Annotated in this window: 54 protein-coding genes (1 of these 54 running past the window's edge); 20 read left to right on the top strand and 34 right to left on the bottom strand. The window is 62.8% G+C overall.

What is annotated here, in order from left to right; all coding sequences use genetic code 11:
• The 4 genes in view from AWB75_RS22745 to AWB75_RS22730 are tightly spaced (at most 43 nt apart) and all read right to left on the bottom strand, a layout consistent with a single transcriptional unit that may run on beyond the window.
• Nucleotides 1–972: the 5' end (the start) of a sarcosine oxidase subunit alpha family protein gene (locus AWB75_RS22745; protein WP_061126304.1), read on the bottom strand. 2031 nt of this gene lie to the left of the window's left edge; the window shows 972 of its 3003 coding nt (coding positions 1–972); the start codon lies at nt 970–972; its stop codon lies off the left edge, out of view.
• The gene (locus AWB75_RS22740; RefSeq protein WP_061126303.1) at nt 969–1268 is read right to left on the bottom strand and encodes a sarcosine oxidase subunit delta; all 300 of its coding nucleotides are present in this window, start codon (nt 1266–1268) and stop codon (nt 969–971) included. The genes AWB75_RS22745 and AWB75_RS22740 overlap by 4 nt, the downstream gene beginning before the upstream one ends.
• A gap of 20 nt (nt 1269–1288) precedes the next feature.
• Nucleotides 1289–2533: a sarcosine oxidase subunit beta family protein gene (locus AWB75_RS22735; protein WP_008344986.1), complete on the bottom strand. Its 1245-nt coding sequence runs from the start codon at nt 2531–2533 to the stop codon at nt 1289–1291.
• 43 nt (nt 2534–2576) lie between these two features.
• Nucleotides 2577–3971 (bottom strand): L-serine ammonia-lyase, encoded by a 1395-nt coding sequence (locus tag AWB75_RS22730; RefSeq protein WP_061126302.1) that lies wholly within the window; start codon nt 3969–3971, stop codon nt 2577–2579.
• 391 nt (nt 3972–4362) lie between these two features.
• On the opposite strand from AWB75_RS22730, the gene AWB75_RS22725 reads away from it, so the two are divergent.
• From AWB75_RS22725 to AWB75_RS22710, 4 genes are all read left to right on the top strand, one after another.
• Nucleotides 4363–4677, top strand: a complete 315-nt coding sequence (locus AWB75_RS22725) for a hypothetical protein (RefSeq protein ID WP_061126301.1) — start codon at nt 4363–4365, stop codon at nt 4675–4677.
• A 138-nt stretch (nt 4678–4815) separates the two neighbouring features.
• A complete protein-coding gene (locus AWB75_RS22720) occupies nt 4816–5907 on the top strand; it encodes a GlxA family transcriptional regulator (RefSeq protein WP_061126300.1) in 1092 nt (363 codons plus the stop codon).
• Nucleotides 5908–5957: 50 nt separating this feature from the next.
• Nucleotides 5958–6722 (top strand): class II aldolase/adducin family protein, encoded by a 765-nt coding sequence (locus AWB75_RS22715; RefSeq protein WP_061126299.1) that lies wholly within the window; start codon nt 5958–5960, stop codon nt 6720–6722.
• Between the two features lie 163 nt (nt 6723–6885).
• Complete coding sequence (locus AWB75_RS22710; protein WP_159462798.1) at nt 6886–7074, top strand: DUF2846 domain-containing protein; 189 nt, start codon at nt 6886–6888, stop codon at nt 7072–7074.
• Nucleotides 7075–7083: 9 nt separating this feature from the next.
• Here the strand turns inward: AWB75_RS22710 and AWB75_RS22705 are convergent, their stop codons facing one another.
• The 7 genes from AWB75_RS22705 to AWB75_RS22680 all read right to left on the bottom strand — a co-directional run bounded on the left by AWB75_RS22705 (nt 7084) and on the right by AWB75_RS22680 (nt 13397).
• Complete coding sequence (locus AWB75_RS22705) at nt 7084–8028, bottom strand: choline ABC transporter substrate-binding protein (protein ID WP_061126298.1); 945 nt, start codon at nt 8026–8028, stop codon at nt 7084–7086.
• Nucleotides 8029–8127: 99 nt separating this feature from the next.
• Nucleotides 8128–9120, bottom strand: a complete 993-nt coding sequence (locus AWB75_RS22700; protein WP_061126297.1) for a GlxA family transcriptional regulator — start codon at nt 9118–9120, stop codon at nt 8128–8130.
• Nucleotides 9121–9132: 12 nt separating this feature from the next.
• Entirely contained in the window at nt 9133–10035 is a 903-nt protein-coding gene (choW, locus tag AWB75_RS22695; RefSeq protein ID WP_061126296.1) for a choline ABC transporter permease subunit, read from the bottom strand.
• A complete protein-coding gene (locus tag AWB75_RS22690) occupies nt 10028–11191 on the bottom strand; it encodes a quaternary amine ABC transporter ATP-binding protein (protein WP_061126295.1) in 1164 nt (387 codons plus the stop codon). The genes choW and AWB75_RS22690 overlap by 8 nt, the downstream gene beginning before the upstream one ends.
• Before the next feature lie 457 nt (nt 11192–11648).
• Nucleotides 11649–11801, bottom strand: coding sequence for a hypothetical protein (locus AWB75_RS38175; protein ID WP_200823020.1), 153 nt, complete (start codon nt 11799–11801; stop codon nt 11649–11651).
• A 256-nt stretch (nt 11802–12057) separates the two neighbouring features.
• The gene (locus AWB75_RS22685) at nt 12058–13011 is read right to left on the bottom strand and encodes a hypothetical protein (RefSeq protein ID WP_061126294.1); all 954 of its coding nucleotides are present in this window, start codon (nt 13009–13011) and stop codon (nt 12058–12060) included.
• Nucleotides 13012–13217: 206 nt separating this feature from the next.
• The gene (locus AWB75_RS22680; protein ID WP_061126293.1) at nt 13218–13397 is read right to left on the bottom strand and encodes a hypothetical protein; all 180 of its coding nucleotides are present in this window, start codon (nt 13395–13397) and stop codon (nt 13218–13220) included.
• Between the two features lie 110 nt (nt 13398–13507).
• Between AWB75_RS22680 and AWB75_RS22675 the strand changes: the two genes are divergently transcribed.
• The gene (locus AWB75_RS22675) at nt 13508–14620 is read left to right on the top strand and encodes an AGE family epimerase/isomerase (RefSeq protein WP_061126292.1); all 1113 of its coding nucleotides are present in this window, start codon (nt 13508–13510) and stop codon (nt 14618–14620) included.
• 12 nt (nt 14621–14632) lie between these two features.
• Here the strand turns inward: AWB75_RS22675 and AWB75_RS22670 are convergent, their stop codons facing one another.
• Nucleotides 14633–16174: a methyl-accepting chemotaxis protein gene (locus AWB75_RS22670; RefSeq protein WP_061126291.1), complete on the bottom strand. Its 1542-nt coding sequence runs from the start codon at nt 16172–16174 to the stop codon at nt 14633–14635.
• A 272-nt stretch (nt 16175–16446) separates the two neighbouring features.
• Here AWB75_RS22670 and AWB75_RS22665 point away from each other — a divergent pair, with 272 nt between their 5' ends.
• Complete coding sequence (locus tag AWB75_RS22665; RefSeq protein ID WP_061126290.1) at nt 16447–16887, top strand: PaaI family thioesterase; 441 nt, start codon at nt 16447–16449, stop codon at nt 16885–16887.
• A 42-nt stretch (nt 16888–16929) separates the two neighbouring features.
• Here the strand turns inward: AWB75_RS22665 and AWB75_RS22660 are convergent, their stop codons facing one another.
• From AWB75_RS22660 to AWB75_RS22610, 11 genes are all read right to left on the bottom strand, one after another.
• The gene (locus tag AWB75_RS22660) at nt 16930–18402 is read right to left on the bottom strand and encodes a mechanosensitive ion channel family protein (protein ID WP_061126289.1); all 1473 of its coding nucleotides are present in this window, start codon (nt 18400–18402) and stop codon (nt 16930–16932) included.
• Between the two features lie 81 nt (nt 18403–18483).
• Entirely contained in the window at nt 18484–19722 is a 1239-nt protein-coding gene (locus AWB75_RS22655) for an MFS transporter (RefSeq protein ID WP_061126288.1), read from the bottom strand.
• A gap of 190 nt (nt 19723–19912) precedes the next feature.
• A complete protein-coding gene (locus AWB75_RS22650; RefSeq protein ID WP_061126287.1) occupies nt 19913–20761 on the bottom strand; it encodes an ureidoglycolate lyase in 849 nt (282 codons plus the stop codon).
• A 41-nt stretch (nt 20762–20802) separates the two neighbouring features.
• The gene (locus tag AWB75_RS22645; protein WP_061126286.1) at nt 20803–21546 is read right to left on the bottom strand and encodes an SDR family oxidoreductase; all 744 of its coding nucleotides are present in this window, start codon (nt 21544–21546) and stop codon (nt 20803–20805) included.
• Nucleotides 21547–21598: 52 nt separating this feature from the next.
• Complete coding sequence (locus AWB75_RS22640) at nt 21599–22444, bottom strand: amidohydrolase family protein (RefSeq protein ID WP_061126285.1); 846 nt, start codon at nt 22442–22444, stop codon at nt 21599–21601.
• Nucleotides 22441–23490: an aldo/keto reductase gene (locus AWB75_RS22635; RefSeq protein ID WP_061126284.1), complete on the bottom strand. Its 1050-nt coding sequence runs from the start codon at nt 23488–23490 to the stop codon at nt 22441–22443. The genes AWB75_RS22640 and AWB75_RS22635 overlap by 4 nt, the downstream gene beginning before the upstream one ends.
• Before the next feature lie 34 nt (nt 23491–23524).
• Nucleotides 23525–24793: a UxaA family hydrolase gene (locus AWB75_RS22630; protein WP_061126283.1), complete on the bottom strand. Its 1269-nt coding sequence runs from the start codon at nt 24791–24793 to the stop codon at nt 23525–23527.
• Between the two features lie 8 nt (nt 24794–24801).
• Nucleotides 24802–25119 carry a UxaA family hydrolase gene (locus tag AWB75_RS22625; RefSeq protein WP_061126282.1) on the bottom strand — a complete coding sequence of 106 codons (318 nt, stop codon included), beginning with the start codon at nt 25117–25119 and terminating at the stop codon, nt 24802–24804.
• A gap of 9 nt (nt 25120–25128) precedes the next feature.
• Nucleotides 25129–26151 (bottom strand): ABC transporter permease, encoded by a 1023-nt coding sequence (locus AWB75_RS22620; RefSeq protein ID WP_061126281.1) that lies wholly within the window; start codon nt 26149–26151, stop codon nt 25129–25131.
• Nucleotides 26141–27646, bottom strand: coding sequence for a sugar ABC transporter ATP-binding protein (locus tag AWB75_RS22615; RefSeq protein ID WP_061126280.1), 1506 nt, complete (start codon nt 27644–27646; stop codon nt 26141–26143). Before AWB75_RS22615 ends, AWB75_RS22620 begins: the two co-directional genes overlap by 11 nt.
• Nucleotides 27643–28644, bottom strand: coding sequence for a sugar ABC transporter substrate-binding protein (locus AWB75_RS22610; RefSeq protein WP_061126279.1), 1002 nt, complete (start codon nt 28642–28644; stop codon nt 27643–27645). The genes AWB75_RS22615 and AWB75_RS22610 overlap by 4 nt, the downstream gene beginning before the upstream one ends.
• Nucleotides 28645–28880: 236 nt before the next feature.
• Between AWB75_RS22610 and AWB75_RS22605 the strand changes: the two genes are divergently transcribed.
• Nucleotides 28881–29657 carry an IclR family transcriptional regulator gene (locus AWB75_RS22605; RefSeq protein ID WP_061126278.1) on the top strand — a complete coding sequence of 259 codons (777 nt, stop codon included), beginning with the start codon at nt 28881–28883 and terminating at the stop codon, nt 29655–29657.
• Between the two features lie 104 nt (nt 29658–29761).
• Nucleotides 29762–30307: a hypothetical protein gene (locus AWB75_RS22600; protein WP_061126277.1), complete on the top strand. Its 546-nt coding sequence runs from the start codon at nt 29762–29764 to the stop codon at nt 30305–30307.
• A gap of 88 nt (nt 30308–30395) precedes the next feature.
• Here the strand turns inward: AWB75_RS22600 and AWB75_RS22595 are convergent, their stop codons facing one another.
• Both AWB75_RS22595 and AWB75_RS38655 read right to left on the bottom strand, forming a co-directional pair.
• Complete coding sequence (locus AWB75_RS22595; RefSeq protein WP_061126276.1) at nt 30396–32837, bottom strand: GNAT family N-acetyltransferase; 2442 nt, start codon at nt 32835–32837, stop codon at nt 30396–30398.
• 291 nt (nt 32838–33128) lie between these two features.
• Nucleotides 33129–33350, bottom strand: coding sequence for a hypothetical protein (locus AWB75_RS38655; RefSeq protein WP_235012202.1), 222 nt, complete (start codon nt 33348–33350; stop codon nt 33129–33131).
• Here AWB75_RS38655 and AWB75_RS22585 point away from each other — a divergent pair.
• Both AWB75_RS22585 and AWB75_RS22580 read left to right on the top strand, forming a co-directional pair.
• Nucleotides 33270–33869, top strand: coding sequence for an AAA family ATPase (locus AWB75_RS22585; RefSeq protein ID WP_235012201.1), 600 nt, complete (start codon nt 33270–33272; stop codon nt 33867–33869). The genes AWB75_RS38655 and AWB75_RS22585 overlap by 81 nt on opposite strands.
• 24 nt (nt 33870–33893) lie before the next feature.
• Nucleotides 33894–34955, top strand: coding sequence for a ParB/RepB/Spo0J family partition protein (locus AWB75_RS22580; RefSeq protein ID WP_061126273.1), 1062 nt, complete (start codon nt 33894–33896; stop codon nt 34953–34955).
• 84 nt (nt 34956–35039) lie between these two features.
• Here the strand turns inward: AWB75_RS22580 and AWB75_RS22575 are convergent, their stop codons facing one another.
• Nucleotides 35040–36395, bottom strand: coding sequence for a replication initiation protein (locus tag AWB75_RS22575; RefSeq protein ID WP_061126272.1), 1356 nt, complete (start codon nt 36393–36395; stop codon nt 35040–35042).
• 1723 nt (nt 36396–38118) lie between these two features.
• On the opposite strand from AWB75_RS22575, the gene AWB75_RS22570 reads away from it, so the two are divergent.
• Nucleotides 38119–39318 (top strand): DNA-binding protein, encoded by a 1200-nt coding sequence (locus tag AWB75_RS22570; protein WP_061126271.1) that lies wholly within the window; start codon nt 38119–38121, stop codon nt 39316–39318.
• A gap of 16 nt (nt 39319–39334) precedes the next feature.
• Here AWB75_RS22570 and AWB75_RS22565 read toward each other — a convergent pair whose 3' ends face one another.
• Complete coding sequence (locus AWB75_RS22565; RefSeq protein ID WP_061126270.1) at nt 39335–40375, bottom strand: tyrosine-type recombinase/integrase; 1041 nt, start codon at nt 40373–40375, stop codon at nt 39335–39337.
• A gap of 185 nt (nt 40376–40560) precedes the next feature.
• Here AWB75_RS22565 and AWB75_RS22560 point away from each other — a divergent pair, with 185 nt between their 5' ends.
• Nucleotides 40561–41985, top strand: coding sequence for a DUF2252 domain-containing protein (locus AWB75_RS22560; RefSeq protein ID WP_061126269.1), 1425 nt, complete (start codon nt 40561–40563; stop codon nt 41983–41985).
• A 52-nt stretch (nt 41986–42037) separates the two neighbouring features.
• Here the strand turns inward: AWB75_RS22560 and AWB75_RS22555 are convergent, their stop codons facing one another.
• Complete coding sequence (locus AWB75_RS22555; RefSeq protein WP_061126268.1) at nt 42038–42394, bottom strand: DUF2471 family protein; 357 nt, start codon at nt 42392–42394, stop codon at nt 42038–42040.
• Nucleotides 42395–42660: 266 nt separating this feature from the next.
• Here AWB75_RS22555 and AWB75_RS22550 point away from each other — a divergent pair, with 266 nt between their 5' ends.
• The gene (locus AWB75_RS22550) at nt 42661–42849 is read left to right on the top strand and encodes a CsbD family protein (RefSeq protein ID WP_061126267.1); all 189 of its coding nucleotides are present in this window, start codon (nt 42661–42663) and stop codon (nt 42847–42849) included.
• 136 nt (nt 42850–42985) lie between these two features.
• Here AWB75_RS22550 and AWB75_RS22545 read toward each other — a convergent pair whose 3' ends face one another.
• Complete coding sequence (locus AWB75_RS22545) at nt 42986–43582, bottom strand: helix-turn-helix domain-containing protein (RefSeq protein ID WP_061126266.1); 597 nt, start codon at nt 43580–43582, stop codon at nt 42986–42988.
• Nucleotides 43583–43736: 154 nt separating this feature from the next.
• On the opposite strand from AWB75_RS22545, the gene AWB75_RS22540 reads away from it, so the two are divergent.
• Together AWB75_RS22540 and tdh are read left to right on the top strand one after the other, a co-directional pair.
• Nucleotides 43737–44939, top strand: coding sequence for a glycine C-acetyltransferase (locus AWB75_RS22540; protein WP_061126265.1), 1203 nt, complete (start codon nt 43737–43739; stop codon nt 44937–44939).
• 101 nt (nt 44940–45040) lie between these two features.
• Nucleotides 45041–46072, top strand: coding sequence for an L-threonine 3-dehydrogenase (tdh, locus tag AWB75_RS22535; protein WP_061126264.1), 1032 nt, complete (start codon nt 45041–45043; stop codon nt 46070–46072).
• 27 nt (nt 46073–46099) lie between these two features.
• Here the strand turns inward: tdh and AWB75_RS22530 are convergent, their stop codons facing one another.
• The gene (locus tag AWB75_RS22530) at nt 46100–46738 is read right to left on the bottom strand and encodes a YceI family protein (RefSeq protein WP_061126263.1); all 639 of its coding nucleotides are present in this window, start codon (nt 46736–46738) and stop codon (nt 46100–46102) included.
• 183 nt (nt 46739–46921) lie between these two features.
• Between AWB75_RS22530 and AWB75_RS22525 the strand changes: the two genes are divergently transcribed.
• Nucleotides 46922–47440, top strand: a complete 519-nt coding sequence (locus AWB75_RS22525) for a hypothetical protein (protein WP_061126262.1) — start codon at nt 46922–46924, stop codon at nt 47438–47440.
• Nucleotides 47441–47479: 39 nt separating this feature from the next.
• Here AWB75_RS22525 and AWB75_RS22520 read toward each other — a convergent pair whose 3' ends face one another.
• Nucleotides 47480–48382: a LysR substrate-binding domain-containing protein gene (locus AWB75_RS22520; RefSeq protein WP_061126339.1), complete on the bottom strand. Its 903-nt coding sequence runs from the start codon at nt 48380–48382 to the stop codon at nt 47480–47482.
• A gap of 133 nt (nt 48383–48515) precedes the next feature.
• Between AWB75_RS22520 and AWB75_RS22515 the strand changes: the two genes are divergently transcribed.
• The 4 genes from AWB75_RS22515 to AWB75_RS22500 all read left to right on the top strand — a co-directional run bounded on the left by AWB75_RS22515 (nt 48516) and on the right by AWB75_RS22500 (nt 53823).
• Nucleotides 48516–49697, top strand: coding sequence for a M20 aminoacylase family protein (locus tag AWB75_RS22515; RefSeq protein ID WP_061126261.1), 1182 nt, complete (start codon nt 48516–48518; stop codon nt 49695–49697).
• Between the two features lie 16 nt (nt 49698–49713).
• On the top strand, nt 49714–51030 hold the full coding sequence (locus tag AWB75_RS22510) for an MFS transporter (RefSeq protein WP_061126260.1): 1317 nt from the start codon (nt 49714–49716) through the stop codon (nt 51028–51030).
• A gap of 145 nt (nt 51031–51175) precedes the next feature.
• Nucleotides 51176–52888: an IlvD/Edd family dehydratase gene (locus AWB75_RS22505; RefSeq protein ID WP_061126259.1), complete on the top strand. Its 1713-nt coding sequence runs from the start codon at nt 51176–51178 to the stop codon at nt 52886–52888.
• 14 nt (nt 52889–52902) lie between these two features.
• Nucleotides 52903–53823, top strand: a complete 921-nt coding sequence (locus tag AWB75_RS22500) for a dihydrodipicolinate synthase family protein (RefSeq protein ID WP_200823019.1) — start codon at nt 52903–52905, stop codon at nt 53821–53823.
• Between the two features lies 1 nt (nt 53824).
• Here the strand turns inward: AWB75_RS22500 and AWB75_RS22495 are convergent, their stop codons facing one another.
• The 3 genes from AWB75_RS22495 to hpnK form a co-directional block, all read right to left on the bottom strand.
• On the bottom strand, nt 53825–54805 hold the full coding sequence (locus AWB75_RS22495) for a bifunctional helix-turn-helix transcriptional regulator/GNAT family N-acetyltransferase (protein ID WP_061126258.1): 981 nt from the start codon (nt 54803–54805) through the stop codon (nt 53825–53827).
• Nucleotides 54806–54903: 98 nt separating this feature from the next.
• Entirely contained in the window at nt 54904–55899 is a 996-nt protein-coding gene (locus tag AWB75_RS22490; protein WP_061126257.1) for a lysylphosphatidylglycerol synthase domain-containing protein, read from the bottom strand.
• Nucleotides 55896–56621 (bottom strand): hopanoid biosynthesis-associated protein HpnK (gene hpnK / locus AWB75_RS22485; RefSeq protein WP_061126256.1); only part of this gene is annotated, 726 nt, incomplete at its 5' end. The genes hpnK and AWB75_RS22490, both read right to left, overlap by 4 nt.

Raw genomic sequence — 56621 nt, 5'->3', positions numbered from 1 at the left:
CTGACGGCCCGGCAGCACCGCATAGCGATGCAGATACGTCGACACCGCCGACGCCAGCATGATGCCCGGCAGATCGTTGTTGCCGAAGACGATCGGACGCTCATGCGCGCCGGTCGCGAGAATCACGCGCTTCGCACGCACTTTCCACATCAGCTCGCGCGTGCCCTGACGACGCGATATCGGCAGATGTTCGGTCAGACGTTGCGTGATCGTGACGAGGTTGTGATCCTGATAGCCGAACGCCGTGCTGCGCGAAAGTACCTTCACGTCAGGCATTTTTCGCAATTCGGCTTCGATCTTCTGCACCCATTGCAATGCAGGCTTGCCATCGATTTCCGCGCGGCACGACAGCAGCGAGCCGCCGAGTTCGCGTTGATCGTCGACGAGAATCACGCGCGCGCCCGACAGACCCGCCGCGTGCGCGGCAGCCAGTCCCGACGGTCCGCCGCCGACCACGAGCACGTCGCAATGCGCGAAGCACTTGTCGTAGCGATCGGCGTCGAGTTGCTTCGGCGCTTCGCCGAGACCCGCCGCATCGCGAATGACTTCTTCGTACTTCGGCCACAGCTTGCGCGGCCACATGAACGTCTTGTAGTAGAAGCCCGCGGGAATGAAGCGCGCGATCTTCTGATTGACCGCCATGCGATCCTTCTCGATGCTCGGCTTCGCGTTCACGCTCGTCGCGACGAGGCCCTGATAAAGCTCGACTTCCGTGGCGCGCGCATTCGGCACGGTGTATGCGCCGGTTTCGAGCTGCACCACAGCATTCGGCTCTTCCACACCCGCCGTGATGATGCCCCGCGGACGGTGATACTTCCAGCTACGCGCGACGAAGCGCTCGCCATTGGCAAGCAAGGCCGAAGCGAGCGTGTCGCCTTCGAAGCCCTGATACGTCTTGCCGTTGAACGTGAAGGTCACGGGAATCGCGCGGTTGATGCGCCCGCCCATGCCGAGTCGGTCTTTCTGGCTCATTTCGACGTGCCTCCGTTGTCTTGCATCACAGCCAGCGGACGGTCGAACGTCTCGTAGCCTTGAATTTCATAAGTGACTGTGTCGCGCTGCACCTTGAACCAGCGGCGGCAGCCCTGCGCATGATTCCATTGTTCGCGATGCACGCCGCGCGGGTTCTTGCGCATGAAGAGGTAATCGCCCCATTCTTTATCGGAGAGTTTTTCGGTGTCGAGCGGGCGCGCGATATCCGCTTCGCCTCCGCAGGAAAATTCGGTTTCGGCGCGCGGCCCGCACCAGGGGCATTCGATCAGCAACATGTTTTTCGCTCCAAGTGCGATTAGTGAGCCACGGCAGCCGCGCCGTGTTCGTCGATCAGATGACCGGTATAGAAGCGATCCAGCGAGAACGGCGCATTCAGCGCATGCGGCTCGTCCTTCGCGATGGTGTGTGCATACGCCCAGCCCGAGCCCGGCGTCGCCTTGAAGCCGCCCGTGCCCCAGCCGCAGTTGAAGTAGAGGCCCTTCACGTCGGTCTTCGAAATGATCGGGCACGCATCCGGCGAGACATCGACGATGCCGCCCCACTGACGGTTCATGCGCACGCGCGAGAATACCGGGAACATCTCGACGATCGCTTCGAGCGTGCCTTCGATGATGTGGAAACTGCCGCGCTGCCCGTACCCCGCGTACTGATCGACGCCCGCGCCGATCACCAGATCGCCCTTGTCGGACTGGCTGATGTACGCGTGCACCGCGTTCGACATGATGACCGTGTTCACCACCGGCTTGATCGGCTCGGACACGAGCGCCTGAAGCGGATGACTCTCGATCGGCAGACGCACGCCGGCCATGTCGGCGAGCGTCGTCGTGCTGCCGGCCGTGACCACGGCGACCTTCTTCGCCTTGATGAAACCCTTGGTCGTATCGACGCCCGTCACCTGACTGCCATCGCGGCGAATGCCGACGACCTGGCAGTTCTGAATGATGTCGACGCCCGCGCGATCCGCGCCGCGCGCGAAGCCCCAGGCCACCGCATCGTGACGCGCGACGCCGCCGCGACGCTGAATCGACGCACCCAGCACCGGATAACGGCTATTGAGGTTGATCGTCGGCTCGATCTCCTTGATCTGCTGCGGCGTCAGGAACTCGGCATCGACGCCATTGAGGCGGTTCGCGTTCACGCGACGTTCCGTGTCACGCACGTCCTGCAGATTGTGCGCGAGGTTCATCACGCCGCGCTGCGAGAACATCACGTTGTAGTTGAGATCTTGCGAGAGGCCTTCCCACAGCTTCATCGCCTTCTCGTACAACGCCGCCGATTCATCCCACAGATAGTTCGACCGCACGATGGTCGTGTTGCGCGCCGTATTGCCGCCGCCGATCCATCCCTTCTCCAGAATCGCGACATTCGTGATGCCATGCTCTTTCGCGAGATAGTAGGCCGTCGCGAGACCATGACCGCCGCCGCCGACGATCACCACGTCGTACTCGCGCTTCGGCTCGGGGCTTCGCCACTGGCGCTCCCAGTTCTCGTGATACGACATGCCGTTGCGCAGCAGGCTGAAGATGGAATAGCGGCTCATGGTGTATCTCTTCCTTCGTGCGGGGTTTGTGCTTGCAATCGATTCAGCATTCGATGACGTTGACGGCGAGGCCACCGCGCGACGTCTCCTTGTATTTCGTCTTCATGTCGGCGCCGGTTTCGCGCATCGTCTTGATGACCGAGTCGAGCGACACGTAATGCTTGCCGTCGCCCTTCATCGCCATGCGCGCCGCGTTGATCGCCTTGATCGAGCCCATCGCGTTGCGCTCGATGCACGGAATCTGCACGAGCCCGCCGACCGGATCGCAGGTCATGCCGAGGTTGTGCTCCATGCCGATTTCCGCCGCATTTTCCACTTGCTCGGGCGTGCCGCCCATCACGGCGGCGAGCGCGGCGGCGGCCATCGAGCAGGCGACGCCCACTTCGCCCTGGCAGCCCACTTCAGCGCCGGAGATCGACGCGGTTTCCTTGTAGATGATGCCGATGGCGGCCGCGGTCAGGAGGAAGCGCACGATGCCTTCATCGTTTGCACCGTGCATGAACTTCACGTAGTAATGCAGCACGGCGGGGATCACGCCGGCGGCGCCGTTCGTCGGCGCGGTGACGACGCGGCCGCCCGCTGCGTTTTCTTCGTTGACGGCCATCGCGTAGAGATTGACCCAGTCGAGCATCGACAGGGGATCGCGCAGCGACTCTTCGGAACGCGAGCGCAACTGGATCGACAAGTCGGCCGCGCGACGCTTCACGCGCATCGGGCCGGGCAGCTCGCCGCGCTCCTTGCAGCCGCGCTCGACGCACGCGGCCATCACGCGCCACACGGCGAGCATGCCCTCGCGCACTTCCGTCTCGCTGCGATTGGCGCATTCGTTCTGCATCGTCACTTCCGCGATAGACAGACCTGTCTCCTTGCAGATGCGCATCAGATCGTCGCCGGTGCGAAACGGATGCGGCACCGTGCCGCCCGCGCGCAAACCGTTGACGCGATCGCCTTCGCGATTCACGACGAAGCCGCCGCCGATCGAGTAATACTCTTTCTCGACGAGCAACTGGCCGTTCTCGTCGAACGCCTGAAAGCGCATGCCGTTCGGGTGCACGATGCTCGTTCCCGGCGCGCCCGGCATCAGCTTGCGATAGAAGCCGATGTGCTCGCGCTCTTCGAACACCACTTCGTGCTTGCCGAGCAGATTGAGGCGCTTGGTCTCGCGGATCTGCTTCAGACGCGGCGCGATGATGTCCGGATCGATGAGATCGGGCAGGTTGCCTTCGAGACCGAGCAGCACGGCCTTATCGGTGCCGTGACCCTTGCCGGTCGCACCGAGCGAGCCGAACAACTCAGCACGCACGCGGGTGACGAAGCCGAGCAGATTGGCATCCTCGATATGCGACGCGAACCGGCATGCCGCGATCATCGGCCCGACGGTATGCGAGCTCGACGGTCCGATGCCGATCTTGAACAGATCGAAGACGCTGACGTTCATTGGCGTGTCCCTGGGTTTGGCGTGGCGCGCTGCGCTGCCGTGGTTTCGCGGGTTTCTCTATGGCGCCTATTGCACCAAACCCTAAAAAGACCCGATAGAACAAAAACGCCGTCGAAATGGGATAGCGGCGTCAGCGCGTCGTTCGCCGCCCTTTCGTCGGCGTTCTCAATGCGCTGAAGAGGCCCGAAGCCGGTTCGAGGCGCGTTTTTCGGCAAGGTCGCGCGTAACAGACCATTTCGCGTCTGGCGCCTTTTTGCGCATCTTCGTTGCACTTTCCATATTTTTGAGACTGGTCCGAAGCGTCGGGAGAGCGGGCCTCGGTATATTCCCTAGGTTCTCGGCTGGGCCGTTGCTCAGGCTTTCTCCCCCGCTTCTTCCGGTTTGCATCGCGATGGAAACTCACGCACTACCCGATCAGTTCTTCAAGTCCTGGGTTCTCTCCTTCCTCGTCGGCGCGGGTGTCGTCGGCGCGCTTCAGGCAATGGACCTGCTTTCGCCCGAACACGTGCTCACGCGTCAGGCACCCGTCTGGGTCGCGCTCATGTTCCTCTGTTCGATCGATCCCGTGCTGCGCTACTTCGGCGTGTTGAAGGCTGAAATCGAGCAGCGTTGGGGCGACTACACGATCGCGAGCGTGCTCGGCCGCGCGACGGGCGCGCTGATCGGCGGCGTCTTCGCATGGGGTTTCGCCGTGCTCGGCGGTTGAACCGCCTCCCCTCGTCGCCCTTTTCGTCTTCACGCGGCCGGCGTCACGCGACGCCGGCCGCGTCGTTTCTGACACGTGCCCGCGGCTCGCGGCCGAGTGTTATGCTCGCCGGATAACGTCCAGCCGCATGTCGCCCGTATGAGTCCCGCAGAATCCCTTCCGCCGTCGTCCGTCGACGGTCAATCGAAATCGCGCATCCGCTTCGGCATCATCCTGCTGCCGAACTTCACGCTGACCGCGTTTTCCGGTTTCGTCGACCTCTTGCGCCTGTCCGCCGACGAAGGCGATTTCAGCCGCCCGGTGCGCTGCTCGTGGAGCGTGATCGGCGAGACGCTCGCGCCGGTGCGCGCGAGTTGCGGTATTCAGATCACGCCGTGGGAGACCTACGATCAGGCCGAGCCGTTCGACTATGTCGTCGTGGTCGGCGGCCTGCTGCATTCCGGTCCCGCCACGAGCGAGGCGACGCTGCAGTTCATCCGGCGCGCCGCCGCGACGAACGCGACGCTCGTCGGCATGTGCACGGGCGTGTTCTCGCTGATGCGCGCGGGCGTGCTCGAAGGTCATCGCATCTGCGTGAGCTGGTTTCATTACTGGGATTTCGTCGAGCGCTTTCCGCATGCCGATGAACAGGCGCTCGTCGCGGACCGTCTCTTCGTGATCGACAGAAGGCGCATCACGTGTTCGGGCGGGCGCGCATCGATCGATGTCGCCGCCGCGATTCTGCTTCGTCACTTCGAAACCGCGACCGTGCAGAAGGCGCTGCGCATCCTGCTGGTCGACGACATGCAGAAGGGCAACGCACCGCAGCCGCATCCGCCGGGCCTCGCCCCCGCGACGCATCCGAAGGTGAAACGTGCGATCCTGCTGATGGAGCAGCACGTCGGCCGTTCGCTCTCGCTCGATGAACTCGCGTATAAGCTCGATCTCTCGACGCGGCAGCTCGAACGGCTTTTCAAGGCGGAGACGGGCAAGGCGCCGCAGGCGTATGCGAAGCAGGTCCGGCTGCGCACCGCCGCGTGGCTTCTGACGAGTTCGGACAAGACCGTCGCGGATATCGCGTCGAGTTGCGGCTTCTCGGATGCATCGCATCTCGGCCGTGAGTTCCGCAAGCAATTCGGTGTGCCGCCGATGATGTATCGTGAGCAAGGCGGCGGCGCACAGGACGCGCAGGAAGCCACTCAGGCAATGGACTACGACGAAGTTTTTCCGGGCCGCGCCCAGGCGATCTAGGCTTTATCCGCTTCACGTTATCCGCGGCTCGTCAACCAGGGAGGAACGGCATGGAGACTCACGGGTATTCGCAGGAAGAATGGAAGGTGCGCTGCGATCTGGCGGCGCTGTATCGCGTGATCGGGCACTTTCGCTGGACCGACATGATCTTCACGCACATCAGCGCGCGTGTGCCGGGAGCGGACCATCACTTTCTGATCAATCGCTATGGCGTGCTCTTCGACGAGATGCGTGCATCGGATCTGGTGCGCATCGATGAGGAAGGGCGTCCCGTCGAAGCGGGCGCGAGCGGGGAACCCGAGCGATACCGCGTGAATCCGGCGGGCTTCACGATTCACTCGGCGATCCACATGGCGCGGCCCGATGTGCTGTGCGTCGTGCATACGCATACGGCGGCGGGCGCGGCGGTATCGGCGCAGAAGCAAGGGCTTTTGCCGATCAGCCAGCATGCGCTGAAGTATTACGGGCATATCGCGTATCACGATTATGAAGGGATTGCGCTGGATCTCGCGGAGCGCGATCGGCTCGTGAATGACCTCGGCTCGCATAACGCGATGATCTTGAAGAATCACGGATTATTGACTTGCGGGAAGTCGATTCCGGAGGCGTTTCAGGAGATGTATTTTCTTGAAAGGGCGTGTGAAATTCAGATTCGGGCGCTCGCGGGAAATGCGGAATTGAATCTGCCGTCGGAGAAGGTTTGTGAATTGACGGCGGCACAGTATCGGCGCGATGAAGCCGATGGAATCATGGCGCTGCAGTGGAATGCGGCGTTGAGAATGATCGAAGGTGCGAAGACGGATTATCGAAGTTGATTGCTCGCTTTAATCGCCAGGACGGGAACACCGGATTTGTGCATCGATGCGCCCGTCCATCTGACCGACCGCTTGTAAGCACTTCGGTCACTCACCGCAGACAGTCCATCAGCAGCAGGATGCGGCGCTAAAGACTTTTACGGTTCCGACGCAAAAGGCGTCTCTGTATGTGTATCGAAACGAGTCGATTGGCGCTGGCGTCAAAATGCCTGTGACACTTGATGGAAAAGCAATGGGAAGCACGGCGGCCAAGACTTATCTTTATGCCGAAGTTGAACCAGGACAACACAAGATCACTTCCGAAGCTGAAAACACGGAGGCGACGCCCGCGGATTGGGCGTCGCCAAAATAACGCAGAGGCTCAATTCCCCGCCACGTACGCCTTCACCGCCGGCAACCCCTCCTTCCCATCGAAAGTCTTCACCCCCGCGAGCCACTTATCCAGCACCGCCGGATTCTGTTTCAGCCACTCGCGCGCCGCCTTGTTCGCATCTGTCTTGTTCATGATCGGCACCATCACGTGATTCTCGATATCCGTCGTGAACTGCAGATTCGACACCAGCTTCGCGACATTCGGGCACCGCGTGTCGTAATCAGTCGGCGTCACCGTCAGCACCTTCGCTTCGCCATAGTTCGGCCCGAAAACATCATCGCCGCCCGCGAGATAGTCGATCTTCATCTGCACGTTCATCGGATGCGGTTCCCAGCCCAGAAACACGATGGGCTTCTTCTCGCGAATCGCGCGATTCACTTCGACGAGCATGCCCGCCTCGCTCGACTCCACCAGCTTGAACTTGCCCAGCCCATACATGTTGCTGTCGATCATCTTCTTGATGAGCGCATTGCCATCATTGCCCGGCTCGATGCCGTAGATCTTGCCGTCGAGCTTGTCGTAGTTCTTCGCGATATCGTTGAAGTTCTTGATGCCCGCCTGATACGCATAATCCGGCACCGCGAGCGTGTACTTGGCGCCCGTCAGATTCGGCGTCGCGAGCACCTTCACTTGATTCGCTTTCCTGAACGAATCGATCATCGGGTCCATCGTCGGCGACCAGTAGCCGAGGAACACGTCGATCTGCTTGCTCTTCACGCCCGCGAACGTGATCGGCACCGAAGCGATTGTCTTTGTCGGGTTATAGCCCAAGCCCTGCAGAACGGTCGATGCGAGTCCGGTGGTCGCGGCGATATCCGTCCAGCCGACATCAGCGAAGCGCACGTTCTTGCACGCGGCAGGCTCGGCGCCATACGCACCCGACAACATTGCCGCCGCCATCGACGCTATCGATGCGATCCACAAGCGTTTCATATCTCTCTCCCAAGTTTTTTATAAGCACATAAACGCGACAAGGCCCACGCGCGAGGCTCGAAGCAGCCCGCACGGCCGAAGAAAGCAAGCAGAAAAACGTCAGGCCGATAATCGACGCTCGACGCTCGGCGCATGTCCGAACTGCGCGCGATACGCCTTGCTGAAATGACAAGGCGAATGGAATCCGCAGATGCTGGTCACACGTGCAATCGACGCATCCGTGTTGCGCAACAATTCACGCGCGCGACGCAGGCGCAGCGTCAGGTAGTAATGCGTCGGCGATACGTTGAGGAACATCTTGAACATGCGTTGCAAATGCCGTTGCGACAGATGCACGAGCCGCGCAAGTTCTTCGAGCGACAAAGGCTCCTCGATGTTCGCCTCCATCAGCCGCACGACTTCGACGAGCTCCGCGCGAGAGAATCCCACGCGCGCATCGACGGGAATGTGCTGGTAGTCCGTCGATCCGCGAATTCGCTCGACGATGAACTGCTCCGATACCTGCGCCGCATGCGCCTGCCCGAGCCGCAAGCCGACAAGATTGAGCATCAGGTCGAGCGGCGCCGTGCCGCCCGTGCAGGTCATGCGGTCGCGATCGATCACGAAGAGCTCGTCCGCGAAACGCACATGCGGGAAACGCTTATTGACCGGCGACATATCTTCCCAGTGCAGCGTGCAGCGATAACCATCGAGCAGCTTCGCCGCGAGCAGCGCATACGGACCGGTGCATATGCCGCCGAGAGGAATGCCCGCTTCATGCGCGCGCTGCAAGAGGCCGATGATCTTGTCGTCGACATAATCGGCGACATGCCATCCCGCGCACACGATCAGCACATCGGGCATGCCGGCTTCATCGAGCGTCACCGTCGGCTTCACGGTGATGCCGTTGCTCGCGCGCGCCGGCTCGCCGTCCGGCGTGATGATCGACCATCGATAGTGCTGCGCGCGGCCGATGTAATTGGCCATGCGCAACACCTCGACCGCGCTCGTGAACGCGATCATCGAGAAGTTCGGCAGCGTAAGGAAGCCGAAGTGCGCGAGATTGGACAACGGTGAATCGGTAACCGCTGGGACGATCGCGTCGCGCTTCATGCAGGAGCCTCGTTAGCTTTGTTGCGCCGCCGGAGTGCGGCGCACTTTCATTACGCTCTTGAGACCCGAGAACAGCGGGGCGCGCGCCATGCCCGGCGTGCGTCCGAAGCTCTCGGTGATGCGGTCGAGAATGATCGCCAGCAACACCACCGACAAGCCGCTCTCGAAGCCGAGGCCGATATCCAGTCGCTGAATCGATGCGAGCACGTCGTTGCCGAGACCGCCCGCGCCGACCATCGAAGCGATGATGACCATCGACAGCGCCATCATGATCGTCTGGTTCACGCCGGTCATGATCGAAGGCAGCGCGTTCGGAATCTGCACCTTGTAGAGCAACTGGAACGACGTGCAGCCGAACGCCTGGCCCGCTTCCACGATCTCGCGATTCACCTGCTTGATGCCGAGCGCGGTGAGACGCACGGCAGGCGGCATCGCGAAAATGACGGTCGCCAGAATGCCCGGCACGCGGCCGAGACCGAACAGCATCGCGGCCGGAATCAGGTAGACGAATGCAGGCATGGTCTGCATCAGGTCGAGCACGGGGCGCACGGACATCTCGACGTACTTGCTCTTCGAGACCCAGATGCCGAGCGGAATGCCGAGCAACAGGCTGATCAACGTCGACGACAGCGTGAGGCCCAGCGTGATGACCATCTGATCCCAGAAGTTGGTCGCGTAGATCAGCAATAGCGAAGCGAGCACGAACGCCGCGAATCGCCAGCCGACGCGCCACAGGCCGATGCCCACGAAAATCGCGATCAGCGCCCACATCGGAACGGACTGCAGCGCATGCTCGATCGCCGCGGCGAAAGTCTCGATGACCTTGCCGATGGAATCGAACGTCTTCGCGTCGTGATCGAGGAGATAGTGGACGCCGTGGTCCACCCAACTGCCAAGCGGAATGATTTCAGACATGGGAACCTCGATGGTGCGTAAGGACCTTCAGGACATTGGTCTTGTTGATCGACCCGCAGTACGAGCCGTCCGCCTCGACGACGGGCAGCGGCGCGGGGCTCGCGACCACACGGTTCACGACGTCGTCCAGCGCCATGTGCCGCTCGATGCAATCGATATGCTGAACATTGGCGTTCTCGCGCCCGACGAAGCCACGGATGCGGCGTTGCGCGTCGAGCACGAACGCATAGTCGGCGCTGCCGTTCAGGGTCTGCGCCACGCTCGACGCGTCGATCTGGATGTTGTGCCTGATGAGCGGCACTTCATCGGTCTGCATCAGATCGCCGGCGGTGAGATAGCGGCTCGTGTCGATGCCTTCGAAAAAGGCTTCCACGTAGTCGTCGGCGGGATTCGTGATGATTTCCTGCGGCGTGCCGATCTGCACCACGCGCCCGCCTTCCATGATCGCGATGCGCGTGCCGATACGCATCGCCTCTTCCAGATCGTGCGACACGAAGAGAATCGTGCGGCGCTGTTCGCGTTGCAGATCGAGCAGCACGTTCTGCATTTCCTTGCGCTTGAGCGGATCGAGCGCGGAGAACGCTTCGTCCATGATCATCAGCGAAGGATTGACCGCGAGCGCGCGCGCGAGGCCTACGCGCTGCTGCATGCCGCCCGATAGCTGCGACGGCAATTTCTGCGAGAAAGGCGCGAGGCCGACCTGCTCGAGCACGGTCATCGCGCGCGCTTCGCGCTCCTTCTTGCCGACGCCCGCGACCTCGAGGCCGAATGCGGCGTTGGAAAGAACCGTGCGTTGCGGCATCAGCGCGAAGGACTGAAACACCATGCTCATGTCCTTGCGGCGCAGCGCCGTGAGCTCGGAGCGCTTCACGGCGGCGACGTCGCGGCCATCGATCAGCACCTTGCCGGCGGTCGGCTCGACCAGGCGGTTGATGAGCCGGATCAGCGTGGATTTGCCCGAACCGGACAGGCCCATGAGCACGAAAATCTCGCCTTCCTTGACGTCGAAGGAGACGTTATGGACGCCGACGATCTGTCCGGTGCGCTTGAAGACTTCTTCCTTCGTCGCGCCGCCGGCCAGCATGTCGAGCGCCTGTTTGGGACTGTTGCCGAACACTTTGCACAGTCCTTCGACCACTACCTTCGGGGAATTCATCGAAAATCTCCTGACGAGGGCGGACGTGCGTCCGCGCTGTGCATACATAGTTGCCAGAAAAAAGTCTCATCAGCCGACTATTTGCGACAACCACATGTGGAAATACGACACTTGAATACAGGCAGTTTCTTGCCGTTGCGGTGAGACCCTTGCGCGACAAGGCTTTGCGGCCGGCGAAGCGGTTCAGCGCGGCGATTTTGGCATGTCGCGCGAGAACAAGTCGGGACGCATTTTTGCGAAGCAGGCAGCTTGCGAAGCGGATGTCAGACAGACGAAAGGATGGAGAAATGGTCGCGCGCAGAAAAGCGCGGAGGATAGGCACGTCCAATAGGACGCCGAGATGAGGAAAGATTGCTAGAAAAACTACATAGGGAAGAAAAATGGGCGGGCGGGTCGTACGGCGTTCGCCGTCGTGTGTTGCTGGTTTTGTGTTTCCCGCGCCGCCATTAACGACGCATTACAGACGGAAGCCGAAAGCTGTGCCGCGCGACTTGCGCTGACGCTCGGATTCACGGAAACGCGCTTGGTACGAGTAGTCCGTATCCATCGGAAGGTGCGGCGACTCGAACAGCGAAGCGAATTTTTGCAGCAGGGCGAAAAGGTAGCTCATGACTGACTCCGGTTTGATGTTTGAGGGTTTTCCCTTAGCGAGAATTATAGGGATGACCTTGCCCGATTTCTAGTGCAACGCAACATTTCTAAGAAAATTTCCTGTAGTTTTTCTACCTTAGAAGGTTTTCGTGCGCGTCATGAAAGCAGGGACAGGACGCACGTGACCGTGCAGCGGTGCTTCGCCAGTAAGCGGCAGAAAGCCGCGACACGCCGCCGCAGTGCGGTGTGTCGCAGGAATGTGACGGAGGGCGGGATCAGTGCGCCGTGGAACTGGCGCGATGATGCGCGTGCTTTTTCGGCGTGGCATCGGGCGGGACGGCGCTGACAGGCTGCACCGGCGACGCGTCGTCGGTATTGTGCGGCGTGTCGGGGGCGCGGCGTAGGCTGAGAGTCGCCGAATCCGTATCGAAGAGCGAGGCGAGCGTGGCCTGCTGATTCAGCATCAATTGCTCGGTGCGGTCCTGCTGCAGCTTGCCGTCGCGGCTCATGCGCAGCAGCACCGCCGTCTGCGCGATGCCGGTCGCCACCGTGACGAGCATCACGCAGACGATGATCGTCAGCATCGTCCTCATGCGGCGCGCGTGGGCCGCGGCAGACGTGCGTTGCTCGGCCATCACCGCATGGAGCGCGTCGATGGTGTCCGCGAACGCGGTGACGCGGGCGCGGTCGAGTTCAGGCGCGGAGATTTGCGCGAGCGGCTCGCGGTCGCCGTGATCGTGCGCAATGAGCGTAGAACCCGTGCTCTCCGGCGCGACGGACGTGCTGACGCTCGCCGGGCGCGACACGGCAGCGGCGATCGCGCCGGTCTTGTCCGCGGACTTCGGCTGATCCGGCCGCGCTGCGTCGACGTGCGGCAGTTCGTCCTGAAACAAGCCCTGCTCCGGCGCAACCGATGCCGCCGTCCCCCGCGCGGCGCGTTTTGCGGCGGCGGCAGATTCGCCCGCAATGACGCCCGCCGACGCCGTGCCGCAATTCGATTGCACCGCCGCCAGAAACACGTCCGGCAACTCGAATCCTTCGAACGTGCCCTGACGGATATCGGTGTTCAGCGCCTGGCATTGCGCGCGCTCGGTGTCTTCGGCAAACAGATCGAGCGTTTCACCGCCGCGCGCGTCTTCGCTCAGTTGCGCGAGACGCTGCGCCGAGCGCGCGGCGCGGGCGAGCTTCGTTTCGGCATCGGCGCCGGGCATATCGTGCTCGTCGCGCATGCCGGCCGCACGCCGGCGACGGGATTTTGCGGCGGATTCGCCCCGGAGCGTGTCAGGATCTCTTTCTACTGCGGAATCTGGCATAGGTTCGCAAGCCGGCGGCTTCCACGGCCAACACGCAAGGCGCACGGGCGTTTCAGCGGATATTTTCGAGAGGCGGCATTGTCGCATGGCTGCACGGGCAAACCGGCGACCGCCAGGCAAATTCAGCTCACGTCGTCCTCGCGGAACTCGCGCACCACGTCGAGTTGCCGCAGACGCTCGCAGATCGCCTGATATTCGGGCGCCGATGCGCGCGACAACTCCACGCGCACTTCGTCCAGATCGGCCGAATCGACGTGACTGGCCGTCAGCGCATCGGCGAAACCGAACGCCGACACGATCATGAAGAGCGCCGAGCCGAAAACGCGGCGCGCGCCGGGCCGGTTTTGCTATTCTTTCCCGTTGCGTGTGCCTCGGATGCCGCGCGCTTTTCGGACCTAATCAGAGTCTTCGTATGCAGGATCAGCAACCATCCACTTCATCGCCCGTGCAATCGACGAGCCCGGATTCCGCCGCTCAGTTGCGCGCGCACTACGCAAACATCGTGCTGCCCGTATGGCGCGGGCCGGGGTTCAATGCGTCGCTGGGGCTGGCGCACGAAGCCGTCGCGCCCGGCGATCACGCACCGTTGCCGCCGAAGCGTTATCGCGCGATGGCCTGCGCCCGGCAACTGTTCGTGTTCTCCGAAGCCGGCGACCTCGCGCATGCCGCGACGCTCTTCGAATCGCTGCGGCACTATTTTCAGGACAGGAGAAACGGGGGATGGTTCTACAGCGTGGATGCAAGCGGTGCGCCGCTCGAGCGTCAGAAGGATCTCTACACGCACGCGTTCGTGGTGTTCGCGTGCGCGCATTACGCGAAGAAGAGCGGTTCGGCCGACGCGTTCGCGCTGCTCGATGAAACGTCGCGCGTCATCGAGGCGCGTTTTTCGACCGGCGGCGATCTGTTGAACGCGGCGCTCGCCGAAGATTTCGGCACGACGCTCGAAACGCCGCTGCAAAATCCGCTGATGCATCTCGCCGAAGCGTGGCTCGCCGCGCGCGAAGCGACCGGCGACGCCGCTTATGACAAGCGTCTCGCGCAGCTCGCGCGATCCGTCGCGGATACGTTCGTGCACGAGCCGAGCGGTTCGATCGCGGAATTGCCGATGGGCGCCGCGGGCAACCGGCTGGAGCCGGGCCATCAGTTCGAGTGGTACTTTCTGGCGCTCGGCAGCGGACACGCCGCGTTCGAAGCGGCAGGCCTCAACGAAAGGCTCGCGCGCGCCTTCGACTTCGCGCAGCAACACGGTGTCGACCGCGAAACCGGCGGTGTCCACGCCGCGCTCGACGAAACCGGCCGCGTGATCGACGGCACGCAGCGTATCTGGGCGCAAACCGAATATCTGCGCGCGCTGGCCACGCGTGGCGACGCCACCGGTCAGCAGATCGAGCGTTTCAGCGCGCGCTTTCTGCATGACACCGGCTGGGTCGAATGCCGCTCGGCGCAGGGCGAAATCACCCGCGCCGAGATGCCGTCGACGACGCCGTATCACCTGGCGACGTCGTACGCGGCGCTGCCTCTCTGAGCGGGAGCGCGCTCAGGCGAGCTGAAACACCGAAACCGCCGCCTTCAGTTGCCGCGTCTGCTCGTGCAGCGACGACGCGGCAGCCGCGGCCTCTTCGACGAGCGCGGCGTTCTGCTGCGTCATCTCGTCCATCTGCGTGACGGCCTGATTCACCTGCTCGATGCCCACGCTCTGCTCCAGCGACGACGCGCTGATCTCCGCCATCATCTGCGTGACGCGCGAAATCGAAGCCGACACATCGCGCATCGCGGTGCCCGCGCGCTCGACGAGCACGGAGCCGTCGCTCACCTGCGCCACCGATTCGCCGATCAGTTCCTTGATCTCCTTCGCCGATTGCGCCGAGCGCTGCGCAAGCCCGCGCACCTCGCCCGCCACGACCGCGAAGCCGCGCCCCTGCTCGCCCGCGCGCGCCGCCTCGACCGCCGCGTTCAGCGCGAGGATGTTGGTCTGGAACGCGATGCCGTCGATGACCGAGATGATCTCCGCGATCTTGTCCGAGCTCGCCGCGATGCCGCGCATCTTCTTCACCACGTCGTCGACGACGCTCGAACCGCGCGAGGTCGCGTCGAGCGCCTGGCCCGCGAGCGTGTTCGCTTCGCGCGCGTGCTCGGCGTTCTGGCGCACCGTCGCGGTCAGCTCTTCCATGCTCGATGCGGTTTCTTCCAGCGACGCCGCCTGATTCTCCGTGCGCGCGGAAAGATCGGCGTTGCCGCTGGCGATTTCGTCGGCGCCGAAGTTGATCGAATCCGACGTCTCGCGCACGGTCTTCACGGTGCCCGCGACGCTCGCGTGCATCGTTGCGAGTCCCGCGAACAGACGGCCGATTTCGTTCGTGCCACGGTCTTCGATGCGTTCATCGAGACGCCCGTTCGCGATGCGCTCGAAATGACGCCCCGCTTCCTCTAGCGGCGCGATCACGCCACGGCGCAGCGCGACATGCGTGAGCGCCACGCCCGCGACGAGCGCCACGAAAATCGCGATGCCCACCGCGCGGAACCACGCGTAGCGCGTATCGATCGACGAGAGATAACCGCGGCCGGCTTCATCGCCAAAATCGACGAACTTCTGCTGCTCGGCAAGATAGCGGTCCTGGAAACCTTGCGTCGGCTGATCCAGAAACGCCTGGATATTGCCCGCGTCGAGATACTGGACCAGCTCCGACAGCGCCTTCGCGTACTCGGCGTATTTCGCCTGCAGCGCGGTCATGCGCGCCGTGTTTTCGGCGCCGGTTTTGGGCGCGTTCAGGAACGCGGTGAAAGACTTGTCCGCCGCCGCGATCTGCTCGCGCGCGTGCTGGACGATTTCCGTCGGCTCCGTGCCGCCGCGCACCATGCGCGTGCCCGCGCGGGAAAGGTTGATGCGCGCGTCCATCAGATGCTGCGTGGTCTTGTTGACCGCGTTGACCTGCGCGAGCGCGATGTCGGACAGGCTGCCGACATCGTCGTGCGTGCGCGAAAGCGACCAGAATCCGAGCCCTTCGGTCACCACTTGAAAGAGACAAAACACCACCAGCACCGCGAGCAAACCCGATGAAACCTTAATTTTTCCGAACATCACAGACACCCACACTTCCGAAAATAGGCCCGCCCTATGCGGGGACACTGCGGGTTTACGGCAGTGGGGCACGAAAGCTTGAATTGTTTGCCTGGACGGCCTGTCTACGCGAATGCAGGGAATGCGCGGCGTCGGCGAATCGTCGTCGAAGCGGCGCGCATGCCGCCCGAAACGCACCATTGCACAATTTTTGCGTGACTTCCTTGCAGTGCGCGCGAACGCTTCCTATTGTCTTTGCAGGACGGCACCGAACCCACCCAAGGAGTGTCCGAATGGCCGAAATCGTCGATATCGCGCGCGGTGCGCTCAATGCGCAGCCGTTCAGCGCCTTGCTCGGAACCAAACTGATGCAGGTCGATTCAGCGAGTCTCACGCTGTGCCTGACCATCAGGGACGAGCTGAGGCAGCAACACGGTTTCGTGCACGGCGGGGTGGTGAGCTATCTCGTCGACAACGCGCTGACCTTCGCGGGCGCGCTGAGGCTCGGGCCGAAGGTCGTCACCGGGGAATACAAGATCAACTATCTGCGTCCGGCCGTCTCCGGCACGTTGATGGCGCGGGCGCGCGTGGTGCACGCAGGGATGACGCAGGCGACTTGCCAGTGCGATGTGTTCGTCACCGACGGGGGCGCCGAGCAGCTCGTCGCGGTCGCGCAGGGCACGATCACGCGGATTGCCGAAAGCACCGCCGCGCAGCCGGTTTTTCATGCTTGAGCGGCGGCGGTTCGAAGCGGCGAGCGCCACCGCGCGTGTATCTCAACTGCTTTTGGTGTCATCGTGCAGGGAATGCAGATTCCAGACCTTCCCGATGAGCCATTGGAACACCGAGTGATCCTTTTCCTGCTCGGCGGGCATTGAAGTCGTGAGCTTGCCGAGCTTGTCCTGCCGATACGCCAATAGCTCGCACATCTGCGTCGCGACATCCGGATGGTCCTTGAGGAACGAAGTCATGTCGTCCTTGACGAGCCGAAACAGGACCGACGGCGTCAGCGTCGTAATGGACACCTGCATCGCGAGCCCGGCAAGCAGGCCCGCTTCGCCGAACGCTTCGCCCGGTCCGATGCGAGAAATTTCGCGTGTGCCGCCCGATTCGACGATCGAGACCGACAGCACGCCGGAGTGCACGATCGAAAGACTATCGGGCACCGTGTCGGGCGCCAGAACCTGATGACCCGGCTGATATTCGTGTCGGGAGAGACGCTTCGCGAGCCGCGTCACGTCCTCGCCGGACAGGCTGTCGAACAAGTTCACGCGCTTGAGCAGCGCTTCTTTCTCATCGCGCGATGTGAGCGCCGTCGCCGGCACGCCGAGCGCGCGCAAGCCGACGCCCGCCGCCGCGAGATGGCGGTAACAGAGATCGAAGAGCTCGTTGGACACGGCGAGCTTCTTGTTCATATCGTCCACGAAAGCGACCACTTCGTACTGCACCGAGTTGGCGGTGGTGCGCTTCATGCGCGCGAACGGAGCCGGCGTCGCGAGGATGACGTTGCAGCCGGTGAGCGCACGCCCCAGTGCATCGAGTACGGTCTTCGGCCGCGCCTCGGGTTCGATCTCGAGAATCAGCGACAGCCCGTGGACGTCCCCCGGCCTGCTGTTGTTGGTGATCTTCGCCTTCGCCGCGACGGCGTTCGGCACGATGAGCGTGTTGCCCTGCCCGGTCAGCAAGTGCGTCGCGCGCCAGTTCATCTCGACGACCTTGCCCTCGACGTCGTCGATCGTCACCCAGTCGCCTATCGCATACGGCTCGGTCGTATTGATGACGATGCCCGCGAAAACGTCGCTGAGCGTGCTCTGGATGGCGAGGCCCAGCACGATGGCGAGCGCGCCCGACGTCGCGACAAGCCCGCGCACGGGTAATTCGAGCACGAACCCGAGCGCCGCCACTGCCGCGGCCAGAAAGACGACGGCGCCGAATACGTCGGAGAACAGGCGCTGCTTTCTCCACGCACGCGGAAGCAGCAGCGTGTCCAGCGAGAGGGTGAGCAGACGCGCACCCATCAACCACCAGATGATTTCGAGGATCTGCCCCAGCCAGTGCAGCTCGACGACGTCGTTGTAAGGAGCTTGCGTGAAAGGGCTCAGGCCCGAGGAAAAGAGCACCGCGCTCAACGCGAACAACAGCCCGAGCCGTATGAAGAGCCGCGCGAGGTCATTGCCGGGCAGTCTCGCGCGCCACACGACCAAGTCCACGGCAACGATAGTGAAGCCCAGAATCAGCGGGTATTTCACGGCGGCTCCTCTCGGGGAACGACTACGAGAGAATACACATTTGCAGCAACGCCGCGCTGGCCGCGGCGTGCGGGCAAGGCGTCATTCAATCGATGCGTCGCAGGTCCGTTCGAACGACGACGCCTTGTCGGATCGCTCCAGGGCTGCGAGCCGTTGCAACGTCACGAGGCCGAGCAATGCGAGCACGAGTCCCAGTGTGAAGTCGGCGTGAACGCCCGCGCGGTCGACGATCGTGCCGCCCACCGCCGAACCTGCCGCAATCGCAACCTGAATGATGCTGACGAACATGGCGGAACCTGCTTCCGGCAAGTCCGCCGTGCCGCGCTGGATCCACACGCTGAAGCAAAGCGGCAGCGCTCCGAACGCAATGCCCCACAGCAGCATCCCTGCCGTCTCGCCGAAAGTCGAATGCTCGAGCAGCAACATGAACGACATGGCGGCCAGCAGCAGCAGGATCATCATGGCGACGGATTTCTTGAGGTGGTCCGAGACCATCATCGACATCGAGGCATTGGAAAAGAAGCCGACGAGCCCGAATCCAAAGAGCAGCAGCGTGATCGCGCTCAGCGAGAAATCCTGTTCGAGCAACGGCGCGATATAGGTATAAGTCGAGAAGTGCGCCCCGAAGACGAGCGCGACCATCAACAGGCTCATGCGCGTATGAGACCGGCTCAGCAGCGTCCTGAAACTGGCGATGCGCAGCGCCGATGCCGACGGCAGCGAGGGCACGAGAAACGCCTGCGCGACGAGGGCCAACGCCACCAATCCTGCCGTCGCGGCAAAGGACAGGCGCCATGACGCGAACGATGCGATGAACGTTCCGAGCGGCACGCCGATCACGGTTGCGAAGGTCACGCCGGTGAGAATCGTGGCCGTCGCTTTCGCTGCATCCTTCGCCTGCACGAGTCGCGGCGCAGCGGCCGTAGCGAGCGTCCAGAAGCCGCCCAGCGCGGCGCCGAGCAGGGCTCGCCCGACAAGCATGACGGGAAAGCTGGCTGCGATCGCGCACACGGCATTGGCGATCAGGAGCACGGCGGTCAGGAGCGGGAAAACGTAACGGCGGTCCATGCGGCCTGCGCTGACGATGAGCGTGGGGGCGAAGATCGCGGCCATGACGCCGGGCGTCGTGACCATGAGACCCGCGACGCCCGTCGACACGCCGAGGTCTTGTGCGATCTGCGGCAGCAATCCGACAGGCAGGAATTCGGCTGTCACGAACGCGAACGCGCTCACCGCTACCGCGATGACCGAAAGCCATTGACGCACGGACGTAGAATTTCCCGCCGACGACGCTGGCGTTGCTGGTGTATCGATTTGCATGATGGCACTGATGCTGGATTGAGGTCTGACACTCTAGGCCCCGATCCGCATGGGAAAAAGCGCCGCGCTTTGAACAGAGTTGCCGGCGTGGCCGAACAATGCCGGCTTTGCGCCGAAGAAAAAGCCCGCGCGCATTGAAGCGGCGGGCTTGGAGAGAGATCAGCAGGCTGGGCCCAGGGCCCCCATCGATTTATTGCGCGGCGACGGTCTTCTGTTGCTGCTCGCCGAGGCCCTGAATGCCGAGGCGCATCGTCTGCCCCGCCTTCAGATAGACGGCGCTCGGCTTCACCCCCATGCCGACGCCCGGCGGCGTGCCCGTCGAAATCACATCGCCCGGTTGCAGGCTCATCACCTTCGACAGATACGCGACCAGTTGCGCGACCGTGAACACCATCGTCTTCGTATTGCCGTTCTGATAGCGATGGCCGTCGACTTCGAGCCACAGATCGAGCTTCTGCGGATCGGCGACTTCGTCCTTCGTGACGAGCCACGGACCGATCGGGCCGAACGTGTCGAAGCCCTTGCCCTTGTCCCATTGCGTGCCGTGCTCGAGCTGCCATTCGCGCTCGGAGACGTCGTTGATGACGCAATAGCCCGCGACATAATCGAGCGCGTTGGCCTCGTCGATGTACTTGGCTTCCTTGCCGATCACGACGCCCAGCTCGACTTCCCAGTCGGTCTTGACCGAATTGCGCGGAATTTCGACTTCGTCGTTCGGGCCGCAGATCGCGCTCGTCCACTTGTTGAAGATGACCGGCTCGGTCGGCACGGGAAGATTCGATTCCGCCGCGTGATCCGCATAGTTCAGGCCGATGCACACCATCTTGCCGACACGCCCGACACACGGCCCGATGCGCGGCGTGCCATCGACGACGGGCAGCGTCGCGACGTCGACGGCGCGCAGTTTCGCCAGGCCCGCCTCGGTCAGCGTCGCGCCGGCGATGTCATCGACGACCTTCGACAGGTCGCGAATCTTTCCCTCGGCGTCGAGCAGACCCGGTTTTTCCTGACCCTTGGGGCCGTAACGAAGCAGCTTCATCTGGTTTGATCTCCTGGTTCCGAAAAAAGTTGAGCGGTTGATCAGTTGGACCAGCCGCCGTCGATTATATGAATCTGGCCGGTCGTGAACGACGATTCGTCCGAGCCGAGATAGAGCGCGAGCGCGGCGATCTCTTCGGCGCGGCCGACGCGACCCATCGGCTGGCGCGCGACGAACGCCGCCTGAATCTGCTCGACGGTCGCCCCCTGCGCCTGCGCCTGCTCCGCGATGCGATCCTTCAGCGACGGCGATTCCACCGTGCCGGGACAGATCGCGTTGCAGCGGATGCCGCGCGTGACGAAGTCGGCGGCGACGGACTTCGTGAGACCGATCACGGCCGCCTTCGACGCGCCATACACGAAGCGATTCGGCACGCCCTTCACGCTCGACGCCGCCGACGACATGTTGATGATCGAGCCGCCGCCCTTCTCCAGCATCTTCGGCAGGAACGCGCGGATCGTCCGATACATCGCCTTGGCGTTCAGGTCGAAGGCGAAATCCCAGTCTTCCTCGCTCGCTTCGAGCACCGAGCCGGCATGCACGAAGCCCGCGCAATTGAACAGCACGTCGATCGGGCCGACCTCGTCGGCGAGCGCGTTGATCGCCTGCGCGTCGCGCACGTCGAGGCGCTTGAACTCGAACGGCTTGCCTTCGAGCGATTCCGTGCGGATGTCGGTTGCGATCACGCGCGCGCCTTCCTTCACGAACAGCTCGGCCGTCGCGAGCCCGATGCCTTGTCCGGCCGCCGTGATGAGCGCCGTCTTGCCTGCCAGTCTTTGTACCATCTACTGCTCCAGTCGAATGTATTTTTGAGACATGCCGGGTATTTCGGCCGATTCAGAGCCGATAGAACTGGCGGGCATTTCCGCCGAAAATCGCGTCCTGATCGACATTTTCGAGATGTAACGTGAGTCTTTTGGCCGTGGCGTGCCAGTTGCGGTAACTTCCGTTCAGATTCAGCACCGGCCAGTCGCTGCCCCACATCAGACGTCGCGGTCCGAAATGTTCGAGAAGATGCGCGACGTAAGGTTCTAAGGTTTCGTCGGTCCAGTTTTCCTTCGATTCCGTCGCCAGACCGGACAGTTTGCAATGAAGTTTTTGGGGCAGTGCGGCGAGTTGCGCGATGCCATCGGCCCAGGGTTGCCAGCCTTCGGCGCCATCGCGGATAGGCGGCTTCGCGCCATGATCGATGACGATTCTGAGCTTCGGGTAACGCCCGACGAACTTCACGATCGACGGAACATGCCGCGCGAAGATGAGCGCGTCGAAAGCGAGATCGAGATCGGTCAGGCGTTCGATGGCCTCCTCGCGCGGTGCGCGTTCGATCCACGTATCGTCGGGCAAATCCTGCAGCATCGGGCGCACGGCCTTGAACTTCGGCTCGTGCGCGAATTCGTCGATGATCGACACTGCATCGATCGAGTCCAGTGGAACCCAACCGACGACGCCTGCGATCGAATCGTCGGCGCGCGCGAGATCGAGCAAGTAGCGCGTTTCGTCGATGGTCGGCGCGGCCTGAACGACGACCGTGCGTTTGATGTTCGTCGCTTCACGCAAAGGCGCGAGATCGGCCGGACCGAACACGCGATACAACGGCTTCAGTTCCGGCGTGAGCCAGCCGTAATCGCCGCGCGCCGGGTCCCAATAATGTTGATGCGCATCGATGTGCGTTTGCGTTTTCATCGCGGGACGGGCGCCTTTGCGTGAAGCAAACCTTCGGCACGCAACGCGTCCCACAGCGCGGACGGAACCGGCGTCGCGAACGATGCCGCGTTCTTGCGCACTTCATCGGGCGTGCGCGCGCCCATCAGGACCGTGGCCACAACTTTATGCGCATAAGGAAACTGGATGGCCGCCGTCGACAGCGCGACGCCATGTTCGCGGGATACCCGCTCCAGCTTGCCGACGCGCTCGACGATCTGTTTCGGCGCGTCGCCGTAGTTGAACTTGAGGTCGCCATGCGCGTTCGCATCGAGACCCCGCGCGAGAATCCCCGAATTGAATGCGCCACCGAGCAGAATGCTCACGCCGCGCTTCTCGCATTCGGGCAACAGATCGTCGAGCGTGTCTTGTTCGAGCAGCGTGTAGCGGCCGGCGAGCAACGCGCAGTCGATGTCGAATTCCGCCATCGCTTCCATGACCGCCGCGCCTTCGTTCACGCCGAGCCCGACCGCTTTCACGCCGCGCGAATTCTTCAGTTCTTCGAGCGCGCGGAAACCGCCTTCATCGACGAGTTGCTTCCAGTAATGCGCGTTCCTGTCGCCATGCGTGACGCGGCCGATATCGTGAATCAGCACGATATCGATATCAATCATGCCGAGGCGCATCTGGCTGTCCTCGAACGAGCGCAGGATGCCGTCGTAGGTGTAGTCGTAGATCGCCTGAAACGGCAGCGGCGCGGCCCAGCCCTCGCTGCCGTCATAAGGCATCGTGCGTGGGACGAAGCGCCGGCCCACCTTGGTCGAAAGCACGAAGTCGGCGCGCGGATAACGCCGCAGTGCATCGCCGAGACGATGCTCCGCCTTCGTGTGGCCGTAGTGCGGCGCGGTATCGAAGAAGCGGATGCCGGCCTGCCACGCGGCATCGACGGTCGCGCGCGCCTCGTCTTCCGACAGTTCGTGATACAGCCCGCCGAGCGGCGCCGTGCCGAGCGACAGCGCCGTGACATCGAGGGCGGTGCGGCCAATCCTGCGTCGACGTGAAACTGCCTCTTGCGCTGCTGCGGTCATCTGCAAGGCCCAGGTTATTTCGAGATGGCGGAAGTCAAGCCGCCACAGTAACGCGTACCGCGCCGCCCGGCAAACACGCCGGACCGACAGGCTCGAAGGTTTTGTAAGTCAGGATGAACTCCTGATGCCCGAGCGACTCGGACTTCGACGCCGCGCCCGCCGCCACCGACAACGTCACGTCGACGATTTCGCGGCCCACTTCGTCGAGCGTCGCGCGGCCTTCGAGGATGCGGCCGGCGTCGACGTCCATGTCGCCGGACAGGTTGCGATACGTCGACGGATTCGCGCAGACCTTGATGACCGGCGATATCGCCGAGCCGACCACCGACCCGCGCCCGGTCGTGAAGAGAATCACGTGACAGCCGCACGCGATCAGTTCGCCGATCTCCGCGTTGTCGCTGATGTTCGGAAAGCCGAAGCGCGGTTCGCCATCGGGGACGACATCGAGCAGATAGAGGCCGCCGGTCGGCGGCACGTCGCCCGGCTTGATGATGCCGACGATCGGCGACGCCCCGCTCTTCGAATACGCGCCGAGCGATTTCTCTTCCTGCGTCGTCAGTCCGCCGTCCGCATTGCCGACGGAGAACGAGCCGTGACCCATCGTCGTGTAATAGCGCGCGGCTTTTTGCACGCATTCGACGATGGCGTCGCCCAGCTCGGGCCGCGCCGCGCGCCGCTTCATATGGAACTCGCAGCCGACGAGCTCTCCCGTTTCCTCGAAGATGCACGACGCGCCCGCATCGATGAACGCGTCGAACGCGCGGCCCACCGCCGGATTCGCCGTGATGCCGCTCGTGCCGTCGGAGCCGCCGCAGATCGTGCCGACGATGAGCTCGTCGAGCGCCATCGGCACTTTCCGTTGCGCGGCGAGCGTGGCGCGCGCCTTGCGCACCCAGTCGAGACCGTTCTGGATCGTGCTGCGCGTGCCGCCTGTCTCCTGAATCGTCAGCACGGCGGCGGGGCGGCCGCTCGCGCGCACGACATCGGCGAGATAGTGCTTGTTCATGCTCTCGCAGCCGAGCGACACGAACAGCACCGCGCCGACATTCGGATGCGTGCAGATGCGCTCCAGCATCTTTTCGGCGTAGCTGTTCGGATAGCAACCCGGAAAGCCGATCAGATGCACGGGCGGTTCGTCGTCGCGCGCGGCGGAGTCGAAATCATCGAACGAAGGACGAAACTGCGCGACGATCTCGCGCGCGACGTGATGCGCGCATTCGACGAGATACGCCACCGCGACGACATTGCGGATACCTTTCCGGCCATCCGCGCGGAGATAGCCTTGCAGTGCGGAAGTGTTCATGGAAGTGTTCAGTGCTGCACGTAGGCGTGTCCGGCGTCGTGCGTGTAAGTGGGAATGTAGTCGCTGTGCAGATTGTGCGTATGCAGATGCTCGCCGCGCGCGACATCGACATTCACGTGCCCGATGATCGCGCCGTAGCGCAGCACCTTTTCATCCTTCGACAACGCGCGCCGCGCGATCTTGTGCGCCAGTTCGACGGTCGTCGCAAGCGTGACCGGATTGCCTTCGATCATCAACGTTTCGCCCGCCGGCAAACGCGCGGCGGCGATCAGGCAGTTGTCGTCCGGGCTCAGCAGAATGAGCCGCGGGTCGGTGTGTCCTTGCATGTGTGTCTCTCAGTTTTGCGCTTCGCCACCCGCGAGCCGCGCCACCATCAGCGAGCCGAGAATGATCGCGCCATAGATCGCCTGAATCCAGAACGACGGAACTTGCGCAAGTGTCAGCAGGTTTTGCACGACGCCCAGCAGCAAAACGCCTGACAGTGCGCCGAGCATCGTGCCCTTGCCGCCGTCGAGCGAGATGCCGCCGATCACCGCCGCGGCGAACACCGTGAAGATCATGCCGTTGCCCTGATTCGCGTTGATCGCGCCGACGTAGCCCGTGACGATCAGTCCGCCGATCGACGCGAGCACGCTGCCCAGCACGAACACGCCCCACGTGATGCGCTCGACGCGAATGCCCGCCGCGCGCGCCGCCTCCGGATTGCCGCCGATCGCATAGAGCGCGCGGCCGAGGCGGTGATAGCGCAGCATGAACGCCGCGCACGCGAACGCCGCCGCCGCGAGCCAGACGGAGAGCGGCAGGCCGAGCACGAGCGTCGTCGCGAGCGTGAAGAAGGACGGCGGCATGTCGAACAGCGTGCCGCCCTTCGTCGCGCCGACCAGCATGCCGCGCAGCACGATCAGCATCGCGAGCGTGACGATGAACGCGTTCAGCCGCAGCCGCACGACCAGAAAGCCGTTGACGAATCCGACCAGCGCGCCCACGACGACGATCGCCGCGAGCCCGGCCGCCGCGGGCCATTCGACACCGAAGCCGGCTGAAGCCGCGGGCATCACGAGCATCGCGCCGACGGCGGGCGCGATGCCGACCGTCGATTCCAGCGACAGGTCGAATTTTCCCGTCAGCACGATCAGCGATTCGGCAAGCACGACGAGCGCGAGCGCCGCCGACGCGCCAAGAATGCTGATCAGGTTCGCCTGCGTCAGAAAGCTCGGGCTGACGAACGCGCCGATCGCGAGCAGCAACGCGAGCGCGGGCACGAGCGCGAGATCGCGAAAGCGCGCAAGCTCGATGCGCGGGCGCGGCCTTTGCATCGGCACGGCGGCCATCGCCGGACTGGAAACGTCATGCTTCATGGAGACTCACTCCTTCGACGGATTCGATGAGTTCATGGTCCTGCCATCCGGCAGAGAATTCGGCGGCGATCGCGCCGCGGAACATCACGAGCACGCGGTCGCAGGTGCGCAGATCGTCGAGCTCGCCGGAGACGACGAGCACCGCCTTGCCTTCCTCGCGCACGCGTTCGACGACGCCGAGGAGCGCTTCTTTCGATTTCACGTCGACGCCGGCAGTCGGATCGATGAGCACGAGCACATTGGGGTCGGTGGCGAGCGCGCGCGCCATCACCACCTTTTGCTGATTGCCGCCCGACAAGCCTGACACTTCGTGATCGGGCCCGGGTGTCTTGATGCCGAGCGCGGCGATCATGCGACGTCCGAACGCGTTTTTCTTCGCGGGCGATGCAATTCCGAAGCGGCCGAGCGTGCGCGCGATTGTCATCGATGCGTTTTCGGCAACGGACTGCGACAGCACCAGGCCTTCGCGATGCCGGTCCTTCGGCACGCAGCCGACGCCGCTCGCGAGCGCGGCGGGCACGTCGCCGGGCGGGAGCGCACGGTCATCGACGCTGATCGTGCCGCTCTTCTGCGCCTTCAATCCGGCGATGGCTTCCGCGACGCTCGTGCGGCCGCTCGTCGTCGCGCCGGTCAGGCCGATGACTTCGCCGCGCCGAACCTGGAAGTTGACGTCGGCGTAGTCGTCGCCGGAGAGCGAATCGACTTGCAATGCGATCGATGCGTCGGCGGGTAAAGGCGCACGCGCGGCGGCATCCGCGACGGCGAGACCGCCCTGCTCGCCCGTCATCGCTTCGATCAGCTTGTCGCGCGGCAAAGCCGATACCGGCGCGCTGACGATGTGCCGTGCATCGCGCAGCACGGTCACTGCCTGACAGATTTCATACACTTCCTGCAAGTGATGAGAAATGAACAGGAAAGTGACGCCTTCTGTCTGTAACTCTTCGATACGCCTGAAGAGACGCTTGATCTCCTCGCCGTCCAACTGTGCAGTCGGTTCGTCGAGGATGATGAAGCGCGCCCCGTACGACAGCGCTCGCGCGATCTCCACAAGCTGCCGCGCCTCGACCGTCAGATCGCCGGCGCGCGCGTCGTCGCGCACGTCGATCTTCCAGTGATCGAGCAGCGCGCGGGCGTCGCGGCGCATCGCGCGCCAGTCGATGACGCCGCCGCGCCGATGTTGCCGGTTGATGAAGAGGTTCTCCGCAACTGACAACTCACGGATGATCGTCGAATGCTGATAGACGCACGCGACGCGTTCGCGCCATGCGTCGCGATCGGCGAGCGGCGGCGCGGGTTCGCCGCCGAAGCGGACTTCACCGGCGTCGGGTTTGCGCAAACCGGTGATCATCGACACGAGCGTCGATTTGCCCGCGCCGTTGCGTCCGACGAGCGCGTGAGACTCGCCGGGCAGCACGCGCATCGTGACGTCGGCGAGCGCGGCGGTCGAACCATAGCGCTTTGTCAGCGCCAAAGCCTCTACGACCGGCGCGCTCATTTGACGGTATTGCCCCAGAGGGACTTGTCGTCGACGTTGGTCTTCGTCACCAGCGGCGCGGGCAACTGATCCTCGAGAATGCCGGGCGCGCGCTGGACGATGGTGCTGCCGTGATCCGTCGGGCCGGGCTTGAAGGTCTGTCCGGCGAGCGCCGCCTTGATATAGAAGAGGCCGTACTTCGCGTACAGATCGGCGGGCTGGGAAATGGTTGCGTCGATCTCGCCGCGGCGGATCGCGTCATATTCCTGCGGGATGCCGTCGTTGCTGACGATCACGATGTGCTTCGGATCGCCCGCCTTGAAGAGCAGTTGCTTGCGGCGCAGCGTCTGGAGCGTCGGCGACAGGTAAACGCCGCCGGCCTGCATGTAGATCGCCTTCACGTCCGGATTCGCGGTCAGCAGACTGTCGAGCGCGGTCGCGGCGGCGTCGCCCTTCCACGCGGCGGGGATCTCCAGCAGGCTCAGCGAGGGGTATTTCTTCAGGCATTCGCGAAACGCCTGGGACCGGTCGCGGCCGTTCACCGACGCCAGATCACCCATGATCTGCACGACCTTGCCCGACTTCACGTGCTCGCCGATGTACTCGCATGACTTCGTGCCGTACGCGCGGTTGTCGGCGCGCACGACCATCGCGACCTTGCCCTGCGTCGGGGCGACGTCGACGGCGACGACCGGCACGCTCTTCGCCGACGACGCGTCCAGCGCACGGCTGATCGCCGCCGAATCCAGCGGCCCGACCAGGATGCCCTTCGCGCCGAGGTTCAGCAGATTGTTCATGTCGGTGATCTGCTGCGCCGGATCGCCGTTCGAATTGACGGGCGCGAGGATGTCGAGACCCAAGTCCTTCGCGTATTTCGGCAGGTAGTTGTTGTACGACTGCCAGAACGGCGATGTGAGCATCGGCAAGCCGAGGCCGACTTTGCCGCTGTCGGCGGCGTTGGCGAGGCCGATCGTGCCGACCCCGGCGAGGGTGACGGCGAGCGTCTTCGTGAATTTCATGCGTTGTCTCCTGTTACGTGCTGTTCTTCGTGACTGCAACGTGGGGTGCTGCGGAAACTGTCGATGCATCTATTCATCAGTGAACGTATTATTCATATACGCACAAATCGAAGTCAAGAACGACGGGGGCGAGACGGATCGGTAATTTCCCTAGCCGGTTTTTCACCGACGACCTCGGCGCTCCCTGACGAAAGGCTTAAACTCGGCGCCACTTCATGAATCGATCCAGACTGCATATGGACGTTGACGACAACGATGCCGACCGCTATCGCGCGCCCGCGCTCGACAAAGGGCTGGATATTCTCGAATTGCTGTCCGAGCAGAAATCGGGGCTCACGCGTGCGGAAATAACGAAGATGCTCGGGCGCAACGCGAGCGAGATGTATCGGATGCTGGAGCGGCTCGTCGCGCGGCAATATGTGGTGCGTTCGCCCGAAGGCGACCGCTATTCGCTGAGCCTTAAGCTCTATGCGCTCGCGCATCGTCATCCGCCAATGAATCGGCTGATTGCCGAGGCGCTGCCCGTAATGCAGCGTTTCGCCGACGCAGCCGAGCAGTCCGTGCATCTCGCCGTCTACGATCGCGGCAATCTGCTCGTCATCGCGCAAGTGGATGGGCCCGGAACCTGGGGCATTTCGGTGCGGCTCGGCTCGCGGGTCGGACTGATCGACACCGGTTCGGGCCGTGTGTTGCTTGCGTTTCAGACAAGCGAACAGCGCGAACACATGCTCGCCGAGCATACGAAGGTCAAGGGCGAACTCGAGCTCGATCGCGCGGTGCTCGACGCCGACTACCGGCAGATTTGCGAAATCGGCTATTCGAAGAAGGACAGTCAGCAGACCTTCGGCGTGACGGACGTGACGTTTCCGCTACTCGGACCGTCGGGACAGGCGATTGCCGCCCTCACCTGCCCTTACATGCGTCGCATCGACGAATACGTGGCGCCGTCCATCGAAGGCATCACCGCGTTGCTGAAGGACGCCGCCGAATCGCTTTCGATGATGCACGACTGACCGTCAGTCTCTTCGCGCGTTAGAATGGCGGCCCTCTCAAAATGACGGCGCGCGCGATAGCGTATTGCCGTTTTCAATTTACCGCATAACCGACGCATTCCCCGATGGCGAAACTCCTTTCCGATTCCGAATTTCTCCGCTTCACCGAGCTCCAGCAAAAGCAGGCGAATTTCACGATCACGTCCGACGAGGCCGATGAACTGCGCGAGATCGTCGCGCACGCGCAGAAGAAGCGCGACGATCGTGCGGCCGCGATGCAGGCGATCGAAGCGTATATCGCGCAGTTCGACATCACGCCGGACGAGCTCTTTCCGGCCGAGCAGATCGGCGATGCAGCGCGCACCTTCGGGCTGATTCCCGCTGCGAAGAAAGAACGCACGCTGCCGCCGCAACTGACGCACAACGGCAAACCGTATCAGTGGACCTCGCGTGCGCTGCCCGAAGAGATCCGCGTGCCGCTGTTCGAAGCGTTCACGTCGGGGCAATCGGTGCGGCCGTTCATCGCGACATGGAAGGACACGTCGCGCTGCGCATTGACGATCGCGCGGCTCGAGAAGGAAACGGGAAGTGCGTATGCCGAAGCGTTGCTCGATGAGCTTTCGCTTTCGCGTGTTCAGGTTGATGAAGCGCTTGGCAAGCTGGCGACGTGAGTGGGACAGTAGCTGCGCTTGGCTTTATGCGCATAAAGTCTGACCTCAGGAAGTCCGGAAACGAATCGTAGGCAGTGCCGCGCGAGCATCAATCGACGTTCGCGCCTCTCGAAGTAGGCGACGGCGTTTCACACAATCGCAATCTGAAGCCGACCACGCCCGGGTCTTCCGTCTTCGTCAATTCGAAGCCCGTGTTGCGCGCAAGCGCGATCATGCCGGCGTTCTCGCGCAGCGCTTCGCCGATCAACCAGCGCGTACCGCGGTTTTTCGCATACTCGATGATGCGCGACAGCAACAGCTTTCCCAGCCCTTTTCCCTTCATATCCGAACGCGCGGCCACGGCGAACTCGGCGGTCTCGTTGTCCGGATCGGCGATGGCGCGAGCGACGCCTAGCGTCTCTCCCACGCCTTCACCATTCGCCCGCGTGACGATCAGCGCCATCTCGCGGTCGTAGTCGATCTGCGTCATCCGCGCGAGTTGCGAATGATCGAAACTGCGCACCGCGCCGAAGAAGCGCAGGCGCAGGTCTTCGGCGGTGTTCGCGGCAACAAACGCGGCATGCGCTTCTTCGTCCTCTGGGCGAATCGGCCGCACGGTCACCCGCATACCGCGCCAGTCGAGCGTCTCTTCGAGGCGGCGTGGATACGGCACGATCGCGAGCGGCTTGCGATGCGCCCCCAGCGTGAGTAGCGGCTCGTGTACGGCGACCGAATCGCGCGTCACGCGCAGGACGAGCCGCAACGCAACGATTTCCTCGATATAGCAAACGAGTTGCGACAGCGCCGTCAGCGAATTGAGCAGCGTGTCGGTGGGTAATTCGCGCGACCGCGGCGAACGCATGACGAGATCGCGCGCGAGCACGGGATTGAGTGGTGGCAATGCGAACTCGTGCAGAGCGTCCGCGAGGCCGAGTGCACCTTCGGCCTTGAACTCGAACACCGGGCCAAATACGCGGTGGTTGAGCATCCGCGTCTGAATCTCGACGGCATCGCTCGTCAGCGAATCCGGTGGTCCGGGCTTCGCCGTAATACCGAAGCGGGCGAGCACGCGCGCCGCATGATCACCGTTCAATTCCGTGATGCCGCTCCCGAGCGCGCTTCGAATGTCGCGTTGTGCGGCATCGATGTCATCGGGGACATCGGCGGGAAGGCCGTCGGGCGTCTGCATCAATAACTCGCGGCCTTGCCGGAAATCGACGAGTCGCGCGAATCCGCGTGCGAGCCGATGCGGCGTCGTATGCACGGGTATGCCGTTCGCGTGCAATTCGTCGCGCGTCGCGGCATCGACGCAGCCAAAGAAGCAAGCCAGTAATCCGCGGTACGCATGGCGCCGCTCGGCAATGAGCGTACGCGCGACTTCCGCAACCGGCGCGCTATGCGTCGGAGCATGCACGACGAACACGGTGCCGGTCTCGCGATGCGAAGCCAGCGCTTCCAGTGCGGCGCCAAAATCGGCGGAAGTGGCCGCATCGCCCAGCAGAAGCGGATTTCCCGCCCGGGCGCGAGGCAGCGCGGTCGCGATCGCATCGCGCGCCGCGGTGGGCCATTGCGCGAGGTCGTCGCCGGCGGCGCCGAACGCATCCTGTGCGAGTGCTGCGACGCCGCCGTCGCTTGTGACGACGGTCGCGACATCGCTCGCCGCGACACGGCCTATGCCGAGGGTTTCGATTTCGTCGAGCAAGTCGTCGAGTGAATCGACGCGCACGAGCCCGGCACGACGAAAAGCGGCGCCGTAGAGCCGATCGAACGGATCGTCCCGACCAGTGCGGAGCACGAGCACCGGCTTGTTTCGCGCGGCGGCGCGCGCGGCCGACATGAATTTGCGCGCAGATCGCACAGTTTCGATCGCGAGCAGAATCGCCCGCGTCGAGACATCGCTTGCGAGGAAATCGAGAAGGTCGCCGGAATCGACGTCGGCTTCATCTCCAAGGGCGACGATTCGTGAGAAGCCGAGGCCGCGCGCACGCGCCCAACCCAATACGCCGTTCGTCAATGCGTTCGACCCGGATACCCATGCGACTCCGCCCGATTCGACGTTGCAGGCGGGCGCGCCGAGACAGGCGCCGATCGCGGGTGTCACTACGCCGATACTCCCAGGTCCGACGACGCGCACGAGGAAGGGGCGGGCGGCAGCAAGCGTCCGGACTGTCCAATCATCCGCGCCGGCGGCGGATCCTTGCAGATCGTCCTGTCGCGGTGTCGATGACGCAATCCGCCGGGTCGCCTCACCCACAATCACGACCGCTTTTGTTCCGCGACGTCCCAATCGTTCGACGAGATCCGGCCAGGTATGCGGTCGCGTGCAGAGCACCGCGACGTTGGGGGCTTCGGGCAGCGCATCGATATCGGCGTACACGGGTTGGCCGCCCAGTGATCTGTATTTTGGGTTGACGGGCCAAAGGGATCCTGAGAAGCCGGCGCATGCAGCGCGCGCCCATACCATTTCGCCGACGCTGCCCGTGCGCGATGAAGCTCCGACGATCGCGATAGATTTTGGGGCAAACAGAATGTCCAGATTGCGAACGGTCATGACGGCTCCGATAGGGCGACGATTAGGACAGCGCCTTAGCATAGGCGATTTTGTTTTGCAGGTGATGACGGGTGACGACATACGCGCTTATCAAACCACCGTCGACGGATCGTCCTCGACGGTCGTACCGTCGCGAATCGTTCCGTACCGCGACCTGGCGAACTGGAGCAACACCGGCGACTTTATGCGCATAAAGCTCCGATCGAGTTCGCGCCGAGGCATCGCTTTCGTTTGCAGGCGCAGAAGACTGGACTTTATGCGCATAAAGCTAGGCCGAATGGCCAACGCACGTCATATCTTGTCGATTTCCACTGAAAAAAAGATTACGTCAATGTAGAATTCAACGGACTTAAAATTTCGGAGCAAAACGTGGCGGCGGAAATCATAGCGATCACGCAGCAAAAGGGCGGCGTCGGCAAAAGCACGATCGCAATGCACCTCGGTGCAGCCCTTCACGAAAAGAAGAAGCGTGTGCTCGTCGTCGACGCCGATGGGCAGAACACTTTGATCCATTGGTCAAGCGCTGCATCGGACGGCGCGAACGGAATACCCTTTCCCGTGGTTAACCTCTCCGAAGCGGGCGGGCAGATTCACCGCGAGATCAAGAAGTTCGTCAACGACTACGAATTCATCGTGGTCGATTGCCCGCCATCGATCACCGAGAAGGTATCGGGCGTCGTATTGCTCGCGGCGAGTGTCGCAGTGATTCCGACGTCATCGTCGCCGGCGGACTACTGGTCGAGTGTCGGTCTCGTCAAACTCGTTCAGCAAGCGCAGGTGATGAACGAAGACCTGCGCGCCGTCTTCCTTTTGAACAAGACGGAAGAGAAGCGCATGCTTACGCGCGAACTCAAGGTCGCGCTCGAGGAACTCGGTTTTCCCCTGCTTAAAACGCAAATCCCCACACGCGAGTGCTACAAGCAGGCGATGGCGCTTGGTCAGACCGTACTTCAGATGAGTGACCGCGGATCGCGCCTCGGTGCTGCGGAGATTCGCGCCGTGGCTGATGAAATCCTCGACATGCTCTCCTGACTTTATGCGCATAAAGGACCCTGAATGAAACCGTCCCAGTTTGCAAAGGGCTTCAAGGCCCGCCCCGACTCGACGAGCAGCGAAAAACGCACGGCACTCGATCGCCTGAACGCCATCGACGGCATCGTTGACCTTCAGCACGTAGGGCAGGCCGCAAACGGCCGGTCGAGCGCATTCGTCGCCGACGAACCAAGCGATATCGCTACCGGCGTCGAGTCCGAGGAATATCGGACCTGGCGACGCGCCAATCGCTATACGACGGGACAAGTGATCGAACTGCCGTTGAAGTCGATCAAGACTAGTCCGTTCAACCCGCGCCATTTCTATCTCAAGTCCTCGATCGCGGAATTGGCGGTCAACCTTGCAAAGCAAGGGCAGCAGCAGGCCATCCACGTCATTCCCGACTACGAGAATCCGGGAACGTTCTTCGTCAGCGATGGTGGCCGCCGCGTGCGGGCGCTTAAAGAGGCGAACAAGGAAACGGTCAAGGCGGTGGTCGTCGATCTGCCGATCGGCATTCAGAGCTACAAACTGGGCTACGATCTGAATGTTCAGCGCGACTCGCAGACTGTGTTCGACAACGCCGTGGTCTGGCGGCGGTTCCTCGACGAGGAACATTTTCAGAGCCAGCGCGAGCTCGCCGATCATCTGGGCCTCGACGAATCGACGATCGCCGTGGCGCTGTCCATCGCGAAGCTTCCTGAAAACGTCATGCATGAGATGGTGGCGCGGCCGGACCGGTTCGGTTCGAACATGGCCTATCAGATCGCCCGATACCACGCCGCTCGCGGCAGCGATTCCACGCTGCGTCTCATCAACAAGATCACGTCGGACGATCTGAGCACGCGCCAGGTCGCCGATATCGTCAAGGGGCGCGCGAGCGCTCAGGACACACCGAAGACGCCAAGTCGGCAGCGCTATGCGCAGCGCCTCGACATCAAACTCGATGGCGTCTCGGTCGGCGATCTGAAGTCATATGGGGAAGATCGCCTCGAGCTGCGCTTGCGCGGGTTATCGCGTGAACGGCGTGACGAATTGTTGCATCAGATCGAGTCGATGCTTCAGGCTGTCGAGAAGAAGAAGTGAAGTGATGCAGGGCCACCGAGTCTTTCACGGTGGCCATCGAATTGCGCGAATCGTTCTGAAGAACTTTTCGCCATGCCTGCGATATCAACCCACCCGCGACTGGCTCAACGTGAAAGCAAGTAAGTCGCCGTCGGTGGGCTCGCCCCAAGTCTTTCGAGCAAGCCAGTCGAAGAACGACGTTTCGGCAAGCTTCGAATCCAATCCACGCTTGCGCCAGTCGTCGCGCATGTGCGTGCCCAGCCCCGGCAGCACGTCATCCTCGAACGACTGACGTGCGAGCTCCCGTTCTTCCTCACCTTGCTCGTCGTACAGCACACGCGCTTCCTTGCGTCGGTAGGCGGAAAATTCGCTCAGCAAGCGTGCCTTGAGATCGTCGGCGGCGGCCCCCGGAGCGCGTGCCGGCACGCCGCTCGTCGCAGATGGCAACGCCTCCACCGGCGGTGCATAGCCTTTCTTGAGCGCATCCTTGAAAAGCGCTGCGGCGCTTCGAACCGGCGGCAGGGACGTGCTGCGCATGCGTTGCTCGGTCATCTGCAATGCCGCCCGGATGCGATTCTCCTCGCTGTCCGCGTAGAGCGTCTGAGCGTCCTTGAGTGGAATGCCGATCTTCACCATCCGATCGACGAGCGTGCTGTCGAACACGTTCGGATGCTCGTCGAGCGCGAGCATCGGCTGCTTGCGCTCGGTCACGCGGAACTGGATCTCTGCGACACGCCTTCCCTCGCGATGCTCCACCAACTCGACGAAGATGTTCGTCACCGCGTTCACTTCGGCAATCGCGGGGCGCAGATAATCACGCTTGAAGTACTTGTATTCGCGCTTGGCTTCGTCGCCCGCTTCCGTGTCGGGCGTACCGGACAGGATCGGGCGCCACCACTCCCAGGTTTCGCGCATTGTCAAATGGCTGGGATTGGTCAGGTAGCGAACGCAGATCTCATAGAGCGCGAGGCCGGCGCTGCTGCGCAGCTGGCTCTGAAACTGCAGGCTGAGGCGCGCGTATTGAACCGGATCCAGCAGCTTCTTTTTGATTTTCGGCGCGAAGGAAAACTCGACCCATACGCGGCGGGTCGTCGGATCCTCCAGGATTTCCGCGTCGGCGATCAACGTCGAGATGCCCCACTTGCGGCCGGGCTTCTGACTCGACGTGCCGGTGCTCCACTCGACCTGCACCGACACCATGCGACGCAGATGTTCTTTTACGAGCGCAGTGTCGTTGGAGTCGAACGCCGAATTGGCGACAATATCGGACAGCAGCGCACGATACGTGTCGCCTGATTCGTCAGCTTGCTGGGCGACCGCGAGCAGCACGTTGAAGAGCTTTCTGGTCAGAAGCGTAATCTTGCCGCTTTTCGGCTGAATCGCGATGGCCTCGACCGCCTTGCGCAATTCGGCCGAGCTCGGGCTGACAACGTCGGTCTTCTTAGCGCGCTTCGTGGCCATGCGATGGTCAGGATCGATATTGCGTCGAAGGATACCGATTGGGGTGAACCGCGTCTATAGGGGTGTCTTCACCATCCTGCGGTGATGATGGACACGCCGCTCAGCCTCACTGCGGTGCGTTCCCGTAAACGCTCACCGCTCACCGATCGCACTCATCTCATATATGCAGCATCCATGCGGGTAAACGGATCGCGGCGCGTTTTGCCCATATCCGCGATGCCCGGACAGAGTCCTGAAAACACTCACCTCAAAATATTTTTGGCGATCGGCTATCTGTGGCGCACGAGAGACAGCGCGATAGCTGCGTGTTCTTCACGGTTCCTTTGACGGCTCGCGTGGCTCATCGATCGACGGCGCGAATCACTCGCGAAGGAAACCGCAACCCCTCCCGGAAAACCTCACCTTTGAGCGACCGACGGGCGTCGAGACTCCGCGTCACGCCTTTATCCGAGCCTTCGCAGAGCACAAAATCTCCGCTAAGGCCTTGGCTATATTGACTTTCTCGAACTTGCTCGGAAACCGACAACGACTCATTTACCTGGTCCCGCAAACACTCACCTTTCTGTTCGACCAACTACAAGGTTGCCCGTGGCGGGCACCTATCTCGCTTCTCGCTCCAGGGCAAAGGAGTGGTCCTCCCGTAAAACCTCACCGCACCTTTTCCGGGCATCGACCAGCCCACTCCTTTGAAGGCTCCCGAATTTCCTCACCATTGGTCGATCGCATGCTGACAGATTCGGGCTATCTAACTGTTTAGCATTATATTTTTATCCAGAAGCGCGGACGCACCCAACATCGCTCTGCAGCGAATGGCGATCCCGAGGACACTCACCTTTCCGCAGAAACTTGCACGGACGCTAACCAATCCAGCGCCCAAACGCCCCCGCAAAGTCTCACCTCAATGAAATGACAACGCATAAAGCCACGACCTCCAAACGGATGAAGCCTCCCCGTGGGGGGTCGGCTGCTCGATCGCGACTCCCGTAAAATCTCACCTTCGACCGTAAAAAGGTCTCTCTTCAGGGAAATGGCGCACCGCCGCCCCGAAAAACCTCACCTTTGCGTCCGACTCTTCCCCGTAAGCACTCACTAATCGGAAAAATCTACCTTATTCGGCGTGCAAAACGCCCGTTTTCGCATGTCCCGAGGAACCTCACCGTCGATGCAAACCTAGCAGTCTGCTCACGCCCGTCAATCAATGCTCGCTGGAGAGAAGTCTCCCGAAAAATCTCACCTGAGCTGAACCAGGTCTTCCCGAATCCGCTCACGATGTTTCCCGCGAGTACTCACCAAGCGCCCTGAAGCTCATCACCGATACGTCCTGTAGACCTTCACCATACGTCCCGAAGAGTCTCACCCAGCATCCCGCAAACCCTTGTGCCACAAGGCTTTCGCACGGCGTTAACTGTTTTTAAGAAGGTTCAAGGGTGTTAACTTCTATTACTCTCAAGCGCACGAGTCGTGGCGAAAAATAATGTTTAGCCTCGAAAATTCGTGAAACACAACGCTTATCTGCGGATCGAGCTAAAATCTTTGCGCAATCATGGAGTTAAAGTCGTCTCCTAAAGATGTTTCACGAGACTCTTCTTTGTCGGTAGGTAAGGACTGGTAAATCGGACGAGGATGATGAAGCACGCGCGTGCAGGCGTACGACACGACGGCACTCGTAACGTTTAAAACGTAAAATGTTATTATCGTTACGCCAATTTCTGATTTGACCGACATGGAACACCAAATCCGCGAGGAACTGCGTCGAGAACTCGATGCCATGCGTGCTGCCGGCGCGCGGCGGCAAGAGCTCTCCCAACACACGTGCAAGCGTCTTTTCTTCGATCTAGGCGTCCGACCCTCAGTAACCGCTGTCCGTGAATTCACGCAAACAGGCAGTGCGAGCGATATTCCGAAAGACATCGAAGCGTTCTGGTCCAGCTTGCGTTCAGCGTTGCGCGTGCGTATCGATGCTGGCGCGATTCCCGAATCACTGCAAGAACGTGCGGGCGAACTCCTGGCGGCTCTGTACGACGAAGCGCAGCGGCAGGCACGCGCTTCCCTGGTCGACGACAAAGCCCAGCTCGACGCTGCCCTCTCAGCCGCGCAAGCCCAGGTGCACGAGGCTGATGTTCGCCGCGAGGCAATCGAGCAAGCTCATCAACGCGCCGAGACGCGTGCCGAAGCCGGCGCGGCGCGGATCGCGGCCCTCGAGGCCGAGCTCAAGGCGCTGCGCAATCAAGGATCGGACGCTCAAGCGGGCTTGCGCGAGGTCATCGGACGCTGGGAAAAAGAAAGCGACGCGCTGTCCGAGCGTCTCCGCGAGGAACAAGCTTCGACCGCGCGCTTGCGCGACCGTATCGACGAGCTGCAGACTGAGTTGCGTCAGAACACGGAGCACTACGCTCAGCAAATCAAGGACGCCGTCAAGGAAGCTGAGCGGCGCGTCCGGCCGATGCTGGTGGAGCTCGATTCCCTGCGCGGCATGGCCGCCACCTATCAGGCGGCCGCTCGCGACACGAGTCAGAAAGAATTTGATTTCATTCAACAGCTTAGCGCCGCCAGAAGCCGCGCCGACCGGCTCGAATCGCAAGTTCGGGAACAGTCGGACGAAATCGACGCGCTCGTCCGCGAACGCGACGCCCAACGCGTTCAGTCCGGAGCGAGCGCCCAAGTCGGCGCGTTGATCGCGTCGATGGTGGCGGAGGGACGCCTGAGCGCCGCGGAAATCGCTGGTCTGGGGACGCAACTGGATACGCACGTTTCCGCGCCGGGCGTCTGTCCGGCCTGCGAACTCGCGGAACCGGAATTGCAGCTTCACGAAGACGAGTACGAACTGTCCTGCCCGAATTGCGAGCGGACATCGGGGGCGGTTTCGTCGAAGCTCGCGGCCGTCGACGGGTTCATCCGGTCCGCTCGCGTCGACGCCTCCTGACCGGCGTCGGAAAACGTTAAAGGTGAGTGTTTTCGGGACCGCCGATCGGGCCCGGCAAACGAGCGTCCGCGGTCATACCGGCGCGCGCTTTTGCGATATCCCGCTCCCGTATTTGCTCACCCATCCATTCCTCCCAAGCGCGGTGCAGACGATGTGCCGAGATAGTCTGCTGGAATCCGAGCCATTGGCCGACGCGATCGGGGTCCGTTCCGTCCTCGAACAGTTCCGCCGCATACGTGTTGCGCAAGGTCTGCGGGCTCGCTCGCGCGACGCGCGACGCGGCGATTCCCGACGCTGCCACCACCGCGTCGATCGCGCGCAGCATCGTCGCCTTGTGCATGGAGCGGCCCGACGGCGCGGCCGGAAACAGCAATTCGCCCGCGAGGCCCGCCGTCTTGCGCTCGCTCATCCAGTTATCGAGCAATTCGACGGCGAACGGCGTGAGCCGGGCCTGCCGGATCAGCAACGGATTCGACGCATCCACGGTGATGTACGGCGCGCCTGCCGCATAGCAATCGGTGGTCAACTGAGCCGCTTCGCCCGTTTTCACGCCTGCGCCCAGAAAGACGGCAACCAACGCCCGATCGCGCCGCTCGCGCCAGCGCTGTCCGGCCGGCAACGCGCCGATCGGCGCGAACAGATGCGCGACGAGCAGCGCGCGCTCGTCGTGAGTCAGGAAGCCGGTCGGCTCGTTGTCGCGCGCTTTGCGCCACGCGGCGGTGCCGTCCTGAGCGATGAAGCGCGCCGGGTTCGTCGCGGCCGATTCCACTTCGCGCACGTGATCCAGCACGCGTTCGATCAACCTCAGGTAGCGCATGCGCTGCGGACGGCGGATATCCAACTGCGCGACGAACTGCTCGATGACGGGACGCTGCACCGTGTGCAGCGTCGCGCGTTTCGCGGTCAGCCATTCGAGGAAGTTGCCCCACTGCGCGCGATAAACATCGGCCGATGACGCCCGGAACGCCTGCTGAGCGAGCCATGCGTCGAAGGCGGCGTGCGGATCCGCTTGCCAGTCGGCGCGCTGTTGGTCGAAGAGATCGGGAGTGTTCGGCATGGTGTTGGAAGGCGATCGCCCGCTGTATGGCACTGGGCACAGGGTCGGGCTTCAAGCGCCTGACGTCAAGCGAAGGTGTTCATCGAAGTGTCGATAGCTGTCTTGCTGGATGCGTGATTTGTCGACTACTGTCATCTATGCGGCTTCTTTCCACCCTCGAGCATATGCGCAAATAGGAGTGAACGATGGCCCCGCAATCCTGGCAGGACCGCCGCGCGATCGGACGCGCCGCGCGCGAGCGCACGCCACGGGGCGCGCACGAGGCGATCGGCGATATCGATCGAGATCCCATCGGACTGTTGCAGTCGAGCAGCAAGGGACGCGTCGAAGCGCTCGTTCCGCTGCGCTACGGCCGCATGCTCGTGTCGCCGTTCACGTTCTACCGCGGCAGCGCGATCCTGCAAGCGCACGATCTGGCCGCTACGCCGAACAGCGGCATCGCCATTCAGATTTGCGGCGACTGTCACCTGTCGAATTTTGGCGGCTTCGCGACGCCGGAGCGCGCGCTTATTTTCGATCTCAACGATTTCGACGAAACTGCGCCCGGTCCGTGGGAGTGGGACGTGAAGCGTCTTGTCGCGAGCTTCACGATCGCCGGGCGCCATCTCGGTCACGGCGACCTTGCCGCCGACGAATTCGCTTTTCTCGCTGCGCGCAGCTATCAGACGCATATGCGTGAGTACGCCGAAATGAGCGCGCTCGATCTCTGGTACGAGCGCATCACCTTCGATCGCATGTACGCTGCCGTGCAGAGCGATGAGGGCCGCCGGCGCATCAAGCGCGGCGTCGAGCGTGCTTCGCGCCGCACGCACGAGACGATGTTGCCGAAGCTCGCGGATAGAACGGGCGATATGTGGCGCATCCGCGATGCGCCGCCCGCCGTGTTCCACGTTCGCGGCAAAAGTACGCTGATCGACAAGAACGACGAATGGATGACCCTCGAGGGCACTCGAGAAGAGATTTTTGCCGCGCTCATGCGCAAATACGTCGTGACGCTGACACCCGAGCGCGCACGGCTACTCTCGCAGTTCGCGCTGCAGGACATTGCGTTCAAGGTCGTCGGCGTGGGCAGTGTCGGCACGCGCTGCCTCGTTCTGCTGCTCACCGATGCCCACGACAAGCCGCTCTTCCTGCAGATGAAGGAGGCATCGACATCGGTCGTCGCGCGATACGCGACGCAAGCGAAAGACACGAGCGATCCAGAACACGACGGTCAACGCGTCGTTCATGGACAACGCCTGATGCAGGCGGCCACCGATCCGTTCCTCGGCTGGGCGACGGGTCCGCTCGGGCGCTCACTGTACATCCGTCAGTTGCGCGACATGAAAATCTCCGCCGAGCTCGAGACCTTCACCGATGACGCCTTTCGCGAATATGCCGCGATGTGCGGCTGGGCGCTCGCACGCGCGCACGCGAAATCGGGCGGATGCGCGCCGGAGATATCGGGCTATCTCGGCAACAGCGATCGCATGGCCGAAGTGCTCGTGCGCTACGGACGCGGCTATGCGGATCAGGTGGAAAAGGACTACGAGATGTTTCGCGCGGCGTGCCGGAACGGCAAGCTCGAAGCGCGATCCGACGCCGACATGTCAGCCGATTTCGCGGCTTGACGAGGTCGAGTGGAACCGTCCCCGGCACGCGGGCGCGGGCCGGGAACGCGCTTCAGTGTGCCGCGATGGCGAGTTGCGGTCGACCGTGCCGTGCGGCGCGCTCGTAGGCGTCGACGGCGAAAGCGAATACGGCGGGCAAGGCATCGGATGACGCGACGTCGACTACGTCGTCGGTTTCGGGAAAGTGAAAGTCATCGGGACGCGCGAAAAGTTCACGCAAGGTCGCTTCGTGCCTTCCCGCAAAGCCCAGGTCTGCCACGGCTTCGGCTTCGATGGCATGCAGCAGCCGCCAGGTCAGCGGCACGTTTTTGTCGATGTAACGCCCCGCTATCTGACGCGTAATGCGTTCGAGATCGTGCACAGCGCGGGCAAACTGCCTTTTGCTTAGATTTTCGCCGTTCGACTCCATGATTCACCCCTTCCCAACTGGTCTTGTAGTACTGTATATACATACAGTACTTGTTGCAATGAAAATAGCGTCTCGCTAGTCGACCTGGGTGTATGTGCGATTCCGCCTACGTGTATTTCAGACAGGCGCTGCTATGCGCGTTCGCGAACGAAGCGCATCGTAGAACCATGCTTAGGAAATCTCCTGAGCGGAACACGCAGGCGTTTTCTGCGTTCGTTCGACGGCACCGCGCGGCCAATAGCGCTGCAAACCACGGGAGAACTGCAATGAACAAGGATCAAGTCGAAGGCGTTGGCAAACAAGTCAAGGGAAAGATCAACGAGGGCGTCGGAAAGGTGACCGGCGATACGGCGCAGGAAGCCAAGGGCGACATGCAGCAGGCTGCCGGTAAGGTCCAAAAAGGCGTGGGGGACGCGCGCGAAGATCTGAAGGACAGCGTCAAGAAGAACCCGTAAAACGGGCCAGACGGCGCCGTTCGCCGGCGCCGCTTCGATGCGGGACGCGGATTTTGCGCGTCCCGTTTTTTGTTGGGCAGAGGCTTCGCCCGTCGGTCAAAACTTGATGCGCATAAAGTCCTTGATGCGCATCAAGTCAGCCGTGAATCACCACCAGCAACGCTCTCGCTTCGGCGCGTCCGACGTTGCGAATCGCATGCGCTTCGTCAGCCGCATATCGCGCCGTCTCCCCAGCTTTGAGTCGACGAGTCGTGCCCGATGCCTGTACTTCGATCGATCCGTTCAACACCGTGAGATGCTCGCGCGTCCCCGGCTCGTGCGCGTTCGACGTAAGTGCGGCGCCCGACTGTAGCGTGAGTTCGTACCACTCGAATTTGCCGGCGAGTTCTATCGGTCCCCAGACGCGCAATTGATAGCCGCCGTTGTCGCCGCTCAAGGTCGGAATGTCGTGCGGCCCGGCGACGCGTATCGCTTCGGTCGGCTTCTGCTGCGTAAATAGCTGATCGAGGCTGATACCGAGCGCATTGGTCAGTCGCCAGGCGACCGCGATCGTCGGATTGGCTTTGTCGCGCTCGATTTCCGACAACATCGACTTCGATACGCCGGCGGCTCGTGACAGATCGTCCAGCGTGAGTTTCCGCTCATTGCGCAATCGCTGAATGATTTCTCCGACGCGCGGCGGCGCCGTTCCCGCAAAGTCGCCAGCTTTCCCGTCCGGGCCCGTGCTTGCCATGTGTCGATCAATCCCTTAGAGTGTTCGGCATACCGGAAAAGTGTTCGAAATATCGAACATGTCCGATTCGATGGATGCACTATAACAGGGCTAAGGGCCGCGCCGCGAGCAGCGAAGCGCGGATTGCTTGGGCAGGCCAAGAACAAGGATTGCGATGAAAGATCAATACCTTTCCCATTTGCGCTCGACGCTCGACGAAATTCGTGCCGCGGGGTTCTATAAAGCGGAGCGTGTCATCGCGAGTCCGCAGTCGTCGGATATTCGGCTGGCGAATGGGAGCGACGTACTCAACTTCTGCGCGAACAATTACCTCGGGCTTGCCGATGATCGTCGTCTGATCGACGCTGCGAAAGCGGGCCTCGACGCTGACGGTTTCGGCATGGCGTCCGTGCGCTTCATCTGCGGTACGCAAACCGTGCACAAGGAGCTCGAACAGGCGATCGCGCAATTTCTCGAAACCGAGGACGCCATACTCTATTCGAGTTGCTTCGACGCGAACGGCGGCCTTTTCGAAACGTTGCTGACCGAAGAGGACGCGATCATCAGCGACGAGTTGAATCACGCCAGCATCATCGATGGCGTGCGTCTTTCGAAGGCGCGGCGCTTGCGTTACAAGAACAACGATCTCGCGGATCTCGAAGCGCGTCTTCAGGAGGCCGACGCCGCCGGCGCACGCTTCAAGCTGATTGCGACAGACGGCGTCTTTTCGATGGACGGCATCATCGCCAATCTCGCCGGCATCTGCGATCTCGCGGACCGTTATGGCGCGCTCGTGATGGTCGATGACTCGCACGCCGTCGGTTTCATCGGAGAAAACGGACGTGGCACGCCGGAACACTGCGGCGTGCTGGATCGCGTGGACATCATCACCGGTACGCTCGGTAAGGCGCTCGGTGGTGCGTCGGGTGGATATGTCGCCGCGCACAAGGAGATCATCGAACTGCTGCGGCAGCGCAGCCGGCCATATCTCTTTTCGAACACGCTGGCGCCGAGTATCGCGGCCGCTTCGTTGAAAGTGCTCGAACTACTCGACAGCGACGAAGGAGCCGCGTTGCGTCAACGCGTCCGCGAGAACGGCGCTCATTTCCGCCGCGCCATGTCGTCTCTCGGTTTCGATCTCGTTCCCGGCCAGCACCCGATCATTCCGGTCATGCTTGGCGACGCTCAACTCGCGTCGAAGATGGCCGATGCGCTGCTCGACGAAGGCGTCTATGTCATCGGATTCTCATATCCCGTCGTACCGAAGGGACGCGCGCGCATCCGCACTCAGATGAGTGCGGCGCATACGCCGGAGCAGATTGATCGCGCGGTCGATGCATTCGCGCGCGTCGGCCGATCGCTCGGTGTCATCCGCTGAGCGCAGCCTCCGACTTTATGCGCATAAAGCGAGGGGACCGGGCCACACGCCTGCGATCCTCGAAGAAGCACCACCAAGACTAAACGTCAGGATCAAACGCAATGAAAGCCCTCGCCAAACTCGAACGCGCGCCCGGACTTACCTTGACGCGCGTGAAGCGGCCCGATGTCGGCCATAACGATGTTCTCATCCGCATCCGGAAGACCGCGATTTGCGGCACCGACATCCACATCTGGAAGTGGGACGAGTGGGCGCAGAAGACAATTCCGGTACCGATGCATGTCGGTCACGAATATGTCGGCGAAATCGTGGAGATGGGTCAGGAGGTGCGCGGTTTCGCCATCGGCGATCGCGTGTCGGGCGAAGGGCACATCACCTGCGGGTTTTGTCGGAACTGTCGCGCCGGGCGGCGCCATTTGTGTCGAAATACGGTCGGCGTCGGCGTGGACCGCGAAGGCGCGTTCGCCGAATATCTCGCGATTCCGGCGTTCAATGCGTTCAAGATTCCGGCCGATATCTCCGACGACCTCGCCGCGATCTTCGATCCGTTCGGCAATGCGACGCATACCGCCCTCTCGTTCAATCTCGTCGGCGAGGACGTATTGATCACAGGCGCGGGTCCGATCGGCGTGATGGCCGCGGCCATTGCACGGCATGTCGGCGCGCGCAATGTCGTCATCACCGATGTGAACGAGTACCGCCTGGAACTCGCCCGCAAGATGGGCGCGACGCGTGCCGTCAACGTCGCCAGGGAGCAACTGCGCGACGTGATGAGCGAACTCGGCATGACCGAGGGCTTCGACGTCGGTCTGGAAATGTCCGGCGTGCCGAGCGCATTCACCTCCATGCTGGAATCGATGAACCACGGCGGCAAGGTCGCGTTGCTCGGTATTCCCCCGGCGCAAACCGCAATCGACTGGAACAAGGTGATATTCAAGGGCCTCGAGATCAAAGGCATCTACGGGCGCGAGATGTTCGAAACCTGGTACAAGATGGTCGCGATGCTGCAAAGCGGTCTCGATCTGTCGCCGATCCTCACGCACACCTTTCCCGTCGACGACTATCAGCGCGCATTCGACACGATGCTTTCGGGCAATAGCGGCAAGGTCGTGCTCGACTGGACCGAGGCCTGAAACACGCAGACACAGACGATGCGCGCATCATTGCGCCGCATCCGCGGTTGCCTTTGAAAACTCGGCCTGAATGGCGACGTGCACATCGTCGCCGACGGCCGGATACCACGTCGTCAATCCGAATTGCGCACGGCTGAAATGTCCGTCGGCTGAGAAACCCAGCGTTTCCTGCTTCGTGAGCGGATTGACCGCGTGGCCGTTGAACGTCACGTTCAGCGTGATTGGCTTCGTGGTGCCGCGTATCGTCAGATCGCCGGTAAGCACGCCTTTGTCGTCGCCGGTGCGCTGAAAACCCGTGCTCGCGAAAACGATGCTCGGATAACGCGCGACATCGAACATGTCCGGCCCTTTGAGCATGCGATCGAGCAGCGGCACGTTGGTGTTGACGCTCGACGCATCTATGTTCGCGCGCACCGAGCTTCCGGACATGCCGTCCGCATTCCAGTCGAGCTGCGCCGTCGTCTTGTCGAATCGGATGACGAAGCGCGAATAGCGAAAATGATCGACGTCGAAGCTCACGTTCCAGTGATGCGCGTCGAGCTGATAACGCCCCGGCGGCACGCTCGCTTCGTTCGTCGACACGCGATGCGTGACCACCTGCAACGGCGTGCAGGCCATCAACGCACTAGCCGCCAGAAACGCAATGAGATGCTTATAAAACTTCATCGCGCTTTGCCTCGAATAAGAAATAGAACGCCGATCAGTTTCGCCGAGAACGAGCAAACGTGCGCGGATCGTCACGTGCTTTTCGCCCGCTCGCCCGAAAATGGCGCTATCAGGTAGAGTTCGCCTCGAACCACCATCTCAAAAAATAAGGCGCCATCGCGTCCGCGCGATGGCGGAGAACACATGCGCACATGGCTGCTTCCTTTCCCCAACTTCCGCGCTCGCTTTCTAGCGGCTGTCGTCTTGGTCGCTTCGGCATGGACGCCCGCCGCGCACGCGGACTGGTGCGGCGATGGTCTTTGGGTCGATGCGATGATCGCATCGCATCACTTTCATCCTGACAAGGATTTCGAGCAATTTAATCCCGGCATCGGACTGGAATGCTGGGTCGCGCCGCAATGGGCTGTAACGGGCGGCTACTTCCGCAACTCGTTGTCGAAGCCTTCCTTCTATGGCGGCGGCGTTTGGGGACCGGACTTCCTGCACTGGAATCACATCAGGCTCGCCGTGATGGCCGGCCTGATTTCCGGTTACGACTACGGCAGTTACGGCATCGGTCATAACCATACGGTTGGGCCCGTGGCCGCGCCGCTCGTCATGCTCGATTACAAGCGCGTGGGCGCGAACATCATCCTGATTCCGCCGATCCCTTCGAGCGATCTGCCGTTCACGCTCGGCTTCATGCTCAAGGTGAAATTCTAAGCGATCCTGAATATTCTCACCTGTCGGCCTCGGACTTCTTCATGGCACATCGAATGAACGCGCCGCGTGCTGCAAGCACTCCAGCAACAAGCTGGCGGCGGGCGTCAACGGACTATCCCGCCGCGTGACGACACGCACCGACACAGCAGGCAACGGATCGGCGATAGGGAAGATCGCGAGCCCGTCGCTGACCCACGGGTGTTCGAGCAGCGCGGCTGGCATCGCAGCCAACGCATCCGACCCGCGCAACAACCCGTGCGCGATGATGAAGCTCGGACACTCGATCACGCGCCCCGGCACCATCAAGCCGCGCTCCGCATACGAATCGAGCAGCGCCTGCGTCGAGCTTTCCGGCGATGGATTCAACAGCCACTCCGCTTCGGATAACTCCGCGAGCGACGTGCAGTGCCGCAACGGATGATCTGCGCGCCCGACGATCGCCGAGCGGCTCTGATACAGCTCGATGTGATCGAACTCCGGAGCGAGATGCTCGGGCACGACCACCGCGACGACGAAATCGAGCGAGCCATCGCGCAGGCGCGGCATCGCGACGCCCGGAAAGCCTTCGATGAAACTCACGCGCGCATTCGGCATCTGCCGGCGGAACGCGCGGTACGCCTGCGGCAGGATCGAAAGCGCCGCGGTCGGTGTGACAGCCGCGCTTACGCTGCCCGCGCCAGCGCCTTTCATTTCCGCGATGTCGTCCTCGGCGCGGCGCATCTCACTCACGATCAGATGCGCGCGCACGCGTAACTGCTGCCCGAACGCGGTCAGTTGCACGCCGCGCGCGGTGCGCAATACGAGCGGAACGCCGAGATCCTGCTCCAGTTCCTTGATCGCTTTCGTGAGCGCGGCTTGCGAAAGGTGCAGGCTGCGCGCGGCCGCGCGGATGCTGCCTTGCTCGGCGGTCGTGAGAAACGCACGGAGCTGGTGGTATTTCATGCTCATGAGCGACACCTTAGGGTTATGTCCGACAACCATCAGTCATCACACAGCGAATTTACAGTCTTTTGGTTTGCTTTTCGGCTTTATATGCTTGGGACACGTTGAAACTGCATCGAGCAAGGAGTGTCACATGCTGTCAGTCGAGCCCGTCATCCCAGGCGTCGGGACAATCGCGTCAGAATTCGTCGATGTTCGGCGCCGCATCCACGCCCATCCCGAACTGGCGTTCGAAGAAACGCAAACCAGCGCGCTCGTCGCGCAATCGCTCGCGCAGTGGGGCTACGAAGTGCACCGCGGGCTCGGCAAGACCGGCGTCGTCGGCGTGCTGAAGACGGGCGAGGGCGGCAAGCGCATCGGCCTGCGCGCGGACATGGATGCGTTGCCGATCGAAGAAACCACCGGCCTGCCGTACGCGAGCCAGCACGCCCGCACGATGCACGCATGCGGCCACGACGGCCACACCGCCATGCTGCTGTGCGCCGCGCGTTATCTCGCGGAAAGCCGGCAGTTTTCGGGCACGCTCATCGTGATCTTCCAGCCCGCCGAGGAAGGCGAGGCAGGCGCGCGCGCGATGATCGAAGACGGGCTCTTCGAGAAATTTCCGTGCGACGCCGTGTTCGGCCTGCACAACATGCCCGGCTTGCCCGCGGGCGACATGTTCTTCACGCCGGGGCCGGGCATGGCGTCGTCGGATCGCGTGAACATCACGGTGCGCGGCGTCGGCGGTCACGGCGCGATGCCGCACGTCGCACGCGATCCGATGCCAGCGGTTGCGTCGATCATGCTCGGCCTCAACAGCATCGTCGCGCGCGAAGTGGATGCGCAGAAGCCCGCGGTCGTCACGGTCGGCAGCGTGCAGGCGGGCGAGGCGTGCAACGTGATCCCCGAAACCGCGCTGATGAAGCTCTCCGTCCGCGCGCTCGACGCGGGCGTTCGCGCGCTCTTGCAGGAACGGATCACGGCGCTCGCGAACGCACAGGCGCTCGCTTACGGCTGCACGGCCGAGATCGACTACGAGCTCGGCTATCCCGTGCTCGTGAATCATGCCGAACCCACGGCCTTCGCCACCGATGTCGCGACGAAGATGCTCGGCGCGCAACGCGTCGATCCGGCCGCGAAGCCGCTGATGGGCAGCGAGGACTTTGCGTTCATGCTCGAAGCGTGTCCGGGCGCGTATGCGTGGATCGGCAACGGAATCGGGTCGAAGGGCGGCTGCATGGTTCACAACCCCGGCTACGACTTCAACGACGACATCCTCGCGATCGGCGCGAGCTATTGGGTGCGCCTGGCCGAAGCCTGGCTCGCCGACTGATTCTTCGGAGCACATCATGAACGCACCCACTTTCGCCAGCGCGCCGGCGAATGCATCGACGCAGACGAGCCGTGCAGCGCGCACGCGGCTGGTGATGGCGGCGGCGGTCGGCAACGCGCTCGAGTTCTACGACTTCACGGTCTATGCGTTCTTTGCGCTCATCATCGGCAAGCTGTTTTTTCCGGTGAACGATCCGGTCGGCCAGTTGCTGCTTTCCGTGGCGAGCTTCGGGGTCGGCTTCTTCACGCGTCCCGTCGGCGGCTTGCTGATCGGCATGTACGCCGACCGCGCGGGCCGCAAGAAGGCGATGCTGCTCACGCTCGGCCTGATGGCGCTCGGCACCGCGATGATCGCCGTCGCGCCGACCTACGCGCAGGCGGGGATCGCGGCACCCGTCATTCTCGTGATCGCCCGGCTGATTCAGGGCTTTTCGGCGGGCGGCGAAGTGGGCGCATCGACGACACTGCTGCTCGAACAAGCGCCCCCGAACCGGCGCGGTCTGTATGCGTCGTGGCAGTTCGCGAGCCAGGGCCTGTCGGCGCTCGCCGGCGCGCTGACGGGCGTTGCGCTCACGGCATCGCTCACATCGGCGCAACTCGAAAGCTGGGGATGGCGCGTGCCGTTCATCATCGGCACCGCGATCGTGCCGGTCGGCTGGTGGCTGCGCCGCACGATGGAGGAAGCGCCGCGCGTAACGGTAGAGGCGCAACCGAAAGCGCCGAAGATGCCGCTCGTCACGGTGCTCCGCGAACATGGCCGCGCCGTGCTCAACGGACTGGGCCTTACCATCGGCGGCACGTCGGCGCATTTCATCATCGTGTTTTATCTGTCGATCTACGGCGTGAAGCAACTCGGCCTGCCAAGCTGGACCGCGATGCTTTCGGGCTGCGTGTCGGGCGCGATTCTCTTCGTCGTCGCGCCGATCGGCGGTTATCTGTCGGATCGCATCGGCCGCAACAGGCTCGCGCAGACGACGCGCATCCTGCTCATGCTCGCGATCTGGCCGGCGTTCGCGCTGCTGAACCAATCGCCGACCACATCGACGCTGCTCGCGGTCGTCACGGCGTTGTCGATCGTGCATTCGCTCAACGTCGGACCGACGGGCGCGATGCTCGGCGAACTCTTCCCGCGTTCGGTGCGCGCGACGGGCGCGGCCATCGTCTACAGTCTGGGCGTCGCGATCTTCGGCGGCTTCGCGCAGTTCTTCGTGACGTCGCTCATCGTCATCACGAAGAGCGTGATGGCGCCCGCGTGGTACGTGATCGGCTGCGGCACGCTGTCGGTGATCGCCGTGGCGTGCATGCGCGAACGATCGAGGGAAACACTCGACTGATCGTCAAATCTTGCGATGGAAAGCGCACCGGATCGATGAGCGCGGTGTATAACTCGACAGATCCGGGAACGATAAAAGGCCGCCCCGCGCGGCCTTTTCTTCTGGATCCCACACTATGACAACGCGCATCAAAAAGGGGACATGCATGCGCAAGCTCCGTTCGCAAAGCTGGTTCGGCGGTAAAGACAAGGATGCCTTCATTCACCGCTCGTGGATGAAAAACCAGGGCATTCCTCACGATAATTTCGATGGCCGTCCGGTCATCGGCATCTGCAACACATGGTCGGAACTCACGCCGTGCAACGCGCATTTTCGCGAACTCGCGGAATACGTGAAGCGCGGCGTGCGCGAGGCGGGCGGCCTGCCGCTCGAATTCCCGGTGATGTCGCTCGGCGAATCGAATCTGCGGCCCACGGCGATGTTGTTTCGCAATCTCGCGTCGATGGATGTAGAAGAGTCGATACGCGGCAATCCTATCGATGGCGCCATTCTTCTCGTCGGCTGCGACAAGACCACGCCCGCATTGCTGATGGGCGCGGCGTCGTGCAATCTGCCCGCGCTCGCCGTATCGGGCGGAGCGATGTTGAACGGGCGCTTTCGCGGCGGCACCATTGGCTCGGGCACGGGCGTGTGGCAGATGTCGGAGGAAGTGCGCGCGGGCACGATGACGCAGGAAGAATTCGTCGAAGCCGAGTCGTGCATGAACCGTTCGCGCGGCCATTGCATGACGATGGGCACCGCCTCCACGATGGCCTCGATGGTCGAATCGCTCGGCATGGGCATGCCGCACAACGCCGCGATTCCCGCCGTCGATGCGCGCCGTCAGGTGCTTGCGCATATGGCGGGACGGCGCATCGTCGATATGGTCAAGGAAGACCTCACGATGGACAAGATCCTCACGCGCGAAGCCTTCGAGAACGCGATTCGCACGAATGCGGCCATCGGTGGATCGACGAATGCGGTCGTGCATCTGATCGCGCTCGCGAAGCGCATCGGCGTGGAACTGAAGCTCGAAGACTGGGAGATCGGCAGCAACGTGCCGTGCCTCGTGAACCTCCAGCCATCCGGCGAATACCTGATGGAAGACTTCTACTACGCGGGCGGCTTGCCCGCGGTATTGCGCCAGCTTGGCGAGCAAGGGCTTTTGCATCGCGATGCGCTCACGGTGAACGGCCGCACGATCTGGGACAACGTGAGTGAAGCGCAGAACTACGACGAGAAGGTCATCACCACGTTCGCGAAGCCGTTCAAGCCGCATGCGGGCATCGCGGTGCTGAAGGGCAATCTCGCGCCGAACGGTGCGGTGATCAAGCCATCGGCGGCGACGGCGTCGCTATTGAAGCATCGCGGGCGCGCGGTCGTCTTCGAGAACGTCGAGGAATTGCATGCGAAGGTCGACGACGATTCGCTCGATATCGACGAGCACTGCATCATGGTGTTGAAAGGCGCCGGGCCGAAAGGCTATCCGGGTTTCGCCGAAGTCGGCAACATGCCGCTGCCGAAGAAAGTGCTTCAAAAGGGCATCACGGACATGGTCCGCATTTCCGATGGCCGCATGAGCGGCACGGCGTACGGCGCGGTCGTGCTGCATGTGTCTCCGGAAGCGGCGGCGGGCGGTCCGCTCGCGCTCGTGCGGACGGGCGACATGATCGAGCTCGATGTCGAGGCGCGGCGCCTGCATCTCGACGTATCGGACGAGGAACTCGAACGACGCCGCGCCGCGTGGCAGGCGCCGGCGTTGCCGAAGCGTGGCTACTACCGCCTGTATGTCGAGCACGTGTTGCAGGCGGATCAGGGCGCGGACCTGGACTTCCTCGTCGGATCGAGCGGCGCGCCGGTGCCGCGCGACTCGCATTGATCCGGAGGCGATTCATGACGAACCATCATCAGACGCCGCCGGGCATGTGGCCGGTTCTCTACGCTTTCTTCGACGCGCTGAACCGTATCGACCGCGACGCCACGCGCAGGCAGATCGACGCGACCATCGCGGCGGGCGCGCCCGCCATCGTCACGCTCGGGCTTGCGACGGAAGTGAATCGCTTGTCGGAAGAAGAAAAGCGCACGATGATCGACGATTGCGCCGCGCATATCGCAAACCGAGTGCCGCTCGCCGTCACCATCACAGGCGACAGCGTCGATGCTCAAGTCGAGCTCGCCGACTATGCGCTGGAACGCGGCGCGTCGTGGCTGATTCTTCAGCCGCCGTCGAAGCGCGGCGAGCCCGAGGCGTTCTACTACGACTTCTTCGCCGCGGTGCTCGAACGAACCGGCGCGAACGCGGGCATACAGAACGCACCGGAATATCTCGGCGTGGGCTTGTCGGTGGAATCGATCGCCGCGCTCGCCGCCGAGCGGCCCAACTTCCGCCTGCTGAAGGGCGAAGGGCCGGCCGTGACGATAGGCGCGACCATCGAACGCCTGCGCGCGCTCGAACAGACGCTTGCGGTGTTCAACGGACGCGGCGGTCAGGAACTGCTCGACAACTTGCGCGCGGGCTGCGATGGCCTGATTGTCGCGCCGGACGCGTTCGATCGTCAGGTTGCCATTCATGACGCCTTCGCCGAAGGACACGAGCACGACGCCCAATCGCTATATGCGGACGTGTTGCCGGAGATCGTCTTCGTGATGCAGTCGCTGGAAACGCTCACCTGTTACGGCAAGCGCATCGCGGCGTGGCGCATGGGCTTCGATGTCGCGCACGATCGCGGCGCGCGTCCGACGCAGTTCGGCATCGAATGCGCGCGGCGTTTCGCGCAACATCTCGGACCCACATCGCGCGTATTGCGCCGATGATTCATCGGACCGGGCGGCGCGTGAAGCGCTGCTCGGTCACCGGCTTGCCCCATTGCCTGCCTTCGGCTTCATCGGTCAATGCGAAGCCGAACGATTCGTACAAGTGACGCGCGGCGTCGAGGCTCTTGAAGGTCCAGAGGCAGGTCTCGTCGTAATGCGCGTCGACGAAGTCCATCGCGCGCGCCATCAATTGCTTGCCCATGCCGCTGCCGCGCAATGCATCGTCGATGATGAACCAGCGCAGATGCGCGACGCGCGTCGCCATGTCGCCATCTATCGCGAGCGAGCCGAGCGTGCGCTCGCCCTCCAACACGAGCCATAACGCCTTGCCTTGTGCCGGCAAGCCTTCGGCGAATGCGGCCAGTTCGGTCGCGACCTTGCGTTCGAAGAACACGCCAAAGCCCGCGTGATGCGCATAGAAACGCGCGTGCAGACTCGCGATATCGCCGATGCATCCCGGCCGATAAGCTTCGACGATGCGCGCGCTCCCGGCCTGCGCGGCGCGTGACTTCTCGTGCGCGTGATCGTGGCCGTGCGCGAGCGCATCCGCGTACAGCGCGAGCGAGCGCACGAGCGTTTGCTGATCTTCGGGAACCATGCGCCGCAGCGCGTCGGAGACCTGATCGGTCGCGAACTTGTCGATCTTTCTGCGCAACTTCTGACCCGCCGATGTGAGGTAGAGCTCGGACGAGCGCGCATCCTCACTCGATGTCTCGCGCGTGATGAGGCCCGCCGCTTCCAGCCGCGCGATCTGGCGGCTCGCGTTCGACTTGTCGAGCCGCAGAGTGGCGGCGATATCGCGCGCCTGAATGCCGGGCGCCGCGCCGATCTCGATGATCGCATGCACTGCCGAAGGCGCCAGACCGCTATCCGCGAGTGTGTTGCGCATGAAGCCCAGCTCGCGCACGAGCTTGCGGGAAAACTCGCGTAGTTCGAGGATGGTCTCGTCGCGGGATTGAACGGGCGGATCGATGAAGTCCATGAAGTTTCCCTTGGTTGCGACACGCAACTACATCGATCGATATTAGTTGCGGGCTGCAACTTTCGCAAGGAAAACGATGCTCCCGAAAACCCTCACCCTTAGCCGCGATCGCGCACCAATCCGCCCTCGCGTTTCGCATCCATCATGCGTAGCAGCGCGAGCGCGATGCCGCCCCACACGAATTCGCGCGCGCGCCGCAACAAGGCGAACGAGAGCGCCGCCTGCCGGTCGATGCCGAATGCCGAGGCGATCGCGACGATCGTCGCTTCCTGCACGCCGAGGCCGGCGGGCGCGATGAATACCGCGTTGCGCACGGCCTGCGTCAGCGCTTCGATGGCGACGGCGCCGGCGATCGACACCGGATGACCGAGCATGTCGAGCGCCGCGAAAACCTCGGCCGCGCCGAGCACATAACCGGCGAACTGCCACGTCAGGGCTCTTGCGAGCAGCGGCATGCGCTGCAACGACGCGCGGATATCGCGATCGAGCTGCTTGCCGTCGAGCCGTGCGGCGAGCGTGTGCGCGGGATCGAGCCAGCGCCGCGCGAGCGTCTCGAGACGATGGAACGGTGCGCCCTTGTGCGCGACGACGAACGCGGCGACGCAAACCGGAAGCGACGCGAACAGGGCCACGGCAATCACGTTGCCGATGTCATGCGCATCGTTCGCATGAAAGCGCAGCAGCACGAGGCCGAGCATGGCGAGCAGATATTGCACGGCGATCGTCACGAGCAGTTCGACGATCACCGATGCGCTCACGCGGCTCACGTCCGGCAGATAGCGCGTGGCGAGCCGAATGCCTGCCACTTCGCCGCCGATGCCGAGCACGGGCAGCAGCCGCCCGACCGCTTCGCGCACGACAGCGATCCACCATAGCGCGGACAGGCCGATGCGTTCATCGAGAAGAAGCTGCCATGCGCGCGCATCGAGCAGCAGCGGAAGCGCGTGCAGCGGCACCAGCCACAGGAGCACCGGACCGGTGCGCGCGATGAGCGCGAACGCGTCCGCGATGCCCTCGTGCAGCGCGAGCGCAACCAGCAGCGCGATAGCCGCGGGCCAGCGCAGCCACGCGATGCGTCCGAGGGAAGCGCTCACGTGACCGGCTCCGGCGTGCGCGCGTGCCCGAAGATATCCGCGAAGCCGCCGTGCATCGCGCCCGTCGCTTCGATGGCGCGCGCGACGCGCGGTGAGCACAATGCGGCGAGCTCGTCGGCGTGCCGATAGCCGCGCATGGACGGCGTCAAAGGCCCGGCGCCTTCCGTCGCGGGATGGCTGTAGATTTCGAGCACGCCTTCCGGCGCGTCGGCCAGCAGCGCGAGCAGCGCGGTTTCGTCCATGCGTCCCGTCGCCGAGATGCCCGCGACGCGGTCGTTGTACGCGATGCCCGCGCGATCGAGCCGCCGCTTCATCAATGCGACCCACGGCGCGAGGAAGAACGAGCCGTGCATCTCGCGCGGCAGCCGTATCGCGCGCATGCCGAACTGCGGACCGATTTCGAGGATCAGGGCAAGCACAGTCGGATGCAGATGAAAATGCTTGTGCACGTTGACGTGATCGAGTTCGAGGCCGGTCGCGGCAAACGCTCTGAACTGCGCGTGGATCTCGACGGCGAGTTGCCGCCGCACGCGTTGCAGAAAATAGAAGCGCATGCCGTTCGAGAACATCGAGCCTTCGAAATTGCCGCGCGCGTCGACGAGATCGGGTATCGACCAGCGCGGCAGCGACGCGGCGCCATCGGTCAGCACGATATGCAGCCCGACGCGCAAGTCCGGCAAGTCGTGCGCGATCTTCACGGCGTCGTGGGCGGCGTTCGCACC

It is taken from the genome of Caballeronia catudaia (assembly GCF_001544755.2).
Taxonomy (GTDB): domain Bacteria; phylum Pseudomonadota; class Gammaproteobacteria; order Burkholderiales; family Burkholderiaceae; genus Caballeronia; species Caballeronia catudaia.
This window is presented reverse-complemented; position numbering and strand designations above follow the sequence as displayed.

Excerpts from the sequence above, each read along its gene's own strand:
- AWB75_RS22630 (WP_061126283.1), bottom strand. The coding sequence starts at position 24,793 with ATGAACACTTCCGCACTGCAAGGCTATCTCCGCGCGGATGGCCGGAAA.
- AWB75_RS22530 (WP_061126263.1), bottom strand. The coding sequence starts at position 46,738 with ATGAAGTTTTATAAGCATCTCATTGCGTTTCTGGCGGCTAGTGCGTTG.
- AWB75_RS22715 (WP_061126299.1), top strand. The coding sequence starts at position 5,958 with ATGGAGACTCACGGGTATTCGCAGGAAGAATGGAAGGTGCGCTGCGAT.
- AWB75_RS22640 (WP_061126285.1), bottom strand. The coding sequence starts at position 22,444 with ATGAAAACGCAAACGCACATCGATGCGCATCAACATTATTGGGACCCG.
- AWB75_RS22615 (WP_061126280.1), bottom strand. The coding sequence starts at position 27,646 with ATGAGCGCGCCGGTCGTAGAGGCTTTGGCGCTGACAAAGCGCTATGGT.
- AWB75_RS22550 (WP_061126267.1), top strand. The coding sequence starts at position 42,661 with ATGAACAAGGATCAAGTCGAAGGCGTTGGCAAACAAGTCAAGGGAAAG.
- tdh (WP_061126264.1), top strand. The coding sequence starts at position 45,041 with ATGAAAGCCCTCGCCAAACTCGAACGCGCGCCCGGACTTACCTTGACG.
- AWB75_RS22725 (WP_061126301.1), top strand. The coding sequence starts at position 4,363 with ATGGAAACTCACGCACTACCCGATCAGTTCTTCAAGTCCTGGGTTCTC.
- AWB75_RS22675 (WP_061126292.1), top strand. The coding sequence starts at position 13,508 with ATGCAGGATCAGCAACCATCCACTTCATCGCCCGTGCAATCGACGAGC.
- AWB75_RS22580 (WP_061126273.1), top strand. The coding sequence starts at position 33,894 with ATGAAACCGTCCCAGTTTGCAAAGGGCTTCAAGGCCCGCCCCGACTCG.
- AWB75_RS22595 (WP_061126276.1), bottom strand. The coding sequence starts at position 32,837 with ATGACCGTTCGCAATCTGGACATTCTGTTTGCCCCAAAATCTATCGCG.
- AWB75_RS22500 (WP_200823019.1), top strand. The coding sequence starts at position 52,903 with ATGACGAACCATCATCAGACGCCGCCGGGCATGTGGCCGGTTCTCTAC.
- AWB75_RS22650 (WP_061126287.1), bottom strand. The coding sequence starts at position 20,761 with ATGAAGCTGCTTCGTTACGGCCCCAAGGGTCAGGAAAAACCGGGTCTG.
- AWB75_RS22510 (WP_061126260.1), top strand. The coding sequence starts at position 49,714 with ATGAACGCACCCACTTTCGCCAGCGCGCCGGCGAATGCATCGACGCAG.
- AWB75_RS22605 (WP_061126278.1), top strand. The coding sequence starts at position 28,881 with ATGGACGTTGACGACAACGATGCCGACCGCTATCGCGCGCCCGCGCTC.
- AWB75_RS22635 (WP_061126284.1), bottom strand. The coding sequence starts at position 23,490 with ATGACCGCAGCAGCGCAAGAGGCAGTTTCACGTCGACGCAGGATTGGC.
- AWB75_RS22705 (WP_061126298.1), bottom strand. The coding sequence starts at position 8,028 with ATGAAACGCTTGTGGATCGCATCGATAGCGTCGATGGCGGCGGCAATG.
- AWB75_RS22610 (WP_061126279.1), bottom strand. The coding sequence starts at position 28,644 with ATGAAATTCACGAAGACGCTCGCCGTCACCCTCGCCGGGGTCGGCACG.
- AWB75_RS22680 (WP_061126293.1), bottom strand. The coding sequence starts at position 13,397 with ATGATCGTGTCGGCGTTCGGTTTCGCCGATGCGCTGACGGCCAGTCAC.
- AWB75_RS22645 (WP_061126286.1), bottom strand. The coding sequence starts at position 21,546 with ATGGTACAAAGACTGGCAGGCAAGACGGCGCTCATCACGGCGGCCGGA.
- AWB75_RS22545 (WP_061126266.1), bottom strand. The coding sequence starts at position 43,582 with ATGGCAAGCACGGGCCCGGACGGGAAAGCTGGCGACTTTGCGGGAACG.
- AWB75_RS22690 (WP_061126295.1), bottom strand. The coding sequence starts at position 11,191 with ATGAATTCCCCGAAGGTAGTGGTCGAAGGACTGTGCAAAGTGTTCGGC.
- AWB75_RS38175 (WP_200823020.1), bottom strand. The coding sequence starts at position 11,801 with ATGAGCTACCTTTTCGCCCTGCTGCAAAAATTCGCTTCGCTGTTCGAG.
- AWB75_RS22625 (WP_061126282.1), bottom strand. The coding sequence starts at position 25,119 with ATGCAAGGACACACCGACCCGCGGCTCATTCTGCTGAGCCCGGACGAC.
- AWB75_RS38655 (WP_235012202.1), bottom strand. The coding sequence starts at position 33,350 with ATGGATCAAAGTGTTCTGCCCATCGGCGTCGACGACGAGCACACGCTT.
- AWB75_RS22515 (WP_061126261.1), top strand. The coding sequence starts at position 48,516 with ATGCTGTCAGTCGAGCCCGTCATCCCAGGCGTCGGGACAATCGCGTCA.
- AWB75_RS22700 (WP_061126297.1), bottom strand. The coding sequence starts at position 9,120 with ATGAAGCGCGACGCGATCGTCCCAGCGGTTACCGATTCACCGTTGTCC.
- AWB75_RS22505 (WP_061126259.1), top strand. The coding sequence starts at position 51,176 with ATGCGCAAGCTCCGTTCGCAAAGCTGGTTCGGCGGTAAAGACAAGGAT.
- AWB75_RS22720 (WP_061126300.1), top strand. The coding sequence starts at position 4,816 with ATGAGTCCCGCAGAATCCCTTCCGCCGTCGTCCGTCGACGGTCAATCG.
- AWB75_RS22730 (WP_061126302.1), bottom strand. The coding sequence starts at position 3,971 with ATGAACGTCAGCGTCTTCGATCTGTTCAAGATCGGCATCGGACCGTCG.
- AWB75_RS22685 (WP_061126294.1), bottom strand. The coding sequence starts at position 13,011 with ATGCGCGACGAGCACGATATGCCCGGCGCCGATGCCGAAACGAAGCTC.
- AWB75_RS22585 (WP_235012201.1), top strand. The coding sequence starts at position 33,270 with ATGCACCTCGGTGCAGCCCTTCACGAAAAGAAGAAGCGTGTGCTCGTC.
- AWB75_RS22540 (WP_061126265.1), top strand. The coding sequence starts at position 43,737 with ATGAAAGATCAATACCTTTCCCATTTGCGCTCGACGCTCGACGAAATT.
- AWB75_RS22655 (WP_061126288.1), bottom strand. The coding sequence starts at position 19,722 with ATGCAAATCGATACACCAGCAACGCCAGCGTCGTCGGCGGGAAATTCT.
- AWB75_RS22670 (WP_061126291.1), bottom strand. The coding sequence starts at position 16,174 with ATGTTCGGAAAAATTAAGGTTTCATCGGGTTTGCTCGCGGTGCTGGTG.
- AWB75_RS22735 (WP_008344986.1), bottom strand. The coding sequence starts at position 2,533 with ATGAGCCGCTATTCCATCTTCAGCCTGCTGCGCAACGGCATGTCGTAT.
- AWB75_RS22665 (WP_061126290.1), top strand. The coding sequence starts at position 16,447 with ATGGCCGAAATCGTCGATATCGCGCGCGGTGCGCTCAATGCGCAGCCG.
- AWB75_RS22575 (WP_061126272.1), bottom strand. The coding sequence starts at position 36,395 with ATGGCCACGAAGCGCGCTAAGAAGACCGACGTTGTCAGCCCGAGCTCG.
- AWB75_RS22520 (WP_061126339.1), bottom strand. The coding sequence starts at position 48,382 with ATGAAATACCACCAGCTCCGTGCGTTTCTCACGACCGCCGAGCAAGGC.
- AWB75_RS22620 (WP_061126281.1), bottom strand. The coding sequence starts at position 26,151 with ATGAAGCATGACGTTTCCAGTCCGGCGATGGCCGCCGTGCCGATGCAA.
- AWB75_RS22740 (WP_061126303.1), bottom strand. The coding sequence starts at position 1,268 with ATGTTGCTGATCGAATGCCCCTGGTGCGGGCCGCGCGCCGAAACCGAA.
- AWB75_RS22565 (WP_061126270.1), bottom strand. The coding sequence starts at position 40,375 with ATGCCGAACACTCCCGATCTCTTCGACCAACAGCGCGCCGACTGGCAA.
- choW (WP_061126296.1), bottom strand. The coding sequence starts at position 10,035 with ATGTCTGAAATCATTCCGCTTGGCAGTTGGGTGGACCACGGCGTCCAC.
- AWB75_RS22495 (WP_061126258.1), bottom strand. The coding sequence starts at position 54,805 with ATGGACTTCATCGATCCGCCCGTTCAATCCCGCGACGAGACCATCCTC.
- AWB75_RS22600 (WP_061126277.1), top strand. The coding sequence starts at position 29,762 with ATGGCGAAACTCCTTTCCGATTCCGAATTTCTCCGCTTCACCGAGCTC.
- AWB75_RS22570 (WP_061126271.1), top strand. The coding sequence starts at position 38,119 with ATGGAACACCAAATCCGCGAGGAACTGCGTCGAGAACTCGATGCCATG.
- AWB75_RS22555 (WP_061126268.1), bottom strand. The coding sequence starts at position 42,394 with ATGGAGTCGAACGGCGAAAATCTAAGCAAAAGGCAGTTTGCCCGCGCT.
- AWB75_RS22525 (WP_061126262.1), top strand. The coding sequence starts at position 46,922 with ATGCGCACATGGCTGCTTCCTTTCCCCAACTTCCGCGCTCGCTTTCTA.
- AWB75_RS22560 (WP_061126269.1), top strand. The coding sequence starts at position 40,561 with ATGGCCCCGCAATCCTGGCAGGACCGCCGCGCGATCGGACGCGCCGCG.